A 57,671-nucleotide genomic window follows, 5' to 3' on the forward strand; every position below is an offset into this window, starting at 1 on the left:
GGAGGATGATGGATTTTCTGGGATACCCGATGTATGATCTTGCCTGTACCCCCTCCCTACCCTCAGCAGGGATGATGGTAAGGGGGGTATAGGGCAGTAACCCCTTTGTGTTGTTGTCCTTTAGGATAGGACGAGCCAGATTTTGGGATGTTTCCCTGGGTAATCCTGGGGCGGGGGGGTGGGTGGCTTTCTTGTCCATTGCGGTGTACATTGGAATCTGATTATGGGGTCTTTCTGTTCCCCCGGGGAATGGTTTTTGTTTCGGAAGGGCGTGGTTTCGTGTTTCCCCACAAACCCCCTTTCTGAAATTGCGGGATTCCTAATTTAGAGTGGAAATTTTATCCACTGTGGTAGTTCTGTAAGGAGGTTTCTTGTTTGCCACAGGTGACAGTTCATTTGAATCAAGGGGGGATGGGGATTGTCCAGTAGAGGCAAGGGGAGAGTTGTGCCTCACCGGCAGCCAAAGAAGGACATTTTATTTTTTGTTTGCGGGATTTCCCTGTTGACTATTTGTCTTATCACTATGGTCTCCTTGGGGGCTGTGGGTAGACTCCTGTATTTTTTTGTACGATTGATTCTGGGGGGATGGGGGTTTCTTCTACCCATGGCGGGTATCATTATTTCCCTCTATGTGTTAATGGAAAAACGATGGCCCCATCGCTGGTCCCAGCGTTGGGTAGGTATCAGTGTGATGGTATTTTCTGGATTAGTTCTTAGGCACATCCTGGACATGAGGTCGATGATGATGCCCATACCGAATCAGGATGTATTCGATCATATTTGGTTTTCCCTGTTGGGGGATTTAGAGCAAGGAAATAGGACCCGATCCGAAGTGGGTTCCGGTATGGTGGGGGCTGGTAGTTATGCACTCCTCTATTTCCTTTTTGATGATACAGGGGCGATTCTTACCCTTCTGGCAGCGTTCATTTGTGGATTAGCTCTTGTGATGGGTCCACCCAATTATTTGAATTGTTCAAATTATTTTCGTACCCTGTGGCAACGGATCGGGGATTTCCCGTCGCACTGGATGATTTTGCGGTCCTTATGGAGGAGGGTAGCCGATTTTTCCTTCTGGCGGCGCGTTAGGCAGGTGAATACGGGAGCCCTGGATCGAGGGAATCGTCGTCCAGCGACACCCCTGCGTTCGGGGAGGATGGGTGGTATGAAACGTAGTTCCCATCCCGCACGAAATCGCCAGAACCAGAATTCCCCCGGGGGGGGAGTATCCTCTCCTACTACGCTGCCTGTCATTCATGATTTTGCTGCACAAAAGTATCAGGATCAGCCTGATGATGGGGGAAGGGGGGAAAATGTTACCGCACGTCATGAGAGATCCTTTCCCTCTCTTTCCCCCCCTGTGGTGAATTCACTACCCTCCCCTCCTACGGTAGAATACGTTATGCCATCCCTATCTTTACTACGGCGTACGAACCCACCCTCTGAATGTGAGAAGAAGGAGGTGGAACAGGAGGCTGTTGTACTGATAGATAAATTGCAGAGTTTTGGGATTCATGCCAATGTAGTCTCTGTGCATCGGGGTCCCTCGGTGACCCGTTATGCAATCCAGCCTGAGGCAGGTATCAAGGTGAGTAGGATTGCCAGTTTAGGGGATGATATGGCCCTGGCTTTGGCGGCACGCAGTCTAAGGATCGAGGCACCTATACCCGGTGAGTCGGCGATTGGGATTGAGGTTCCCAATAAGAAAACCTCACCGGTGGGATTGCGGGAGCTGTTAGATTGTCGTGCATTTCGGGAGAGTACTTCCTATTTAATGATTGCCCTAGGACGTGATGTTTCTGGTTCTCCTATTTTTGCTGATTTGGCCAAAATGCCTCACCTATTGGTAGCAGGTACCACGGGCTCGGGGAAGAGCGTGTGTATCAACGTTATTCTTGTTAGTCTCCTATATAGGGCACGCCCCGATGAACTGCGCTTGGTGTTGATTGATCCCAAGATGGTGGAGCTGAGCACCTACAATGACATTCCCCATCTTCTAGCCCCTGTAGTGACGGATGTGAAACAAGCGTCTGCTGCTCTCAAACAGGTGGTAGGTGAGATGGAGCGTCGGTATCAGTTGCTGAAGGAGGCAGGGGTACGCGATATCTACGGTTACAATGAGGGGATCGTTTCGGAACATAGGGCTAAAGGGGAGGGAGAGAATCCCGTTGAGCCGCAGCCGCTTCCCTGGATTGTGGTTGTGGTGGATGAGTTGGCCGATTTGATGATGGTGGCTCCTGGTGAAGTGGAGGAATCGATTGGACGTTTGGCCCAAAAGGCACGTGCGGCCGGTATCCACCTCATTCTGGCTACGCAGCGTCCGTCGGCTAATGTGATTACAGGTATCATCAAGGCTAACATCCCTACTCGTATAGCCTTCTCCGTTTCTTCCTCCGTGGACTCCCGGATCATTCTTGATACCACGGGGGCCGAACGACTTCTAGGAAAAGGGGATTCCCTTTATACGCCGGTGGGCTCTCGTAAACCTGTGCGTTTGCAGGGAGCCCTGGTGCAAGATGGGGAGGTCAGGGGTGTCGTGGAGCATGTGAAACGACAGCAAACGGCAGAGTATGAGGATGCCCTACTCCCCGAATCACTACAAACACAGGTAGAGGAGGGGGAAGCATCTACCACGGTTCATCCTACCGATCCCTTGTTTGAGAATGCAGTCCGAATGGCGATTGAGGTAGGAAGTGTATCCACAAGCATGCTACAGCGGCGCCTGCGGGTTGGTTTTTCCCGGGCGGGTCGTTTGATGGATATGTTGGAGGAACAGGGTGTGGTGGGTTCCTCGGAAGCGGGGGGAAAAGCACGCCCCGTTCGGATTACATGGGAGGACTGGGAACGTTATCATCAGGGCACTATGAAATCTTTATCATAGGAAAATTTCCTCTGGTTTTATTTTCGTGGGTCCCTGCCCCTTTATGGGGGTGGGGGACTTTTTTGTTTCCGTCCCCCTTTCATAGGAGATGATTCAACCCTCTCGCGTCGGGTAGGGCTGTGGTATTTCAGCCAACTTTTCCACAGAACCAACACGTACTACTCCCGCATTATGCGTCCCTCATTGCTCCGTCTTATCGTTTAACGGATAGCCAATGGGCGGGAAGTTTCCCTTACCCTCTCCCTGTATACTGGTCACCTGCTTGCATTTTTTTCGCATGCTATCGGGCCTTTCTGTACCTCTTCTTGACCTACTAGGCCAAGTAGTCGACCTAGTCCCCCCATATTGGATTGGACATTTTTGCTACCTCGGTGTAGTTCCCCATGCCTGGCCTCACATGTCCCCTTATCCAGGGAAGATATTCCCGGGCGACATTCGTGGGGGTGGGGGACCGAGCGTAGTTCTAGAAGGAGTTCGAGTCGGTTCTTGGCTTACCGATCTGAGTTTATCCTGTCCCCAATTGCGGTATTCCCGGGGGGTTTCTTCCCCCATCTGACTTCGAGATTTCCACCATCTTTCTAACCCCTGGTAGTGCGAAAAGGAAACGGAACTGCAACCCGTTATCGTTGTCCTTTTTGATTTTGGAGATCTGACAGAAAATAACCAGTGAGAGTAAAATTTCACTTACTAATTTTCTATAAAAAAGTAATTATATGCCATAGTTCATTATATTGGCAGTATGTACATAGATTGTCTATATTATTATTTATTATTAGAATTTTAATAATAAATTTTTACATATTACAACAATTGAATCGAAAAAATAGGCTAAATTTTCAGTTAAAAATACATACGCGGTTTCAAAAAAATCATGCCGATTCCATGATTTCATCTGGGATCGAAGTCATTGGGATGGGTCCAAAACCACAGGGGAACGCCATTACATGGGGTTATTTTCTATTCCTGTCTTGAAGAGCAAATCTCTCTCCAAGATAATACCCTATTTTTTACATCTATTCTACTCGCCTCCCCTTCACAAACAGAAGGAAATAAGGTAGAGTGGACTCGCGGGTTGCGTTTTATGGAGTATATCTACTTTTCGAAAAAATTCGTTATTTTTGTAGGGAATCCGGGATAGATGAAATGATGAATCCTGGGGAGTGGGTGTTTATGAGACAATGTTCGTATATGATATGAGGAAACGTTGTGCGTTCCTGGACCTTCTACTGATGAATACTTTTTTCCTTGGCTACTCCTTTGAGTGGTAGTAAGGTACATAGTGATGCATGTTTATATTTTTTATGAGAGGACGATGATATTATGACTAAAAAGAAGAGAGAAAGAAAATTTTTCAAGGGATCCTCACATTCTAAGCTTCATGTGTTGCAGGCTACTTCAAAATCCAAAGTCAGTTCTCCACCGAAGACCTTCCCAAAGAGGGCTTTCTCCCATCCTGATTTGGAAGCCGTGGCAAGGACCCTCTGGGGGGAGGGGTGCTTCGACGTCGTGAGGGATCTGTTGTGTGTGATCTCCCTTGGTCCCGAAAAGGAGGAGGAGGTATGGGAGAGATTCCTTAGTACGGGTGGGTTGAACGTTCTATCAAGGGTCCATTCCCATTCGCCGAGCGTGAATGGGATAAGGGGCATTTCGAAATCCATTCGGGAGGATAGGAAGCGGCGTGGGACAGGGAAAGGGATTCATTCCCCCATGAGGGTATGCACCTCCCCCGGGGATTTGCATGCTATAAAACAATCCTGGATCGAGGAGGCAGGTAGACCTGTAAGAGTGGGTTTTGTTTCCACCATGGGTGCGTTGCATGCGGGTCATCGGTATCTGTTGAACCGGGCACGTCGGGAAAATGATCGTGTGGTGTTGTCTGTATTTGTTGATCCATTGCGGTTCTTTTGGGGGGATGGATACGATTATTGTCGGCGTTATGAGAAAAGGGATCTAGAAATAGCTCGTCAGGAGGGCGTGGATCTCTTTTTTGTTCCCTCTAAGGAGGAATTACGAATTTCTCCCCTCTCCAAGCGTGTCAAGTTGGAGGATGTTTTAGGCGATTTATGTGGCATGGTTCGCCTTAGGTTTCTAGCGAGGGAAGTGGCTATTGTGTTTGCCCTGTGTCAACTCATTCGGCCCCATTCCCTCTACTTAGGGCGTAACGATGTACATCGGTTGATTTTGATACAGCGGTTGGTGAAGGATTTTCGTTTACCTCTCAATGTGGTGGAAATGCCTATCGTGCGTGAGAGGGATGGATTGGTTTGTAATTCACGCAATGTCTACCTCACACCGGAGGAACGTAAGATAGTACCTGATTTGCATTGGTTTCTTTGGCATACCCTCGTGGAGATCTTTAAGGATCCGTCTCGTCGTTCGCCGTCTCGTCCCTCCTGGAATGAAAGTATGAATGAGTTTATTCTTGACCTGCGGCGCGAGCTAGAATCAGTGGACTTATCTCGGGAAGGATCGGAGTACATAGAAGAGGTTCTCCGGTATATGGCATGGGAGTTTGCCGAAGTATGGGATAAGATGACATCGTCGATTGTGTTTGTGGAGTCCTTGGATTTGCGAACCTATCCCGATTTGCAGGTGCCTAAAAATTTATCGGTTCGTCCCCTCGTGTGTTCCGTGGCAATCCGAATTGGTTCTATGCGTTTAGTGGATCATATTTGGATTACGGAGGACGGTGTGGAGGATGGTATACTTTGCCCCTCCTCTCACGCGGAGTGCGGATGGATGGTCTCATCACTAGCGGAAAGGTATTATCGAACTTGTGATGGTGTATGACCTTGTTCACACCCCATCAAGAAAAGTGGTATGGGAACAGGATGTTTGTGGGATACAATTTCCCCCGCTATCCTTCGTATGGAGTTCATTACAATCTACATACGGCTGCTGTTCTATCCTTCGTTCCCTGGTCGATTCCCAAACCTTATCGACTTGGGGATCCTCCTGATTTTTTGTAGGGTACTGCGGGATTTTGAAATTCTTGCCTTCTTAAAGGGTACCTTATTTATCTTTATAAAATATAGGAATGGGATGTATACCGGGTGTGGGGTCCAAGCCGTACGTGGTTTGGGTCGTTCGCCTGGACGTAAATGAATGATCTTCCCATACCCTTTTTTGGGGGGTCTTGGCCGCATATCGGACCTGAGGTTCAGTCTCGGGAGTGGGGATGGGCAACTCACCCTCTATCAGTGAATAAGGGGTTGTCGGTATGAAAACAGAACTAAATTTCCCGAGGTCCCCTTTTTCGGACGAAGTGAAAATCATGAAAATAGAGAAATTAGGAATTACAAAATTAGATATAAAATGAGTTATATCCTAGAGTCCATTGCCAACCGTTCATTCCCGGGAATCAGGTATTCCTGTGAGGATTCGGGAAACCTGGGACCCCCATCCAACTCATCCTTACAATCCAGGATTAGGAAAAAACCACCCAAGGATATTTCAGGTCCAAAGTTTGGCCAAGAGTCTTTTGGGGTGGTTACCCTCTACTTCTTCGCGGAAAGCGTACCCCCCCTGTATTCATTCGTATTCCCTGTTTATGGGTCTGAGTAGGCCTCGGCTTTTGATTGGGAAGAGAGGGAATGGAATTCCCCCGACAAGGAGGGTTCCCGGGGAATGTTTTTATCCCTAAAAGGTTTTTTTTAAAAATTATCGAAATATGGGGATTTCGATTTTGTAGGGTAAGCAAGTTCCTTTTGGTATCTTCCAGGGAAATTGTACAATCATTGCGGAAATTCTGTCGTGGTTTTACTCGGGGATGGCTACTACCTCCTTTATAAGAGGGGCTTTTTTTATTTTCACCTTATGGTATATTTTGTATACAGATAGGATGGGTGTAGCCCAGAGGGGATATTCCCTGCGGGGGAAGGCTATATGCCCATTTTGGGTGGATGCCCCGGCCTCCCATGTGTTCTTAGTTCTACGGTTGTACGCTGGTCATCCTATGATCCTAGGAGAGTGTATATAAAGAAATTTTTATTTTATAAATTGTTGCTAGTATTGTTTTTTCCATAGGATTGGGCAACCATAGGGACAAATGAGCCTGTGTTTTTCAAGTGTACAGTGGTGACCATCCTATGCGTATGTTGTTATAGTAAACAAAAAATATTATAAAAAATAAAAATATTATACACTAACCTAGTTTAAATAGAATGGAGAAGAGGAAAGGGTGGTACGAATGGGTAAACGTAGGGGATGGATGATGGGGTTTGGGGTGTTGGGTCTTGCCTCGGCCATGCTCAGTTTGACAGGGTGCAACGATGGTACAGACAAGGGTAGTACAGATAAGACAACTACTAGTGGGGCCGCGACAGATCAGAAATTCCGATTGGGATTGGCTCTGGACGAGGGGGGAAGAAATGATGCTTCTTTCAATCAAACAGCTGTAGAGACGGTGAATGGGTTGGAAAAGGAAGGGAAATTGACTCCATGGATCGCTGATTCGACAAAGGATTCTGAATATGAAATGAATATGGAAAAAATCGCACAGCAGAAACCCAATCTTATCGTGGCTATGGGTTTCAAATTAGAGGATGCGGTTGGTACCATGTCGAGGAAGTATCCCGACCGACGTTTTGTGATCATTGATAGTGACATGAAAAAACAGCCACCCACCAATGTAGCGGCTTGTTTATTTGGTGATCATGAAGGGGCTTTTTTAGCGGGGTTAACGGCGGGTTTTGCTTCTAAAACAAATAAGATTGCTTTCCTCGGTGGGATCAAATCCCCCTTAATGGATAAGGGTCAAGGGGGGTATGAGGCAGGAGCGAAATTAGCTTCAGCAATCAAAGGAAATAATGTAGAGGTTACCTCGGTTTATGCGAATAGTTTTAGTAATGAGAATGTGGGGTACTCGTCAGCGCAAAGTCTCTTCTCCGGAGGGAATGATGTAATTTATCATTTCGCTGGTAAGGTCGGCAAGGGAATGTTTAGGGCTGCTAAGGGTGCCAGGGGTGATGGCAGGGAACATTGGGTCATTGGTACGGATAAGGACCAGTACGCGGAGGCTCCCGATCACATTCTAGGTTCTGTGATCAAGAAAACGGATGTGGTCATCAAAGATACCATCAATAGGGTGGGGAGAGGGGATGAAAGTCTCTTTGGTAAGGTCAACTACTATAGTTTGAAGGATGCAGCGATCGACTTTAAGGAGGATTATGGTTCGAAGTTGGATTCAGAAAAAGCGAATAATTTAAAAAATATTTTGGAAATTACGAAAAAATCGATTGCAGAAGGGAAGATTTCGATACCTGATACACCAGATGCGGTCCGTACATGGAAGGTACCTGTTGATACTCTCGAAGCTTTGAAAAAGAAGGTAGGGGCCTCTTAGGGAATGGTGACGGGAAATCGAATGAAACAATGGGTAGGGCGATGGGGTATTGTATCCATTGTCCTGCTTTTTTCGTGTTGATTTTCTCCGTACCTTTGGATATGGATGGTTTGTTCATGCATGGTACTATATTTTTTCCTTCACAAATGGGCATAGATGAGATAGAATACCAATAGGTTTTCTCTTTCAAATTTTTTTATAGAATGGGGTCATCCATCTGTGGGGATGGGTTGCGAATGGTTTCATGTAGGATTTCCCTGGGTGGATTTGATGGGTTCTCTGGATCGGGTGTGGTCCAAGGGAAGATATGGGCCCGTGATCCAACAAGGGACGATTGTGTGCTCCTCCTCCATAGGGGGTTCAACGATTTTCCCAATCTATAGGATTGTATAGAATGTGATATCACTTATACCAAACACTATTGATAAATTTTATTTTTATGATGAATGAGTTTCCTGACGATAGGGTCATCCATTTCAGAGGCGCTTATCATGGTATGGGATGGGGAATGGGAGGGGATAAAAAGATGAGTTACGAGCGAGGAAAATGGAAGACATGGTTGGGCGTAGTCTGTCTTACCCTGGTGATGATTGGGATGGCCGGATGCTACAATGATAGGGATAAGGAAACAAAAAAGGGGGGGGGAGATTTCCTGATAGGTTTGGCTCTGGACTCGGGAGGGCGGAATGATGGTTCTTTCAACCAGCTCGCTTACGAAACTGTGGACAGATGGAAGAAAGAGGGGAAGCTAGATTATAGGATTTCTGATCCGGCTAAAGATTCCGATTTCTCGGCCAATATGAGGAGACTTATGCAGGGGAATCCCAAGTTCATTATAGGTATGGGTTCCCAACTAGAAGAATCCCTTCGTGGGTCAGCGAGGGAACGTCCTGATATCCGGTTTATGTTGGTGGATAGTGACATGGACCAAAATCCCCCCCCCAATGTAGCGGCCTGTTTCTTTAAGGATCATGAGGGTGCCTTCCTAGCAGGAATAGTGGCAGGTCTTGCTACGGACGCAAACAAGGTTTCTTTTATAGGCGGTATACGGTCTGCCGTTATCAGTCGCTTTGAAGTAGGGTTTAAGGCAGGCGTGAGGGCGGCCTCTCAGATCAGGGGTATACCTATAGGGGTCCAGGTTGTCTATGCGAACAGCTTCAACGATGAAAGTCAGGGTTACTCATTGGCAAGAATGTTATTCGCCCAAGGAAATGATGTCATTTATCATGCTGCTGCTAAAGTGAGTAAGGGGATATGTAGGGCTGCCAAGGAGGCAGGTGGAAAACATTGGGTGATCGGGACGGACAAGGATCAGTTGAAAGAAGCTCCTGATCATATTCTAGGGTCTGTTCTCAAGAGGACGGATGCAGTCATGGAGGATATGGTGAACAAGGTGAGAAACAACGATGTTTCTTCCTTTGGTAAGGTTAGTTACTACGGTGTTGGGATGGCAATTGATTTTAAGGGGGATTATGCTTCGAAATTAGGTGCTGGGAAAGCTAAAAAATTGGATTTGATCTTGGAAGTGGCCAGAAAATATGTTCAGGGGGTACCCGATACACCGGAGAAGGAAAGAACATGGTCCGTGCCCACCGATTTTATGGAGGCCGCTCAGAAAATATGGGGTCCTTCGGGGAGATAAATGAAAAGGGTGGCAGACATAGGAGGAAAAGGGGGCAATGGATTTCTCATCTGTTGTCCTTTTTCGACGAATACAGGTATCCTGGTAGATTGTTATGGATCGGGATTAGTATGATAGGGCATTTTTTCTTCACAAATTGAGATGATTACGATAGAATGAGCATGTGTCCTAGGGTCGTTGTTGTTTTCGACTCTATGGAATAGTGAGTCATCGTGTAGTGGGTTGTTTTACATTCATAGGGGACTCTGGTTTGGGCGGAAGTCTCCTTTACATTTACAGGTTTTGCACACATAGTGATTCGTTATGTGTCCCTTGCACAGCGAAATCACAAGAATGTTCCTGGGTGTTAGGAATTCCCTCCTATCTTCCTTCCTGTGGGATAGAATGGTGACCTTTCCGCCCGCGTGCAATGTCTCGTCATCGTAATCCATAGATCAAGGGAGAAAAAGGCGATCATAGGATGAATGGGCAGAAGAAATGGATGATAGGGCTGTGCGTGGTAGGTTTTGTCCCCTTTGCCTTAGGATTGGCAGGATGTGGTAATCCGGAAGGAGAAACGAACGGGGTAGGTCGGGATTTTCGGGCGGGATTGGTACTGGACATAGGGGGACGAAACGATGACTCCTTTGGTCAGATGGCCTACCAGAATATGGAGGGAATGCGGAAGAAGGGGGAATTGACCTATCTCCTCTTTGAATCGGAGAAGGGATCCGATTATGTTGAAGGTGTGGAGAGGGTGGCAAGGGAGAAACCCACCCTTACCTTTCTCATGGCGGATCGACTGTCGGAAGCGACCCAACGGGTAGCGAAAAGGCATCCCAATCTTCGGTTTGCGATTATGGATAGCGATATGGGACAGAATCCCCCTCCTAATGTGGCCGCCTGTTCCTTTAGAGATCAGGAGGGGTCCTTTCTGGCGGGTTTGTCGGCAGGGATGACCACGAATACAGGTAAAGTTGCCTTCGTAGGGGGTATCTTGTCTCCGGTGATCCGCCGTTTCCAGGCCGGATTTGCCGCAGGAGCAATGCTAGCCTCGCAAATTAGGGGAGGGAAACCTGTAGAGGTCCGAGTGACCTATGCGAATAGTTTCAACGATGAAGATACAGGACGGTCCCTAGCACGGCTCCTGTTCTCTGAGAATGTTGATGTCATTTATCATGCCGCCGGCAGGGTGGGTAAGGGGGTATTCAGGGCTGCTAGGGAAAGAGGACCATGCCGTTGTTGGGTCATTGGTCAGGATAAGGATCAGCATGGGGAGGCACCTGATCATACGTTGGGATCCGTCCTTAAGAAGACAGATGTGGTCACGAGGGATATCATTCGCAGGGTGAAGGAGGGGGACTTTTCTTCCTTTGGAAAGGTTGGTAGTTATGGTATCCGGGAGGGATCTATAGATTTTAAGGAGGATTATGCTTCGAATTTGGGTACTGGGAAGATGAAGCAGTTGGAGAAGGTGGTCCGACTTGCTAAAGAGGAAGTGGCCCGAGGACTGCTGATACCCGATACGCCTGAGGAGGTCAAGAGCTGGAAGGTAGGGGCGGATTTCCTTGGGGTTTTACGGAGGGCATATGAATCCCCCTGAATACAGAAGGTGGATCATGATAGTAGGATCCATTCTTATCTAAATAAAGTTTATTTTCATTGGTATTTCCTGCTTTCTTTATATATGCAACATGAATTTGTATAGTAAGAATGGTGCTTCATCATATTTTATATAGCGTGCTATCTTTGGTCCCATGCCCGGCGTAAGCGAATAGGGAAGATTGTGCCAGGGACGTACCCCGATGTTGGATTGTTGTGTTCATCCCAATAAAATATATGTATATTTTATTTTCATAAATATTATTATGTAATATAAATAAAGTTTTGGATAGAAATACTTATAGATGTAAGAAAGTTGTTCGTACCCCTTCTCTATTTTTGGGGGGTGGTGTAAAAATAAAAACCATCCCCTTGATTCGTATCTTAATTATAAATTATATTGTTTTAAAATTTTTTCAATGGATAGTGAAGGGTAAGAAATAACGGGGTTGGAGCGCGGTGATTGTTGTCGTCCCCAGACCTGTACCCCCACGCTGTTCCCCCCCTTGGCACGCCCAAAAGAGGGGGAATAGGAACCAGTTGCTATTCCCCCCTGCGATTTCGGGAATTCAAATCCAGGGAATAACTGGTAGTTGATAGATTTTTACATATCAACTTTTTATAGAGTGGTAGGTTTTATCTATTGGTTTGTTCATTCCGACTAATGTTTACATAACCTTTTTTCATAGACTAATCATTCGTAAATGTAAACATTTTCATAAATATATTCTATAAGTTATTGGAAAATATTATGAAAATACCCTTAATATAATTTTAAAATTTTGATGTTATTTTCCGTAGTATCGACATAGCCATAGTTATGAAAAATTGATCGTATTTTGGCGATTCAGGTTCCAGGCGAATCCCCCCGCGGAAGGGAAACTTCCTGGGAAATCTACGCATGCGATCGGTCGCAATCTTTTCTTTGGTTCCCCTTATTTGGCAAATCGAGACAGAAGTAAGTAGTTGGTACATGCGTGAAAGGGAGGGGGTCAGAGTTCCCTATATTTTTTCTATTATAAAATAATAAAAATATTGTACTTATGAACCTATGAAAAAAGTCCAAAAATGGGGGAACCTTCCCTGGAAACCTTGTTCCGAAATCCACACCCACAGCGGGACTCCGCCGTTGTGTACCCGCGAAGACTGGAATAGGCGAAAGATGTAGGTATAGTACGGGGATACTAGATTTATGGTTGTGCTTCAGGGGTAAAAAAGGTAGAATCAACGGTGAGATGTAGAAACAGAGAGGGATGGTGTAAAGCGTGGGGAGTGTTGCCATCTTCGCGGATATTTTGTAGATAGGCGGTGTTCATGGGGGTCGGTGATCGGCAGATAATGGTGATAATAATGTGAATATTTTCATTTAGATGAACTCAAAGGCTCACAGCTTGGGTAAGGGGAGACCCCCTGGGTGCGTCCTGTGTGGTTTATGTTGGAGGGGTGTGCGTGGAATATGCGGTTGAGATGAAGGGGATTACGAAGCGCTTTGCTGGTACGGTTGCCAATGAGGATGTAGATCTTAGGGTGCGTCGTGGTTCTATTCACGCACTCCTAGGGGAGAATGGAGCGGGCAAGTCAACGCTGATGAATATTTTGTATGGGGTTTATCAACCGGACGAGGGGGAAATCTGGATCCAGGGTCAGAGGGGATGGATCAAGGGGCCCGCGGTCGCCAATCGTTTGGGAATTGGTATGGTTCATCAGCATTTTACCATGGTACGAAACTTTACTGTGGCGGAGAACGTAGTGTTGGGTCATGAGACCACCCGATGGGGTTGTTTCTCCTCTGTGCTGGCAGAAAAAAGGGTGCAAGATTTGGCTCAGGAATATGGGTTAGAGGTGGATGTGAAGAAGCGTGTGGACGATCTATCTGTGGCCACCCAGCAGATTGTTGAGATCCTGAAGGTGCTCCACCACGGGGCTGATATCCTAATTTTGGATGAGCCTACTGCGATTCTCTCCTCTCATGAAACGGATGTTTTTTTGTGTATTCTGCAACGGTTGTCGGAACAGGGGAAGACCATTATTTTCATTACCCATAAACTGAAAGAGATCATGCGTGTTTGTTCCGACGTTACGGTGCTTCGACGTGGACGGAATGCGGGTTCCTTCCGGGTAAGGGATGTGACAGAGGAAAAACTAGCCGCTTGCATGGTGGGTAGTACAACGATTTTCCGTGTCGAAAAGGAAAAGAAGAGGCCTGGGAGACTGGTTTTAGAAGTTGAGGATCTGGTTGTTGAGGATTCCCAGGGTGCGTTGAGAGTCAACGGTTGCAATCTGGATGTTTGTGCCAATGAAATTGTGGGTTTGTTGGGTGTGGCTGGCAATGGGCAAAGGGAATTGGTGGAGGCTATCACAGGTTTGCGGCGTTGTAGGGAGGGCTCTATCCGTCTGTTGGGTAAGGAAATAAGTAATCTCACCCCACGGCAGGTTATGGAGTTGGGTGTGAGCCATATTCCCGAGGATCGTTGTGGTTCTGGACTTGTCCCTGGTTGTAATGTCATTGAGAATATGATTCTTCGCTCTCATGATGAGGCCCCATTTTCCCATTATGGTTTTTTGCGGAGGGAAGCAATTCGCGAGTACGGTAAGAGGTTGGTTTCTGCCTACGATATCCGTGCCTCCTCGTTGGATACACCTGTGGGGTATTTATCGGGTGGAAACCAGCAAAAAGTAGTTGTGGCCCGTGAACTGGATCGTGATTCGATGTTGTTGATTGCTGTACAACCAACACGGGGGGTGGACGTCAAGGCTTCTACCTTTATTCGTAGCCGGTTGGTCGAGTATCGTGATCGCGGGCATGCAGTGCTGTTGGTCTCTCTCGAATCGGAGGAGGTTTTACAGCTCAGTGACCGATTGGCAATTATGACCCATGGGGAAATCGTGGGTTGGGTGGATGATACAAAAGGAGTTAGCCACGAGGAGATAGGTTTGTTGATGGCCGGTAGGAAGCAAAAAACATCTGTTGGATCGAACAGGTAGGATATGATGTGGGGATAATCCGTGCTATTGGGGGATTCTCTTACCGGTATTTTGGGCCGCAGGGGATGCTAAGATCTGGAAAATAGGGGGGATCAGGGGCGTGAATACCATACTGCGATATTTTCGCGGGAATAGTACCATTGTTACCGCTGTGATTTCCATTGTGCTGGGCCTGTGTGTCGGAGCGTTGGCTCTCATGGCGATTGGGCATAATCCCTGGACGGCTTATAGGACCATGTTTATGAACTCCCTCGCTGAGCCCTATGGGGTTGGGGAATCCTTGGTTGCTATCACCCCGCTGATTCTGACGGGTTTAGCGGTTGCTCTTGCGTATGGTTCTGGCTTATTCAATATTGGTGTGGAGGGGCAGTTGATTGTGGGGCAGGTGGCGGCTTATGCCGTAGCTCATCAATCTCCTTTCCCTGGTGTGGTTACGGTTCCCCTTGCTATATTGGCGGGTATGGTAGCGGGTGCTGCTTGGGGTGGTGTCCTTGGCTGGTTGAAGACATGGCGGGGTGTGCACGAAGTCATTTCTGGTATCATGATGAATTTTATGGCACTCTATCTTTCCAATGTTATCATTCGTCAATGGTTTTCAGTGAATCGTTCTATCACATCCGAGGTGCTACCGGAGTCTACCCATCTCAACTGGGAGTTTTTTTCGCAAATTTCTGGGGGTTCAAGACTTCATGTGGGTTTTATTCTGGCCCTTTTGGCGGTTGTTTTGATGCATATACTGCTTTCCCACACCCGGTGGGGCTTCAAAATACGGGTTACGGGGCAGAGTCCCCAGGCGGCTTCCTATGCTGGTATCTCTAGTCGTAGGGTTACTTTGCTCGTCTTGGTGCTCAGTGGGTCTCTAGCGGGATTGGCTGGTGTGTGTGAGGTTCTAGGGTCTGGCCACCGAATCACAGTCCTCACGGGTTTTGAAATGCTTGGGTTTGATGGGATTGCAGTGGCTTTTCTAGGAGCTGCCACTCCCCTAGGTGTGGTTTTGGCTGCTACTTTATTCGGGGTTCTACGGTATGGTGCAAAGGATTTGCTGATGATAGATCGTATTCCTACCGAAATTTCCCAAATTGTATTGGCCGCTATTCTGTTCATGGTGGCTGCCAATATTTCCAACCGATTGTTCGCACGATGGCGTTCATGGAGAAGGGTGGGTTCCCAGCGTGTCCAGTAACCTCATCAATTTGATACCTGATATGGTTTTTCCCGTTATCATTCCTCTCATGTTGGTTGGTCTGGGGGGGTTGTTCAATGAACGTTCCGGTGTTGTTAATATAGGATTGGAGGGTTTGATGACGGTAGGTGCCTTTGTGGGTGCCGTGGTATCGTTGGAGGCCCATAGTATTTGGTTGGGGGGGTTGGCTGCCATTTTGGTAGGGGGTATTTTTTCCCTACTCCATGCCTTTGCTGCGGTCTCCCTGCGAATGGATCAAATTGTCAGCGGTGTCATACTCAATATATTGGGAATTGGGCTGGCCATTTATTGTTGTAGGTCCTTTTATGATGACTCAGAGACCCCCTCCTTGCCCGACTCTGCTATTTTTTTTCCCGTAGATCTCCCCAGTTTGCGATTGTGGCCCATTGTGGGGGGATTCTTTAGTGTCAAGGATTTCATTGTATACCCTCTGTTTCTTTTGGTGTTGCTTTCCTATTTCGTCCTATATCGGACAGCTTGGGGTTTGCGTTTACGGTCTGTAGGTGAGAATCCTTGTGCGGCAGACAGCGCGGGTATTAGTGTGAAGGGTATGCGTTATGCGGGGGTTGTGTTGGGCGGCATGTTTGCTGGATTGGGTGGGGCCTTTCTTTCCATCGTTTTGAATAAGCATTTTAGTTCTACCACGGTTTTAGGGCAAGGTTTCCTGGCCTTGGCCATACTCATTTTCGGGAAATGGCGTCCCTTGGGGGTTTTGTTGGCCTCCACCTTTTTCGGTAGTGCTATGGCTTTAAAAACCGAGAGTCTGGTTAATTTCTCCTCCGGTGGCCCCGTTTTGTCCGATATTATAGCCATGATTCCCTATTTGTTGACTCTATTGGCCTTGGCCGGTTTTGTGGGGAAAACGGAACCGCCTAAGGCCATTGGGATTGCCTATGATCCCGAAGGGCGGTAGGGGAGTAAAAGGGAGGGCGAGGGGGATTGTATAAAACCCCCCTTTGGTCCAAATATCCCCCTTGTCTTTGAAAGAAGGTCAAGGGGAAGCAGGAACATTATTTCCCTGTCGCGGCTTTTGGGGCCCTAACACCTAATAAGAACTACATCTGAGGAAAATCAAAGTCCCCCCACTGTTAGGGACGGTCGTAAGACGGGAGAATATAGGAAAACACCCCTTGGCCTTCTAGGGTTTACGTCCTACCCACGTCCGGCTTGTAACCCATGGGGGAAGGGAAGGGGTTACAAAATGCAGTCATCATCCGGAAATCGGGGAAAAGGATAGTTGAGCAGGGGAAAGGGGACATGTGTGGCTAGGTATGGAACTGTATGGGGTGGAGGAAGAAATGTCCAAGTCCAATATGGCAGAGCGAATCATTCACTATGGTGTCTCTGATTCCCCACATCTAAGAAAAACCCTGCACAGCCTCGATCATAATGTTTGGCCTGGCGGGTAGGTCCTCCGAGGATTCGTGCATAGCATAAAATCAGCCGTAGAAGGGTGGGTGGCTAGCCATTAGAGGTATGTTATTTAAATAAATTTTATATAATATATTACTATTTTTATTCATTTGTTATAGGTCGGGGCTCAGTCCATGGCAATAACCGCCGAATCAAGTTCATATGAGTGGTGATTTTGCCCCTGGTGGTCCATGAGTTCCTCATAGTTACGGCCCCCCTTTTATGACAGCCAATACAGGGATCCCTATCATAGATATAGCTTTGCGTGTAGTCCTCATCTCCCCCCGTCGATGTATCATCCATATCGATAGTCCAACAACGTACCTGTTCCTTGGCCCTCCTGATGTCCTTTTCCTCGGGCTCTTTTCTCTCTGTAGGAAGAAATTCATCAAAAAATAGAACCTGTTCTCACTTATATTCCATGTAACTTGTTGCTCCCGCTGTTGAAGATAGTACTGCTTTTAATGAGAACATTTTCCTACAAAAATTTTCATATGTATTTCCTTTTCCAACAAATGCATACACATAGTTGAATTTGTTTCTGCAGTAGGTACATCCTCGCCGTTGGGTTTTTATAATAGATTCAGTTTCCCGAAAGCCAAGAATGCTGTGTTTTATTTTTCATTCCTCGTCTAATCCTGTTTTCCCCCAATTTTTGTCCCGGGTTTCCCGAATCTTCATGGGGACACCCGATTCCCGGGGATGGAAGGTCGGCAATGGACTCTTAGGGTATAACTCATGTTATCTAATTTTGTGGTTCCTACTTTCTCTATTTTTACGATTTTCACTTCGTCCGGAAAAGTGGGCCTTGGGAAATTTGGTTCTGTTTTCATCATTTCTCGATAAAGAGTGGGTTGCCCACGATTATAACATATAAAACTTAAATTTTATAAAAATAATGAATGGGCCCTAGTGTGTTCTTTCTAGAACACCTTGGAATACAGTGGGAATTCAAACTTAGGCAGATGCAAACACAGAACCCTATCGCGATACATTCGGTCTATCAAACCATGGTTCAATCCCTACTCCCGAGACTAAATTCCTGGATCCGAATTTTATGATAAGCCGGGAAGAAAACCAATATTCTGGGCGGTACTTATCGGATCGTTCCTTTCTGCGATAGCACCCCGACTACAGACAAGTAAGGGTAGGAAGTTAATGAAAAAACGTTTCTCGGGGGAGCACTGTTTTCACAATTCCAAAGCATACAATGGGTATAGATAAACATAGACCAACGTCGTATAATCAGGCATTCATGCCCATTATTTCATATAAGACGACTCTGTGTTTTGATCGTGTTATTCGGGAGAATAACAATACAGAAAAAGGCTCGGATGGACGTTTTTACCAGGGAGTTTCTTGAAGAGGGCACCCATCTAAAAATATAAATTTTCAAAAAGTATTATGGAAAGGTTTCCGTCCCCATCCGCACTAGAATGGTGTTATTTTGCGTAATAAGGAATAAAAACCATGGAATGAACTGGATCATCCCAACGGGCATCCATTTCCGAGTTGTATTGCAGATTGTACCAGGGAAGTGTCCCGATTTTGTGTTGTTATGTTCATCTCGGTGTAGATGTAAAGGGGTGCTGTTCGCATTCCTTCTAAATTATGAGAGTCAAAATCGTTCCGATGTCTACGAGAAAATCAAAGGTCATAAAGTCAGGGATCGAGGTTACTCTGATCTCACCCAATTTTTGATGGGAATCATTGATGTGGACTCTAGTTTTTATCGGATGGATTCAATCTTCATCAGTGGCTGTATCAGGAAGCTGAGCCGCAATAGGTTGATTTTCTTGATGATCATCAGGATTGGCAGGTCCGTCCGATGGCTAAACTTGCCGTTCCTCTCCCTTGGGATTCTGGGACTGAATTCCTAAGTCTGATATGCGGCCAAGATCCGTTTTTTTTCAGATGGACTTTTGGGACTCCGAATTCTGAGTTATTGGCATCACATTGCGTTTGCGGGGCGCAAGAGCTACAATCTTTCCCTAGGTGGGTGTATCCGTGGGCTCGCGCATCTTTTGTTCATACCGCGGTACAAAATTAGGAACTCAGGCTTTGATCGCAGAAGTGAAAACTATCAAGGGTTATTTCGTTTCAAGGGGGAGGTCCCGCTATTGAAGTATGTTCCCTTTGTTACCACAAAGTTGCGAAGAGGGAATTTGCATGTTGCAACTACGGACCAGTTCAAAATCACGACATTTTTGTTTTTCTTGCGCTTTCCCATGGACGTTGCCACAGTGACAAAGCATGCTTTACTACCGGCTGTACTTAGGAGAGGAACGATGGCACATCCAACCACGTTGGGATTACAGCGGCAGTTAGAGTCTATGTACGGCGCCCATCTCTCCGTGGATGTTTGCAAACGCGGGGATATGCATATTTTACAGTTTGGTTTGACTATACCCAATGACACCTTCTTACCGGGGACCACCAACCTACTTCAGCAGTCCATAAATTTTCTGTGCGATGTTTTGCTCAATCCCTACAAGGAACAGGGTGCGTTTTCTTTTTCCTTTGTTCAGGCGGAAAAACAGAACCTTAGGAGACACATAGAGAGTCTTCCTAACGATAAGGGTGCCTATTGTACACAGAAGTTGTTGGAAAAGATGTATCCCGGCGATCCCTTTTCCCTATTCCTTTATGGGCGTGTTCAGGACCTTGAGGCGATCACCCCGGGGGATTTGTACGAGCATTATCAAAATGTTCTCAGACGATGTCCCATTGACTGTTATGTGGTGGGTGACGTCGATGGTCAGCAGGTAGCTGATAAGATCAATTCTGTTTTTGCCAAATTGTCTTTCAAGACCCCTGTATCGGAAACGTTGATCCCTGTAGCGGATATCCCAAGGGGGAACGTGGAGAAGGTTCGTTACCATTCCGAAAGCATGGATGTGTATCAGGGTCGCTTGAATATGGGCTTTCGGACCTACACGACGGCTCGCGATGCAGAGTATCCGGCCATGCTACTCTATGATGGTTTGTTAGGGGGATTCCCACATTCCAAGTTGTTTCGGGAGGTACGGGAGAAACATAGTCTTGCCTATTCCTGTTCCTCACGGATGGATACCTCTAAGGGTCTATTGATGGTTCAAGCGGGTGTTGACTTTGCCAACGTCAAAAAGGCAGAGGGGATTGTGATGGAGCAACTGGAAGCATTACGTCAGGGGCAGATCAATGAGGAGGAGTGGGGACAAACAAAGGCTATGTTGGCCAATCGATGGACGGAGGCACAAGACAGTCCCTTTGGAATGATTCAATTCCACTATCAAACCCTCCTAAATGGTACGGAGTGGACGCCCCCTTCGTTATGGGAATCCCTAGAAGGATTGCATCGTCCCGCCGTGCAGGAGATAGCCGATCGGGTGCAATTGGATACGGTCTACGTATTGCAGCGGGGGGTAATGTAAATGGGGAGCATCCAATATCGGTCCTTACAGGAGGAGCTTTTCTTCGAGCAGCTCCCTAATGGGTTACGAGTTTATGTTCTTCCCAAGCGCGGATATCACAAGACTTTCGCCGCTTTTTCCACCTACTATGGTTCTAACGACTCATCCTTCCGGGTGGGTGACGGAGAGGTTGTTCAAACCCCAGATGGAGTTGCCCACTTTTTGGAGCACAAGTTGTTTGAACAGCCTGATGGGAGCGATGTTTTTAGGGAGTTTTCCTTGCGGGGTGCTTCCTCTAATGCCTTCACCACCTACAATCGTACGAGCTATCTTTTTTCCTGCACGCAAAATCTGTATCAAAATCTAGAAATACTCCTTTCCTTTGTCCAACAGCCCTATTTTACTGATGCCAACGTAGCTAAGGAACAGGGCATCATTGGGCAGGAGATTCGTATGTACGATGATGCCCCAGATTGGCAGGTTTACGTGGGTCTTATGCAGTCCCTGTATCACAATCATCCTGTACGGGGAAACATCATAGGTACGATTGAATCGATTGCAGGGATTACAAAGGAGGTTCTCTATGCGTGTTATGAAACTTTTTATCATCCTAGCAATATGATTCTTTTTATCGTGGGTTGTGTTGAACCTGAAGGGGCTATGGAGATTGTTCGTGCCCACCAGGCACAACGAGAGGTTCCGCCGGCTCCTAAAATCAGTCGCGTTCTTCCAGGGGAGCCTGACACGGTGATTGCTTCTATCCATGAGAAGAGGCTTAGTGTAGGGATTCCTCACTGCTTGCTTGGTTGTAAGGAGGCAGTGGCTTCCCTACCCAGTTCAGGTGATACTTTGATGAGGCAGGAGTGGCTAACGGAGTTGGCCCTTGGTGCTATCCTTGGTTCCAGTTCGCAATTTTATCAGGATCTTTATGATGCGGGACTCATCGATGGTACCTTCGGTGTTGATTATACTCTGGATTCCGGCTACGGTCATGTCATTTGTGGTGGACAGACCTCCAAGCCTAGTGAGTTGGTATCCCGTTTGCAGGAGGGTATTCAGAAGGCCTGTGAACGCGGAATAGATCGTGATGCTTTCCGCCGTCTACAACGAAAAAAATTAGGAGATTTTTTGCATAGTTGGGACATTTTACGTTGGATAGCCGATCGTTTTGTCTCTTGCCAGTTTCTAGGGGCCGATCCATTTGTAGTCCCCGAAATGGTGACAAGATTGCAACCCGAAGAAGCCGATGAACGGATTCGTTCCCTCTTTGCCCCCGAGCGTATGGCTACCTCGGTTGTAGTACCTAATGCCGTGATGGAGTAGGTTTTGCAAGATTCAGGGGTATGGGCATGGGTGGATGGTGGTAGTGGCGCGATCGGGGGTAAGGTTGCTGAGATCCTAGCTCAACGAGGGTTGAATGTAGTTGTTACCTACCATCGGGGTGTTGAGCGGGCCCATCGGGTGGTAGAACGGTGTCTTCGTTGGGGGGTGAAGGCCCTTTCTGTTCCTATCTCTTCCGTGGGGTGGAAGGCGGGGGAAATTTTGGTCCCGTTTCCGTACACCGTGGAACCCGGGGTGTATGTTCATGCAGCTGGGGGTACCATTGTAGGTGTGTGTCAGGAATTGGGGGAACAGGATTGGAAAAAATTGTTTCATGTTCATGTGGAGATGTCCTTTCGGGCCATTCGCACCTTTCTACCGTCTATGATTCGCAATCAATGGGGTAGAATTGTTCTTGTGACATCCATTTTTTCCGCTGCCTCAGGGGGGGCTTTGGAAACTCTTTACACGGCTGTCAAGGGGGCACAGGAAGGCTTCGTGCGTTCCCTTGCCCAGGAGGTGGCTGCTGCAGGTGTAACTGTCAATGCGGTAGCCCCTGGTGCTATTGATACGCCTCTGCTACAACGGCAGCTCTCCCCCGTCGATCGTGATGCGCTCCGCGAGGCTATCCCTATGCGTCGTTTGGGTACGCCCGCCGAGGTAGCCCATTTGGTGGGATTCCTTTGTTCAGAGGAGGCGGCTTATATTACCGGGCAAGTCATTGGTATCAGTGGTGGCTTCAGGGGTTGAACGTTCCGACATGCATAGGTTTTTTACGGATGAATCACCCTAAAGAATATACACATAGCAGGGACTGCTTTTGTGATAGTGATTTGTGCATTGTGATGGGGGGATGAAAATGGTCGTTATGGAGAATTTTGATGAGTGGAAGCAATTTTTAAAGACGAGGGTGGAACAAGCCAGGGGTTTGGGGATGGATGATGAGGATATCACCTCCGTGGCCTCCCAGATCGGGGAGTATTTGACAACCAATGTGGAGCCCGCCAACATTCAGGAACGACTCTTGAAGGAGATGTGGGATGCTGGGGATTCCAGTCAACGTGAGGCAATGACCCAGATGATCATCCATATGGTGGAACGGGAACCTGCCCAATGATCGGAGATCATTCAGAGAACCGGACTTCTGGGGGATTGGGAATGGGGGATTCGTGTCGTTTTCCCTTTTTGCCTTCTCCCCCCCCATAGAGGAGCTTTCTCTGCAATTGTTGTGAGCGAACTGAGGAGTTCTGGTGTATCCGTGATCACCCATCGTGGGGGGACACGGGTTGGACCATGGCCTGGGGTTGACACCACGGGAGTTGGGTATCCCCTTGTCATTATGGAATTCCCCCCTTTTGGGAATCGACCGGGGGGAATTCGGATACCCCGGGCCGGCTTGTTGTTGACATATCATTCTTGGAGTGAAGCCCGTGGAATGTTGTGTTTGGGGAAACATGCGTTCGTTTTGTAATATTTCGATCAATAAGAAAGCAGGAGTGGGGTTTCAAATGGGGGGAAGATGAGGGTTTTGATCATGGCAAGGATTCCTTGTCCTATTTTTTAATTGAATACATCTATTTATTAATAAAGTTTTCTATTGCATGTATTTTTTTAGTAAATAGTATGTTATGATTGTTAGAGTAGCCAACACAGAGACTGAGGTGGGCGTGCCTAGACAACCGGTCAGTACCATCCATGCTTTGGACCCGACGTTCATGGGGTGAACCTACGTATATGGTGATAAGACGGGGCATTGAAGTCCTACCCCGGATCAGGATACAATGGGAGCTGCGGTTGAGGGGTTCGGGGGGTTGATTATGGACGGCAGTGAGTGGTATTTGGAGTACGAAATCCATCAGGATCGACCCGGGTTGCTTGGTAATATTGCTTCGGCACTGGGTATGTTATCCATCAACATTCTGTCCATCAGTGGCATGGGTGAACGCAGGAGGGGGGTTCTCTTTTCTACGGGGAACAAGTCCAAGGTGGCTCTGTTGGAAAAGATTGTTTCCCAGGTGGATGACATTACGGTTACGGCCCTCCGCCCGCCTATTCTCGTGGATCGCTTGGCCATTCGACACGGTCGTGCTTTGGATAGTTGTTCGCAGGATCGCACGTATCGTTTTACGCGTGAGGAGTTGGGTCTACTCGTTGACTTCTTAGCTTCCATGCTACAACAGGGTGGTCATCAGTTGATCGGTTTGCGGGGGATGCCGCGTGTTGGTAAGACGGAATCGATTGTGGCGGCCAGCGTTTGTGCCAATAAGCGGTGGGTTTTGTTATCCTCTACGCTCCTACGCCGTACGATCTCCACTAGCTTAGAGGTGGATAGGGAGTCAGGAAGAAATGTGTATATCATCGACGGGGGGGTTTCGGCTCATCATGCGGATGAGCGTCATTCGGAATTGTTGCGTGAGGTACTTTGTTTGCAGGTGTCTAAGGTCATTGAGCATCCCGATATGTTTGTTCGCAATTCTTCCCTCACGATGAATGATTTCCACTGTTTGATTGAGCTGCGTAATCACCCTGATGAAATCATTACATATGAGGCCTTGGAATCAGAGTTGGAGATGCGACATTGGTAAAAAGGAAGAGGGGAGTGATTCAGTAACAAGTGGACGTTGGAGAGCGCCTGCGAAAGGCAAGGGAAGCACGCGGTATGTTGCTTTCAGAGGCGGAGCGTGTCACGGGAATTCCGGAACGTCATTTATTGGTTATGGAACAGGGGCGTTTCGACTTGTTACCCAGCCCTAGGTACGTGCGTTCCTACCTACGTACCTATGCCAATGCCGTAGGGGAAAACCCGCAGGTTTTGTTAAAATTGTATCGGCCATGGGCGCATCCCACCACGGAACCCCACGCCAAAAAAATTTTTGCTGTTGATTCAGATCAATCTGTGCCGGAACGGTCGTCCCAACGTTTGTCCTCCTCCCCCGCCCGTTTGCCGCGTCCCGCACGCTCCCACAAACCTGTTTCCGGCCTCCCCCCATCCGATTTCCCCCGGAGAGGAATGGAACTGCCCTTCCCATCCTCTCCTCGGCAGGGGGATGATGATGTATCCCGGCAGAGGGATGGTGATGTACCCCGGCAGGGGGATGGTGATGTACCCCGGCAGGGGGATGGTGATGTACCCCGGCAGGGGGATGGTGATGTACTTCGGCAGAGGGATGGCGATGTACCCCGGCGGAGGGATGGTGATGTACCCCGGCGGAGGGATGGTGATGTACCCCGGCAGGGGGATGGTGATGTACCCCGGCAGGGGGATGGTGATGTACTTCGGCAGAGGGATGGCGATGTACCCCGGCGGAGGGATGGTGATGTACCCCGGCAGGGGGATGGTGATGTACTCCAGCAGGGAGAGGGTGATGATGTACCCCGGCAGGATCCCCCCCGTCCCCCGGTGGATTCTGGTGGGTTTCCGCGACTCCCCCGTCGATCGCAGCAGCGATCACCTTGGCGGTCGCAACGAAAACCGTTGCAATCAGGACAAACCCAGCGGGTGCAACAGGCGTCACAGCGTCCACAACAGCATTCGCAACAGACAACGCAGCCATTACGGCCGGTACGATCTCATCATCAGCCCCCATCCCAGTTTCGTCCATCGTCTGTTCAGGAGGATGATCCCTTGCCAGCAGCGGGGAGGAGGACCCGTGTTATTTATGCACGTCGTGTCCGTCATCATCGGGATCCGAAGGCAGAGGGTGGGGTAATGGGTAGAAGGGGGTCCGTTTTGGCTCGTCCTCCCAGGGATGAACCGGAGGTGCACCCGTCACGTGGTAGGGGGCGCTCAGGGGGCGAGGATTTATCGTCCTCGAATGCGGATAAGCAGTCCATGAGTCGTCGTCAGTCGCGGCGCATCCCCTCGGGGAAGAATCGGGGGGATACCAGGAAGAAACCGGGGAAATTTCTTGCGGTGGTTCTCTGGGTTGGTGGGGTCTTGTTCATGGTCTTTTCCCTTGCCTATATCGTCTATATGGTGAACAAGTCCAAGGGAAAGCCGGCGGTTCAGGGCATGATGATGATGGCCTATTTGGATCCTCCACCCTCGCAGGAGTGGACGGAGGGGGGATCCGGTGATGAGTGGATCACATAGGGGAGAAAAGATTTTGATGGGGGGGTTTCTTTTGTCACGTGAAGGAAGTCATTCGGCCAATGATTCCGCTGGTTTTTTGGGACAAGGCCCCACTCCACAGCATAGTTCCCGATCTTTGGATTTTGCACCGTCACAGATGGGGTGTACTATGGGCGATGTGGGGGGTGTTTTGTGCAAGGCGCGCAAATCATTGGGGCTTTCCCTAGATGAGTTGCAGCAAAAGACAGGGATTGAGAGATTGTTTTTGCAAGCTATTGAACAGGGGGAAATGGGGAATCTCCCGAGCCCGTTTTATACGCGGAATTTCTTGCGAAACTACGCAAAATGTGTACAGTTGGAACCCCATCGCATTTTGCGTCGTTATCGACGATATGAGCAGGCGGAGCGGGAAATAACAGGTAAGTGGCAGCGAATGGAGTTATCCCCTACAGGTACGGGACATGCGACGATGGGAAGAGTCGTGTGTTCACAGTCTACCACGCGACACAGAACGGCTGTGGGTAGTGAAGGCGGATCTGATCCATGGACTCCTCCTACCCAACACGTTTTGTCACAACAGCGCCCTTCACGGGGGACATCCTCTTCTACAGACCCGCTGGGGCGCGGGAGAGCACCTTCCCCCTCCCGTCCCGCACAACAGACGCGTTTGCGCCGTGTGGATCGTTATCGTCAGGAGATGCAGGAACGTCAGTCCCGTGGTTGGTTAGTGGCGGCAGTGTTTTCATCCCTGTTGGCGATTGGATTGTTGACAGCGGCTGTTTGGAATTTCCTTTAGGTTCCAGGATGCGGGATCGTTGTAGTATGATAGGAGTAAAAATTCATGATATTCCTGAAGATTGAAGGGGGGTAGGGGACGTGGGCTTGCACCTTCGAAGGGAGCGCCTGCGTCAGAAACGGAGCATCGAGGAAGTTTCTCACAGATTAGGGGTTCATCCTGCCGATGTTTGGGCTATCGAGGAAGAGAATATGGCACGATTTTCCGATTCAGCTACAGCCCGTCGTTTGCGTGAGTCCTATGAGAAACTTCTACAGGTAGGGGATTTGTCTGTGGCCCGCCCATCCTCTAGAAACCAGATCCCCATTGCGCCCCCTGAAATGTTGGTGGGTGGAGAACATCTTGGGAGGGGGAGGAGACGGCGGAGGGGAAGGAGGCCATCGTCCTGGAAGAGGTGGGGGACGATAGCGAGTGTGTTATTGTTGCTTGTTTTTGGGTTTGGATTAGCCCGTTTGTTGGACCAGAAAACGGAGCAGAAAAAGGATGCGGAGGCTCCTCCCCCTATCCCGCCATCTAGGAGTCCTCCCCCGCAATCGAATCCTACACAGGGTGGTGGGGTGCAGGTAAGGTTTCAATACAAGGATCGTGGTGTTAGTGTCTACTCCGTGGCGGGTGCCCAGGTCGTTACCGTGCGTGTTTCTTCCCTTCAAAAACCTATAAGGGTATCGATAGATGCTTATCCGGAACGCACCCTATTGGCACGAAGCACAGCGCAGTCTAAGGCCCCTATTTCGGCCACCCATGTTAAGGGGATGATGGTCACCGTTAGTGATATTTCGCAAAGCCGCTTCACGGTCAATGATGTGGACATTGACGTAGGTACGGGACGCAACAAGGGTCGTATGCGGTATCTTTTTTGCCGGGAGGATTCCTGTCCTAAGCCTGGCACTAGTAGATCCAATAAGAGTAAGTCTGGTACTGGTGGCGATGGTAAGCGGGAAAATACAGGGGAGAAAAGCCCGGGGAAACAAAGGGCTGGTGAACGGGGTTCTAGTGGACGGAATGCCAGTGGGCGGGGGGCGGAAACAGAAGGGGAGCAGAGTTGACGAGGATGCCCTGGGGTATCCCACATGAATAGGGTATGGGGGTGATGGTGTTCCCGGTTGATGAAGGGGCGGTTGGGTTACGATTTGGATCGCCCGGAAATTGGGAGGGTATGGTAAAGGGAGTATTGAGTTTTTATGGATGGGTGGCTACAATGGGCAGAAGGGATTCATTTTTGTATGTTTCTTTTTTGTGGGTGTATGCCTCGTGGTTATAGAAAATGAGTACGATATGTGTTGCTGTGCTTGTCTACCCCCTGGGGGTTGATGGATGTGAACCTGGCCAATCAGTTGACGTTGCTGCGTATTCTCTTGGTTCCCCCACTTGTTCTTTTTCTCCTGATGCGTCCCCACCTTGGATTCATTCCAATAGGTGGTTGGTTGGTTAGCGTTGGGGATTTGTTGGCGACGTTCCTTTTTCTTGTGGCCGCTTGTACCGACGGTTTGGATGGGTATATTGCCCGCAAACGGGGAGCTGTGACGAGATTGGGGAAATTCCTCGATCCTCTAGCAGATAAGTTGTTGATCACAGCTGTACTGATCCAGTTGGTGGAGATTGATCGTGTGGAGGCCTGGATGGCTATCATGATCATCAGCCGGGAGTTTGCTGTTATGGGTTTACGGCTTGTTGCTGCGGCCGAAGGAAAGATGGTAGTGGTTCACTGGCTTGGTAAGTGGAAAACATTGGTGCAAATTGTGGCTGTGGGTTCCCTGATGCTGGACAATACCCCGTTTTCATGGTGGGGTTTTCCCTTTGCCGATTATGCTATGTGGTTGGCTGTGATTGTGACGTTGATCTCCGGGTTTTATTATTTTTATAAAAATCGTAAATTAGTCATGATGTAGGCACCCATGCATTGGGTGTGAGGCAGTTGGCGATAGGGGTTTCCAATGTTGTAGGGAAAGGTTATCGAGGGGGGTTCTGAGTTCATTGGTGCGGGTATCCGTTGTGACCGTAGGCACGGAGCTAACCACGGGTATGACGATCGATCGCCATGCCCGTTATCTGTCTCTTCTATGTACATCATTGGGTCTGCATGTTACGCGGCACGTGACTGTGGAGGATGAACCGGATTCCCTATATTCAGTGCTTCTTTGGCTCCGGTCTCAGATGGATGTTTGTTTATTGACGGGGGGGTTAGGTCCCACGCCTGATGACTTGACGCGCGAAGTGGTGGCAAGGTTCCTGGGTGAGTCCTTGGTATGGGATGAGACTCTCTATTCCGACATTGTGCGTTATTTTCAAGGGCGTGGTTTGGACTTGCCGGAGGGTAATTCCAAGCAGGCTTACCGTTTCGTAGGTGGTGATGTTCTCCCGAATCCCCATGGGACAGCCGTGGGTCTTTCCCTTCAAAAGGGTGGTGTGCGTTACGTTTTACTGCCGGGTCCTGTCCATGAATTGCGCCCAATGGTGGAAAATTTTGTGACTCCCATGCTGCGGGATTTTGCTCGGGACCAGGTGGTTCGCCAGTGTTCGCTTTGTTTTGCTGGGATTGGTGAATCAGAATTAGTGGCGCATTTTCGGCATCTGATCCAGGCTACCCCTCGGCTTACTATAGCCCCCTATGCTCACCGCGATCGGGTAGTTGTTCGTGTGACTGTTCGTGGGGATGAGGATGCTGCTGCAGAACGACTCCTTGCCTCTGCGCAAAGGGATATTTTGGATCTTTGCGGTGATTGGTGTTATTCTGATGAAGATGTTTCCCTAGCCACGGTGGTGGTGAGGTTGTTGTGTCAGTGCGGTAGGACAGTAGCCTTGGCAGAGAGTTGTACGGGAGGGCAGATTTTGCAGCGTTTGACCGTCGTGCCGGGGAGCAGTCAGGTCGTGCGCGGGGGTTGGGTAGCTTACCACAAGGATGTTAAGGAGCAGGTTGTGGGTGTCTCAGGTGCTTGTATAGAGCGTATGGGTATTGTGTCTGCTGCTACGGCTCGTTTCCTAGCGAGGCGGGCTATGCAGGTGTTTGCTGCTACGATCGGCGTGGGCGTAACGGGTGTGGCAGGCCCTAAGTCACATGGTGGGCAGCCGCCCGGCATAGTTTGGATCAGTTGGGTTACCGCGGAGGTGGAGCATGCAGTGAGATTCTGTTGGCCGGGAGTACTACGGGAGGATGTGCAGGCGTTGGCTTCGCAGCAAGCGCTCTTTTGTTTGTGGAAGTATTTGAAAAAATTTTGAAAACTTATTGGGTGGAGGAAGGGTTGAGGAAAGGTGAAACTATTACTATGAATCGTTTTGATCAGTTCAACTTGAGTGAGGAAATTTTGGGTGGTATTCAGGATTTGGGGTTCGAGGAGCCCTCGCCCATTCAAATGGAGTGCATCCCTGCGGTTTTGCGCGGGGAGGATGTCATTGGCCAGGCGCAGACAGGGACAGGAAAGACGGCGGCTTTTGGGATCCCCATCCTGGAACGGGTAAATACACGGTCACTTCACGTTCAGGCAGTTATTCTGGCACCCACGCGTGAGCTAGCAATCCAAGTTTCGGAGGAATTGCGACGGATTGGTCGACCGAAGCGTTTACGGATGCTGCCTATCTACGGCGGACAGGCAATTGGTCGTCAGATCAAGGCCCTCCAGCAGGGTGTGCATGTTGTGATTGGTACACCGGGACGGTTGCTTGATCATCTGCGAAGGGGTACGTTACGCGTGGATAAGGTGGAGACCTTTGTGTTGGATGAGGCCGATGAGATGTTGGATATGGGTTTCATTGAGGATATTGAGGCCGTGATGCGTTATGTACCGGATCGTCGGCAGTTATTGCTTTTTTCTGCCACGATGCCTCCGGTGATCCGTCAGTTGGCGCAGAGATATATGAAAAAACCTCGTTATATTACGGTCAGTCGTGGTGAGGTTACGGTACCTATCATTCAGCAATTTTATTATCGTGTATTGGAGAGTTGCAAGGCTGATGCCTTATGCAGGATTCTGGATAGTGAGGAGATTTCCCTCTCCATTGTTTTTTGCCGTACGAAGAAGGGTGTGGACGATCTTACAGAGGCTCTTCAGGTTCGCGGGTACCTGGCGAGTGGGCTGCATGGAGACTTAGCTCAGCAACAGCGGGATCGGGTGATGCAGGCTTTTCGTAAGGGTGATATTGATGTTTTGATTGCTACCGATGTGGCTGCGCGGGGGATTGATGTGGGAAATGTTTCCCATGTTATCAATTTTGATATCCCGCAGGATGTAGAGGGGTATGTGCATAGGATTGGGAGGACAGGTCGCGCGGGTCGTGAGGGCATTGCGTTGACGTTGGTAACCCCCCGTGAGATGAAGCAGTTGAAGATCATTGAGCGTGAAACGCGTTTGCGTTTGCAGCCGCGTGAGTTGCCCACGCTGGAGGAGGTAGCTGCTAAGCAGCAACGCAGTTGGATGACGCAGATTGAGGAGGTCATTCAATCCAATACAGATTTTTCTTTTGTATCGGAAATAGTAGATCAGTTGATGGAGCGTTTCTCACCCCACAAGGTGGTTACTGCGGCCCTCCATCTGGCCTTTTTTGATCGCTTTAGTAAGAATATGGAAACTTCCTATCGGTTTGGTGAAACGGGAGCTTCACCGGGTATGGTTCGCTTTTTCATCAATATTGGACGTAATGCCCATTTGCGGCCCCAGGAATTGGCCAAGGCAATTGCAGAAAACGCTGGGATTCATTTGCGACAGATTGGTCGTATCAATATTTATGATCGTTTCTCATTTGTTGAGGTACCCGAGGAAACCGCTCCCTTTGTTTATGAGGCTTTGCAACAGTCGCGCATCAATGGTACGCGGGTGAATATGGAGCCGGCGCGTCCGCGTGGGCGTTCATAAGGTTTGGTTGATAGAAAGATGATATAGTAAAAACGCGTTCCCCCCGTGAGAAGGAACGCGTTTTTAGTATTACATTTTTTATGTTGCTTTGTACAGATGATTCTATTCTTATAATGCCTTTATATCAACATGGATTGAGGATTAGTCCCTGATACCGAGATCCTCCCGTGTCCACATTTTTGTAGTTTTGTCAGGCCCAGCGATGTGTATGGCTACAACAGAGTCGATATTGGGTCCACCCTTACCCAAATCAGAGAAAGGGGGTACACGCAGGAAGGCTATTCCCACACGAGAACCCTCGGCAGCATACCTACCATCGGCGAGCAATGCGTAAGAGTGGGTTCCCTTCCGGCTCCATTGTGTCAGAATATCTTTCCTCGTCCCCTTTTTTTGTTTCAAACAGGGTTGTTCATTCAATAAACCATAATGGTTCTGGGAACAATTGGGTTGTACATCCATACTACGACCTGGTCCATATAGATGTTCCAGATAACCACCAGTGTTACCAACACTCGTAAGCTCGTTTGAACCTTCTTCTCTAGGGACTAGGTGGTGTCTGTAACGCGTAATGGGCTGTTTCCCCTCTGCTCGTAGTTTTGAATTTCTGAGTTCATATTCGTATCTAGCTTTTGCCTGTGCCAGGGCTGATTTTGCAAGATCCTCGTCCCATTTCAGTGCAGGGAAGGCCCTTAATTCGGATAGTAGGGGCTCTCCTCGTTTTGTATTGCTACGCTGTTGATTGATTTCGTCGAACATTTTACGGGCTTGCTCTTCCGAATTGCCCTCTTCAGAATGGGTTACCCTTTCCTTATCGTTATCCTTGGGTGGATGGATAGGTTTGGTTTCACGGTTGGAATCGAATTCATTGTTTGATTCCCGTTTGGATTGGGAGTTGTGGTTGTTGTCTGAATACTTTTTCCCCTGCTGGGATTCATTTTGGGTGTATGGGCTCCCGTTCTTGTCCTCTATTGCGTTCTTTGGCTTCTCAGTTAGAACCTCCTTTTTCTTTTCCATCCCTTGTTCCTTATCGCTGTTCCCTTGTTCCTTATCGCTGTTCCCTTGTTCCTTCCCGCTGTTCCCTTGTTCATCGTCCAGATTTTCCCCATCGGAGGAACGGATCACAGCGGTTTTTCCGTTGGATTCTTTAACCTGTACATCCGTGATCGAGCTCCCTTTGGATTGATATGAGCATTCTGCTAGTTCGTGACCACTCTTTATTATTTTATCCTTCAATTTATCGTTTATAGATTCTGTGGGTATGGGTTTCCAATAGTCCGTTTCTATGAGTTTGTCGCACCCTTTTTCCCCAGATCGTTTTCTTGGCGTATGGTTTTTTTCATTCTCAGCATTTGTTGGTGTGGTACCCTGCTTGTTTTGTTCGTTATACGATGATGAAGGATCCTCTTTAATTTGTTTGCTTTCGCTTTCTTTTTTAGAATCTAGGTTGTGATTCAGCTGGGCGTTGGTGGATAGGGTGGGAGGAAGGAGTGTGAGCGTGGTGAGACCCATAACAAAGGGTATGGAGTAAAGGTTTTTTTTTTTCTCAATTTGTTTCATGGTGTAGTTTCCTCCTTTGGGTTATCGTGGGTTTTTATTAGCAGGAAAACTAAAAAGCTACCTGTGGATTTTGTGATTTGAGATTTTCGGTGGTGCCGGAATTGCCATGAAGGTGGGGGGGTGGTTGAGCCCCCCTTTTCTTGCACCCGGCTGGTCTACTTGATGTTGGGAACCTCCTTACCCTCCTCTGTTGTAGGCAAGTTTTCCTCTAGTGTCATTAGTTAGGAATGGTAAGAGGTGCGTTCAGGATATCTTACACTAAAATATTTTTCCGGACATTGGGTTAAAAAGTTTCTGGTAAAGTCCTTCGGGAGCCTACCTTAACTACCCACTCAATACTTTGAAAATTTAATATATATATATATATATTAATTCATAAAAGTACCTGTACCATATTTTTATTAATAAGTTAATAAATATAATACTATGATTACACAAAACAATATATGATAATGAATATGAAAACTAAGATAGACGTTGCTATACGGTCGGTCCATACTGTCCATACTCCGTGTGGATTCATCGTATAATTATTTATATTATACAAATAAATTTTAATTTTATAAATAATATATTTTTACCATATAGTTTATATTATAGTTTGACATTGGTCTTATCCATTGTGAATGCATCTTGTATTCCATAGTTATATGTATTTGTTTCATTTAAGGGGTGACGTACCCTACAAGATCCCTCTAGGAACAGAGGACTCACTACCCTCATTTCACGAGGATATTCATAAATAATTATTTTTACGTAAGATGAAAACATGCACCAGGCTAAGTATAAGGGAGGCTTTCTGGTATCCGGCGAATTGGGTTGACGAATTGATATCAAGCTGGGATTCATGTATCGTGTTGTGCTCTATGAGGGATGGGGGAGGGGCCCCCCGAAATTGGCATGTGGTATGCAGGTTTCAAATCGCCCAGTGCTGCTTGTTGTAAAGAGCAGGGGTGGTTGGGCGTTCTGGGAAAAGGCAAGATGAAAGAATCCTGTCCGGTGTGAATCAGGGAGATTAGTAAAGTGAACCATGGGAGGAAAATATCGGAAAGGCTCAGTCGATGTCGAAACAAGGGACCTATCCTTAGAACGAAGCCACGGAGGGCGAATCACCTGTTATCCTGGCGGCATCTGGTGTACAGATGGGGTGAATTTGATGTAGGCCCTCATAGGGAACCACGAGAGACTGTCCGCGCGGACACCTGGCTTTAGCCGGGTGTAAAAAAAGAGCTAAAGGTACACCGAGACTTCCTTCCGTGAACAGAGTTGGATCAACTCATAGTAGTGGAGAGAAACCCTTGTAATGAGGGTGGAGCGAAGGGGTTGAATGGTAGACCTGGATGGGTCTAACTGGGCGTACAATCTGAGATAAGGAGATGATTGCAAGTTGGACCAGGCAACATTGGATCGAAACTCGGACAGAACACAGCAGAGGAAGGCATGGAAAACGTAGCATTAGACTGAGGCTCCAAATGGGCAAAATCCTATGGGTTCATAAGGATTACATAATGTGAGAGTAGTACGTTATGACTTTATCGGGATCGGAAGGGTTTCCTATTGGGAGGACTATCAAGGCAGCATCCCGTTGGGGGTGTGAATTTCTGAACGGGTTTTTTTGGGGGGGATTTCCCCCCATTTGAGGTGCTTCCCCCATGGACTGCTATATAAAATAAATTTACTATATTAAAATATAAAACGTATATTTTGGTTTTCTAGCTCTTCCCCCCTTTTTTACCTATGTCACTATAGTACTTGACTCACCCTAATTCGTTAAAAATGGTAATTAATTTCCATTTTCTTTTTGTTTATCTTTCTGTTACACTGTTCCGTAAAAATTGAAAATTTTATGGAATATAGGGGGGTATAGATTGATGAACCACAATACTTATACCGCCTTACCGGCCCCTATTCGTGATAAAAAAATGGAGAACGATCTCCTAGAGCGGGTACAATATTTGCAAAAATCAGGATTATCATACGAGAAAGCCGTTCGAATTGTCGGGCATTCTATTCTGCATGATAAAAACTGGGGAAATTCCACCATTGGAAAGGCTTGGACATGGTTGGCCAACTATGAAAGGGATCAATATCTGGGGCGAAAAAAATATCAAAGAGACAACGGAGGACGCTGTACAATCATCAGAAATGGATATAGAAAACGTGTTTTAGATACCCATAGGGGTCCCATTACTTTTTTCATTCCACGATTACGAGGCGCCAAGTTCCAGTCCGTTCTAGTCGATCCCTATTTCCGTTATGATCCCTACTTGCTGGAAAAGATCGTTTCCCTTCGAATCAGCGGTATGTCCCTGGAGGTCATCGCGGGGCAAACAAAGTGGATCTCCGGCAAGAGGATTCCCCGTTCCACCCTCTCCTAACGTCTTATTTCCCGGTATGATAGCCACCTAGACGCGTGGAATCTCCGTTCCCTACAGAACCAGTATTCCGCTCTTCAGGCCGATGCTACTTATCTCAGGATCCGGGGGGCAAAGGGAAAAAAATAGCCATTTACATAGTAATGGGACGTAGGTGGGACGGTGTATGGGAAATTCTTTACGTTGGATACGGTCTACCTGAAACGTTGGACACCTGGAACCAGGTTTTCAAAAATCTTCGCTCGCGGGGTTTATCATCGGTTCCTTTGATCGTTACCGACGCTCACCCTGGCCTCAAAACGGCTGTTCGTGTCCATTACCCCGCATCGGATTGGCAACGATGTATTGCCCATTTCTTTAGAAACCTGCGGGATGCCGCTGAGGAGGACTCTTTTCCCCCAGAGATACTCTTTGATAGGATGCGCAAAGAGGTTCTGGAATCCCCGGATTGTGAAACGGCCTATGCAGTTGGCATGAGGATATGCGAGGATTATAAAGACGTGGCCCCGAAAACGGTAAAAGTATTGCGAAAGGGCCTGCGAGATATCACCATCCACCTCGGACACGACCTTACCCATCAGAAGTCGAATCGGAGTACCAACATCCTGGAGAATTTAAACGGGAATTTAAAACGCATTACGAACAAAGCTCGCTGCTATCCTGATGACAGGGCTTCTTATCGGATATCCACCCTCTTCTGTCTCCGTGATCACCAAAAACGGCAGGAAACAACGGACCAGAGGATAGCATGAATCATAGGGATTGGGAAGAAAGCAGAAATAGTATGGAATCATGTGTTTTTGCGATTTAGATTGAAAATTTGGTAAAGTAAGAATCGTCTTTTTTCCCAATCCCTATAGGATTCATAATAAGAATGGACGAAAGAAGGTCGGAAGACGGGAACGAATTTTCTATCTATACAAATTAATAATATAATTATTCTTAAAAAATACAGGAAAAGGTCACCCAAGGAAGCAAAAAAGTGGGACTAAAAATCCCCTCCGAAAAATGCACACACCCGTCCGGATGCTGTCCTGCTTTCTTTGCTCGGGGCCCTGTATCCGGTTAAGTTTGTTTTCTCTGTGGCCTTGGCATAGACCAAAACCCCTTGGGAAGATTGTCAGTATAGGTAATTTGTAGTTGAAAATTATCACTCTCGGACTAGAGTACGTGGGCCAAGTAAAGCCAACATAAATTTAAATTTCATTTTTTATATAAATTTTTATATATTAAATTTTATGTAATCCTTGGTATTCCCCTCTGCCCCCTCTGTCCCTTTTTTGGAGGCACCAAATGACCTGGGATCCATTGTAAGCCGATTCTTTTTCTATCCTGGCCCGTACCACTCTTGTCTTACCATGTCCCTTTATCTTGGCGGCCTGAAAACGATTTTTGTAAAAGAACACCTCCCTGCTCATAGGTTTGGCAGCGCATTGGCCTGGCCAACTGACATCCCTCACAGGTTCCCTTATTGAAGTGGTCCACCATCTTTTACAATGTATTTTTCTAATATCTTTAGATCATAACCATGATCCTTTTAGTAATCCCTATAGTATCCCTTATCATTTTACTATTATTTATAATCATTATTAATTTTCTTTAACTTCTGTAAATTTAAAATATCCACAACGTGGTGGCACAATACCGACATAGGATTATCGATAACACGAGTACTGCTTGACTTTTCCTCATTTGGGAGGTTGTAGATTGTAGTAGCTAATGTTCGCAACAGAAGCAGTCGTCTTTCTTTTTTTGCCCTTATACTTTTATAATCCCCCTAAGGCTGTTTTTAAATATTGGGTTTCTTTGTTCCTACCTGTTCTCTTTTTTCTATCTTCTGATTTACCGTGAAAAATATGGAAAAAAATGATTGAATATAGTTTGTGGAATAGGACATTTGCATCGACTCCCTTGTTTTTATCAATACTGTTTCCCAAATTTATGAACAAAGGAGTGATTGTATGTATAGGTTGATAACATAAATATTATTATATTACATATATTTTATGATAATGAATGCAGCGATCATTTGGGGGGGTATCTTCAGAAGGGATTTTCTTTACCTATTTTCCCTATCTTCCGTAGCTGAAAATTATGCCTTATGTGGTTCTCGTTTACGCTGACTACGGGACCGGAGGAAGCAACATTTTTTAATATAAATTCATAATTATATAAAAATATAATTATATATTAAAAAATACATAAAATATATTTAAATAAAATTTACTCCCTATCGTCCTATCATCAGCCAACCTCTGCATCGATTTATGTTGCAATGTTCTGCAGAGGAATGATATGTTAGAATGAATGTATATCATAATTGCAATAGTTAATTGGGATGGGGAGGGTGGTTCTTTGCTTAATTCTCTATACTACTCCCGTTCTCGTTTCCGTAGAGGGGGGGGCATTTCCCTCGGGAATTTTCGTATTGGATACTATGTACCCGTGTGTGTATTTCTCCTTCTCATTATGATTACCTCCATTTTAGTATTCAAGGGTTGGCTGGGACAAGGGGTCGGCGGGGATAGGGGAGGCCTTCATTCCCCCTGGCATAGCAGCAGGGGGCGGGTTGCTCTCACCTTTGACGACGGTCCCTCCTTGGATCACACCCCTGCGATTCTCGATATCCTTCATCGTTCTGATGTTCCCGCTACCTTCTTTGTCCTTGGTAGTAAAGTTCAGAATTTGGAAGGGGCAAGAAATAGGACGACTGCGGAGGCCCAAAAAGCCCAATATATCATTGATGAGACCCGGGCCAGGCATCTCGTAGGCAATCATACTTGGGACCATAAGAATATTAAAAAAATGGATAGTAATACCATGATGAATAGGGAAGTTAAACCTACTTCGGAGATCATAAAGAGAACATACGGACAGGAATCAGTCGACCTCTTTCGGCCCCCCTATGGAGCTATCTCATCAGAGAAAATGGATGAGATTCAGAGGGAAACGGGGATGCAAAAGGTCCTTTGGAATATCGAAACCAGGGATTGGGATAAAAAAAATAGTGCAGCGACTATGGTTGCAGAGGTGAAGAAATCCCTAGATAAGGGTGGGGATGCTGTTATTATCATGCACGATGGTGTTGGTAATACAAAGGAAACGATAAAGGCCCTGCCTGAGATCATTAAGGTGATAAAGGATCATAATTTTGAAATCGTTCCCTTATCGGAAATTATGAGGAATGGGGGTATTCGCAAACGTTCCTAGATAAGGGGTGTGATCTGAATTTACTTCCTTCGGAACCATGGACAACGGGAATTCTCTTCGCGGGACCAAGGTAAGGGGCGGGGGAGATCTCTGTGCATTTATATCCTAATTCGTGTCTCTCCGTTCCCCTATTTTTCACGACATTTGCTAGCGTGCCAGGGGGCCATTTGCATCCTTGGGGGAGGGGGGTGTATAATGGCGCAAAAAAAGAGGAACGGGTTCTAGTGGGGGCTTTCTGTCATGGGTGTGTTTTTTCCGTGGGTAGAGGTAGGTTGGGGTTATCTTCGCCACATAGTGTATAAAATACATAAAATTTAAAAAATTTTATGGTAGGATCGGGTACCCTTTGTACCCAGGTTTCGAGGTTTTACAGTCCATTTCCCTTGGCATTCACGTAAAGGCTCTGCGGTTGGCAGGGCCTTTGTAGTATCCATATCTGGTATATTTTTCGCACGTATTCCGAGGAAAAGGTGTGTGATAGTATGTGGAGTGAAAAATTTTCTAAAGAGGGCTTGACTTTCGATGATGTTTTGTTAGTTCCCAATCGCTCCACTTACCTTCCCAAGGACGTAGATACCACCACAGAAATCGCCACAGGCCAAAAGCTACATATTCCCCTGTTGAGCTCGGGTATGGATACCGTAACGGAGACGCCTACAGCAATTGCGCTTGCTCGTCAAGGGGGCTTGGGAATCATTCATCGTAATATGGGAATAGATGAGCAAGCGGGAGAAGTGGATCGTGTGAAACGTTCTGAGAGTGGTGTTATTTCCAATCCCTTCTATTTGCATCCCGAGCACCGCGTGCACGAGGCTAAGGCCCTGATGTCCAAATACAAGATATCTGGGGTACCCATCGTGGATCGGCATAAAAAACTGGTGGGAATTATTACGAACAGAGATCTTCGTTTCATCAAGGATTATGATGTATCCGTTTCGGAGGTAATGACCAAGGAAAATCTGGTGACGGCATCGGTAGGTACTACATTGCAGGGGGCCGAGGGGATTTTGCAGGAACGCCGGATTGAAAAGTTACCCCTTGTGGATTCTGATGGGATCCTTTGCGGGTTGATCACCATCAAGGATCTAGAAAAGGCCATGCGTTTTCCAACCTCAGCCAAGGATAAGCAGGGGCGGTTGCTTGTGGGTGCAGCTGTAGGTACAGGGGAGGACACGATTCCACGGGTTGAGGCCCTTCTGGCCGCACAGGTGGACGTAATTGTCATTGATACGGCGCATGGACATTCCCAGGGGGTACTCACCTTGGTGGAGGAATTACGTCGCCGTTACGCAGATGTGACGATCATGGCGGGAAACGTGGCCACGGCGGAGGCTACAAGGGATCTCATCACTGCAGGGGCTACTATCATTAAGGTGGGAATGGGGCCTGGATCCATCTGCACAACCCGTATTATTGCCGGCATTGGTATTCCACAGATTACGGCCATCTATGATTGCGCTGCCGAGGCCCGTAAACATGGGGTTAGCATTGTGGCTGATGGTGGAATTCGTTATTCGGGTGACATCGTAAAAGCCATTGCCGCTGGTGCGGATGCTGTTATGATCGGTAGCCTCTTCGCTGGAACGGAGGAGTCCCCTGGGGATACGGAAATTTATCAAGGGAGACGTTTCAAAGTGTACCGTGGTATGGGTTCTCATGGAGCCATGAGGTCGGGTTCCAAGGATCGTTATTTTCAATCAGGTGAGATGGATACCTCCAAGTTAGTACCCGAGGGTGTTGAGGGTCGTGTTCCCTATAAGGGTCCCTTGGCAGATACAGTCCACCAACTCATGGGTGGGTTGCGTGCGGGTATGGGTTATTGTGGCGTGGGTAACTTACGACAGCTGCAGAATCAAACGAAGTTCATCCGTATTTCCCCGGCCTCCCTATATGAAAGCCATCCGCATGGCGTACAAATAACGAAGGAGACCTCTAATTATAATATTTGATTTCATGTTGTCTTTAGGAAATTTTAGGGTAAATAATTCTTGTAGGGATTGGATCCTAAAGGGCAAACCGTCAGCGGAAATTTTTTCCTAATTTTTTCTAGGGTTACGTTATAGGGGTTTATTTTATCATTGCCGCCAGATTGTGATAGGTCCCACATAGAGGCCTGGGATTGCCGATATTCTTGGGGGACGTGATCCTCGCGCTCCTTTTTCCCTTATGGTTTCTAGGGTGTTGCCTCAATCATAAGGGGGTTGGGTTCAATGATTCCCCCGCATTTGTTTTTGCGTGGGCAAAGGGCCCTTTCGTGGGTGTTTTGGGGTACTATAGGTAGTATGGTCCTTTTTGTCCTTGGGATTCATATTCCGTTTGTCCCCAGTGAGACGGTATGGGGATCACCGCAACAGGGAGGGGGATTAAGGGAGTGCGGACTCTGTGGCGGGGGTTGTTTTTTTTTCTGAGGATTATTTCAGGGTTGTTTGGGATTATTGTGTGTTCGTTTTTTTTTTTCGTTTTGACTTCGGATTGGGAGGACTCAGAGTACGAAGATACCTTTTTGATGCAACGACAATCACCTTCCGCACAGGCCCTCCGACTCTCCATATATGCTGATTCCTCTTTTCGTAGGTATTATCCGAAATGGAAGCAGAAGATTGAGAGATGGGTACATCGTGCAGGTGTCCGTTTGTTTAAAAAGACACAGATTCAATTAAAAATTATTTGTTACCATCCATGGGAAACACGTTCCATATTGGATGGGGGTTCTTCCCTTTATCTCGATCATCTGAACTGGTTTTCCCAAAAAATTCATCGTTCTCCCGCCCCCGTGCATTTTGTGGTTGGTTTTACCGTGCGGGACGATTTTCTCAACCTGCGTACTCCTTCCCATTCCAAACAGGGTGGTTCCATGAACGGAACCCTAGGTGTGTCTGGAATGCGATGGCGAATGGATAGGGTGACAAAGGAAAAACGTCCGGATACTTCGGACCCTGTTTACAGTGTTGTTTACACGGGTCGTCGTCAAACAGGGGATGAGGGTATTGTTCTTACCCTACAGCATGAACTTTCCCATCTGTTGGGGATCCTTTCCCATGATGATCGTTCCCCAAATTTGATGAATTCGGTTTTGCATCAACATACTTCCTATATTTCTCGTTGGTTACCAGAACATATTCCCATCATTCGGTCCTGGGCACTTGCCTACCTTCGTGATACAAGGAGGAACCCGCGTCGTTGTCCCATATCGTCGTAAGGATTTGAGGGGGTACATTCCTACAGGGTACAATGGCGTGAAGGGGGGATCTTGTTGATAGCGATACGTGTTATCCATGGTCCCAATTTGCAACGTCTCGGCAGACGGGAGGTATCTATTTATGGGGAGCAAACCCTCGCTGAGCTGGATCAGCGATTAGTACGGCTGGGGAGAGAGTGGGGTTTGATGGTTACCTGTGTACAGCACTCCGGCGAGGGGGAACTGATGAAGGCCCTGAATGCGGCGGAGGAGGATGCACACGGGGTAGTTTTCAATCCGGGTGCTTATACCCATACGAGTTACGTTCTCCGTGATGCTGTGGCGGGTTTGCGGATCCCTGTTATCGAAGTACATTTGACCAACTTGTATGCCCGGGAGTCCTTTCGGTCCCGCTCCGTGATTGTTGATGTTTGCCATGGCCAGATTGTGGGCATGGGTGGCTTAAGCTATGAAGCTGCTTTGTGGACCCTACGTGGTTTGCTTGTAGATCAATGAGGGGGATCGTGTGTGAGTGGACCATATGTTGGGCGTTTGGAACAATTACGGGCCCGGTTACGGCGCGAACATATTCCAGCGATTTTGATAACCCAGCCTGACAATCGTCGTTACCTGACGGGTTTTACTGGTTCCCACGGTATCGTTTTGATTACAGCAACAGAAGCTGTTGTCATTACGGATGCCCGTTATCGTGTACAGGTTGAGAACGAGGCACCCGATTACAAGCCAGTTTTACAAGGCAATATGGGATGGATAGCTGCTGTCATTACACAAGTCAAACGGTTGGAAGTAGGGACGGTGGCTTTTGAGGAAAATCACGTTACTGTTTCTATCCACCAACGCTTGCTTAAGGACTGCCCCGATACTACCTGGCGTGCGGTGGCGGGCTATGTGGAGGCATTGCGGATTGTTAAGGATGAACAGGAACTGATTCTTCTGCGTAAAGCAGCCCGGATTGCGGATCGTGCTTTTTTGCAGGTTGTGGGGCAACTGGGATCTGGGATGACAGAACGGTCGATAGCACGGGCTCTTTCGCGGAGTGTGGAGGATCAGGGGGCCTCGGGAATGGCCTTTGATACGATCGTTGCATCTGGTAAGCGTTCGGCGTTGCCTCATGGGATTGCAACTGATGCCAAAATAGCCAAGGATGACATGGTGACTATCGATTTTGGTGCCGTGTATCACGGGTATTGTTCGGACATGACGCGCACATTTGTGTTGGGTGAACCCAACGAACAGCAGAGGGAAATACATTCCATTGTAGCTGCTGCACAGATGCGGGCCATGGAAGCCATTCGACCAGGAAAAACGGCCCATGAAATCGATGCAGCCGCACGGAATTATATATCGGAAAGGGGTTATGGGGAAGCGTTCATCCATTCTACTGGGCATGGGGTGGGCCTTTGTGTGCACGAGTTGCCCAACTTAGCGCAACGGCAGCGGGACACACGTTTGGTGCCTGGTATGGTGGTGACGTTGGAGCCGGGTATTTATCTCCCCGGTGTTGGTGGGGTGCGGATAGAAGATGTCGTTCTCGTTACAGAAGAGGGTGCTCAATTCTTGACGCATGCTCCTCGTATGATTTGTCTACGAGATATATTGAAGAGGGTGGGGGAGAAGGCGGTTGATTAGTGTAAATGATTTCCGTACGGGTATAACCATTGAATTGGAGCAGGGGGCATGGACAGTTTTAGAATTTCAGCATGTGAAACCTGGTAAGGGTGCTGCCTTTGTTCGTTCCAAATTGCGTAATATTTCTACGGGTGTCATTCAGGAACGTACATTTCGTGCGGGTGAAAAGGTGGTTCCCGCCCATGTGGAAAATGTGACTATGAAGTATCTCTATAAAAATGGGGACAATTATACCTTTATGAGTATGGAAAATTATGAGCAAATGGAATTATCTTCCTCCCAATTGGAATATGAACTTCAATTCCTGCAAGAGGAAATGGAAGTTCAGATGATCTCCTACAAGGGGAAAATTATAGGTATTGAATTGCCCAATTCAGTGATCCTGGAGGTAATAGAAACAGATCCCGGGGTACGCGGTGATACGGCCACTGGGGGATCCAAACCGGCCAAGTTGTCAACTGGTTTGATGGTGCAAGTGCCCATGTTCATCAATGTAGGGGATCGTTTAGTGATTGATACACGAAGTGGGGGTTATGTATCGCGGTCCTGATGGCTATATCTCCCCATGGAGAGAGAATGGCATTATTGATTTCTATGGGTCCCTGTTTTTTGAGGAGGTATGGATCGATCGGGCAGGAAGAGAGGGATGGGGTTTAGAAGTATTCCCCTGCTAGGGCTTCTGATGAGGTAATATTTTGATCATAGAGGGTGGTATATTGGTTGGGAGAGGATATACCCCTCTCTTACCTGATCGACGGGACCAATGGGCGGTTTCCCTGGCTGGAAGCGCCTGGTTGGGAGTACTTTGGGTTGCATCTCTCCCCTTTTCCTTTGCGTGGATCGTTCCATTATTCTGTGGAATTTGTGGTGGAATGGTAGGTTTCTTTTCTAAAAAAAAATCCCTTCCATGGTATCGGATGGCGGCTTGCAGTTTGTGGGTGGCAGCCGTATTTTCTGGATGGTGGATTGTATCGGAGGAGGTATTCAATCAACCAGGACTTCCCCTGACAGGTAGGGGTAGACTGGTGATTGTGTTGGATGAGACGTTTTGGTGCACTAGGGGAAGAAGTAGGGTACATGCTACCATAACCCATCGGGTGGTCCGAAAAGAGGGGACATGGTCCCCCCTTTCCGTCCCCACGGGGGCCAGTGTAGGGTTTCCCTGCCCCCCTTTATCACGGGGGTATATCCCTCCCCATGGGGGGGTGGGGGACGATTTTTTTTTGCCCCGTGGTACGGAGTTACAGTTGACAGGGCATTGGGGTCCGGCCCCCGGAGCCCGTAATCCGGGGGCCATAGATCTACGCTCCTATTTACGGCGTCATCGCGTTCATCTGTTGCTTTTTCCTGATCGAGATGTCCCTATAACTTGGACGAGGGTACCCCCGATCCCCTGGGTCTGGGTGGATCATCTCCGCTTTATTCTGCGAACCCGCATCCAACAATGTTTCCCTCCCCCTCTGGCGGGTTTTGTTCTATCCATGATGTTGGGGGATAAGGGATTGCTTGATGTGGATACCAAACTCTCCTACACGTTGCTGGGTTTGGGCCACATTCTAACCGTTTCTGGTTTGCATGTAGGGTTTGTTATGGGTTTCATGGTCCTTTTGGGTAGGGGAATAGGGCTACCCCGGTGTGCGTATAGGACCCTTGCCGCCCTTGCTGTCCTTACCTTTGTACTTATATCGGGCGTCGGCCCCGCCGTCGTACGCGCAGGTGGAATGGCTATTCTCCTATTGATAGCGGATCAGAGGGGAGGCAGGTTTTCCCGACAGGCATGGGCCATTATGTTGGGAATGGCCTTACTTCTTCGCCCCCAATTGGCTTTGGATCTAGGTTTTCAGCTGAGCTATAGCGTTACCCTGGCCCTGTTGACTCTAGCACCGGCCCTCGCGGAACGATTCTCCCGGTTCCTCCGGTGTGGGTGTACGGTGATGGCCATTCAATGTTCCGCTCAATTGGTTTCCTTCCCACTGCTCATGACCCTCATGCCCGTTGTTTCTATATTCAGTTTACCCCTTAATCTTTTATTGGTTCCTATGCTAGGCATCCTTATTTTTCCCCTTGCGGTGATCGTGCCTGCTGTGAGTTTTCTTTTTCCCATTGTAGCCATAAGGATGGGATATGCAATGGGTCATTATTTTTTCCTGTTGCAGAAATGGGTTCATGAGCTTTCTACCTTGCGGGGAACGCGAATGGTTCTACCCATTTCCCATCCTCTTTTGTTGGTTCCATGGTATTTGACGCTTTGTTATCTCCTCTGGTCCTGGTTACGATGGCCACGTGTGCGTAGTTTTCACAGAGTAGTGGGTTTGTCCTTAACCTTTGGTTTATTCGTTTTTTTCTCTGTGGTTCGTTTTCTCCCCCTCGCATCCGCTGAAGTGAGGATGACGGTATTGGATGTGGGGCAAGGAGATGCCCTAGTCTTGGAGTGGCCCGATGGGCGTGTATGGTTAGTAGATACAGGGGGAAGGTTTCATCGCAATGGTGAATTCCTTCCCCCTTCCTGGTTATCTACTGTATGGGATGCGGGTACGCAGGTGATCCTTCCCTTTCTTTGGAAACGAGGGATTGTCCAGATTGATATGCTCATTCTTACCCATGGAGATTTGGATCACATAGGGGGGGCAAGGAGTATAGCAGAATATCTCCCCATTCGTTATCTGTTGCGCAATCCCCATCCCCCCTCGGTAGAGGAGAGGGAGTTGGTGGCATTTCTTCGGGGAAAAGGAACGAAAATCATAGAGGCTTCCCGTGGTTTGGGAGGTATGATAGGGCCTGGGATTCATTGGTATGTCTTGCACCCCCATAGAGAGTGGATTTCCCCTTCCATTAATGAGAGTAGTTTGGTACTATCCCTCAACATCTATGGTCGACGTTTTCTCCTCACTGGGGATATAGAAGGTGGGGGTGAACAGGAGCTATTGAGTATAGAGGGGGATGATATTTCATCGATCGATGTTCTTAAGGTAGCCCACCATGGTAGTAGGACCTCTACCCAGCAGGTGTGGGTGGATAGGACGAAACCTGTTTATGCGATCATTTCTGTTGGGGCGAACAACCGCTATGGTCATCCCGCCGAGGATGTGTTGGATCGGTTGGTTCGGCAGGGTACCATCGTTTTGCGTACGGATCAATATGGTGCGGTTACCCTTCGTATTCGTCCTGCTGGTTGGTCTATCACTGCTATGTTTCCCTATGGTGTGGGGGAGGAATCCCAATGAGTATGCCTATGGTTTAGTTGCACCCTCATCTGATACTGATGCAGAAGAAAGTAGACTTTGAACAGGGGAATATGTAGAACATTGGAGGGATCCTATGGGGTTGGGCGACCGAAAAGGAGGAAAAAGTTCCTATCCGTAGGGAGGGGGATTCTTGTGAACGAGGGTGAGAATAGTGCCGATGATGGATTGCGTTCCCATGATCTGGAGGTTATTCCGTCTGTTTTTATGGTCCGAAGATCCGGCCCAATCTTCAGACCCTTTAGGTCCTACTTCGATTGTGGGGATGTTGCGCTTCGAGGTTCCGGTGACTTCCCCCCGTGGATCTTTCCGATTTCCACCGGGCAGGGGTATTACCCTGCCTTTTCCTAGACCGCTCACTACCAGGGCTCTTTACCCCAGCAGCGCTAGGCGGTTGGAAACCAGCCACCTAACCAGCCACCTACCAGCTGATTCCGAAGGTCCAGACAACCTTCATCTCTTGTACAACTTCTTGACACACGTAGGCCAATCAATTCTCTTGCCATCCTTGTCCGTGCTCTGCCCTTTCCCTATCGCGCTATCTTCACCTTGGCGTCCTGGAAACGACTCTTTATAAAGAACGAACCCTTCTTCACCCCATGATATGCAAGGACCCTTTTCCTCCTCTTCAGAGGTTTGGCATCGCATTTGCTTGGTGAATTTATATCCCCTGCGGGTTCCCTCATGGAAAGGGTCCACCATCCTTTCTTTTCCTTCCCCCAGGTTTGGTATATGGGATGGATCGGGGGTTTTGCCGCCCGAGCACCAATGGATCTTTCCCTCCTCCCCCCCTCTACACCATCTTATCTTCCTAGAGGGTGCGGATAGCTCCCCTCAAGAGGTTGATCCGATATTTTATTGTGATTGGGGGTAGGGGTTGGTTTGGTTCTAGATGGGAAGGAAACAGGCATACCAATGAAAGACAACCTTGATTGGATTCTAGGGGGGTGCCTTTGTATGCAGCCTGTGTCATGGAAGAGGAATCATGGGAATAAGGGTAGGGCCCTCTCTTACGTTAGATCCCGCTCGACCCCGTGGGGTTCACCCCGTCCCCCGAGCCAGCTGCTGGCAGGAGGTAGACGATGGTTGCGTCGGCTGGGTGTACAGAGTATACTGGTTCTCGTTTTGTCGGTATTCACCCTGGGAATCTTCCACATTCGTTCCCCCATAGTGCAACCTGTTACCTCCTGGCTTGTTGATTCCTTGCATAAGGATATGAACTTTATTGCTGTAAAGGCATGGTACCAGAAAAATATTGGTTCCATACCCTCCTTTTTACCTGTTTTTTCTGAAATAACGGGTAGGTCTGCGGAACCCAGGTCGGTTGTTACGCCCGCTTCATCAAGGACAGGGGTTCGGACGATTGCGAATAGGAGACCCTTTGTTAGTGTTTACTTACCAGCACGACAAAAAGTTAGTGTAACGCGCCCGGGTAAAGTGTTGTCGGTGGTCATGATTCCCCACGTCGGGTATCGGATGATGATTCAGCATGCCAATGATTGGGCCACCTGTCTGGAGGGCATACAAAACCCACATGTTAGGGTGCAGGATAAGGTTCGGGTAGGGCAGTCCCTAGGTGAGGGCGGTGAGGATGGCCATCTGGTGACACTTTCGGCATGGTACCAGGGTCGCCCAGTGGATTCTACGGGGTGGTTCTCCCTTGCCTAGGTACCCCTGGCCCTGGCAGGGAATTCGGGTTACTATACATCCCCTGCTGATGGCGATGATTGTTCTTTCTGTATGGACGGGTCATCATCTTGAGATAGCAACCCTAATGGTATTGTTGGTGGTTCACGAATTGGGGCATGTTACGGCGGCTTGGTCCTATGGTTGGAGGATTACCGCGCTTCATTTCCTTCCCTTTGGCGGGGTTGCTGAGGTGGATGATCATGGTTACACCCACTGGCAACAGGAAATCGTGGTAGCCCTGGCGGGTCCCTTTTATCATTTGCTACTGATAGCTATGGGTTTCGGTTTACAGACGGTACTCGAATCCATGGATTGGGGGTACAGGGACCCGGGGGGATTCAGTTTGTATTTTGTTTATTGTAATATTTTCCTAGCCTCATTCAATCTTTTGCCTGTTTATCCGTTGGATGGTGGTCGTATTGTACAGGCACTATTGAGCTTGTGCATGCCCTGGCGCCGGGCTTGGATTTGGACCCTTTGCATTAGTATGCTGGGCGTTTTTGTCCTTCTTGTTCTGGCTTTTTCGATACAGAGAACGGGGGTTGCTTGGCATTTTGTGGGTATTGCGGTTTTCTTGGGGTTGGCTAATTGGCGGGCTATACGCGACTCATACTATCGTCAATTACGTTTTTTGCTGTATCGCTTCGTGCACGGTCCCCCTCCCCGTGCAACCCCGGTGACGTTATGTCCCGATCCATCGGCCACGGTGGAGCAGGTATTACAGCTGTTATATCGTGAACGACATCATATGATTCTTATTCCCTCCACAAGGTATGGTACATTGGCGGTCATGGAGGCCTCCTTGCTGAAGTGGTACTTCAGAAATCGTAGTATGGCTTTTCCCTTGCGTGATTTGCTCCTCTCATGGTACACTCAGGGGAGATCTTGCTTTGTTCGGCGAGGGGTGAAGGGAAACAGGGAAAAGGAGGTCATTTGAGAGGTATGTATGCTATAGTAGAAACGGGTAGCAAGCAGTACAGGGTTGAAGAGGGCAGGTATATCGACGTCGAGAAGCTGCCGGTTGAAGTAGATCATGAGGTTCGTTTGGATCAGGTGGTGTTGTTGGCCCCATCGGGAGAACAATGCCAAGTAGGGGTTCCTTATGTAGAGAGTGCGTCTGTGGTTGCGAAGGTGGTGCACCATGGTCGTGGTAAGAAGGTTGTAGTGTTCAAACATAAGCCCAAGACCAATTACTACATGCGGAAGCAAGGACATCGCCAGGGATATACTCGTCTTATGGTCGAGCGTATTGAGATTGGGAAGGCTACTTAGGTTTCCCCGAGTATGATTAGGGTTGTCCTCTTTTTCGATGATACCCATCGTATGGTCAGGATCCGGCTACGGGGTCATGCTGGAGCGGCTCTTTATGGTCGTGATCCTGTTTGTGCTGGGGTATCGGCTGTGGTTTTGGGTATCGTTCATGCGGCTGATGAACTGCTGGGATGTTCCTTAGTGCATGGAAAGTCCATGCCGGGTGATTTGGATTGTCGTTTGCCCAAGGAGGGTTCGGTTGTTCCTGAGGTACAGGAGAGGATGGAGTTTTTGTTGGCCGTTATGGCTTCTATTTTGCGGGCCATATCCGCTGATCATCCCCAGTATGTGTCGGTTAAGACGGAAGGGAGCCGATCTTTAGATCGGGGAGAGGGGAGGTGCGATTGAGTGCGTATTGATTTGCAGTTTTTTGCTTCTAAAAAGGGTGTTGGATCTACTAAGAACGGTCGCGATAGTAGGGCGAAACGACTGGGATGCAAACGTGGTGATGGTCAGTGGGTCCACGCGGGTACGATTTTGGTTCGGCAGCGCGGTACGAAGATTCATCCAGGACAAAATGTGGGTCGCGGTGGTGACGATACGCTCTATGCATCTGTGACGGGTAAGGTACGCTTCGAGCGGTATGGAAAGCATCGTAGGCGTGTTTGTATTGAGCCCCAGGCTGGATAGGGGGTTCGCATTTGAGCCCCGTAAAAGCACGGTGGTTTCCGATGGCAGTTTTTTCTGCTGGGGTGACCACCGTTTTTGTGCGGGATTGGGGGGTCTGATTCTATTGGGTTCGTTGGTTTCATGGTTGTGGGTAGCAGGGATAGGGATCGTTTTGTTGGTAACATTGGGTTTTCTTGGGGTGTGGCGTTTGTTTCAGCGATGGCGGGAGGAACAAGTGGTCAGTGAGGCGGAAACTATTCAGAATCTTATCAATCATTGCAATCATGCTCTGTTGAATGATTTACAAGTTCTCTTGGGATATCACCAATTAGGAAAAGGAGATAAATTGGTAGGTCATTTGAAAAGTATGATGGACAGGGAACGACGGGACCAAGTTTTGATGAGATTTTCTTACCCACCGTTGGCCGTATTGTTACTCCATTTGGAGCGTGGTTTGTCCCTTACCCGCATTCAATTGGTCATCGATCCTTGGTTGCAAAGGCTTGCAGCCACGGATGGGCGACGAGTTTGGAAGGTATTGGAGGGATTACGGACAGATTTCTTGGTGATCGTTCCCCAGTGGCTTGTATTGCGACTGGGGAGAAGGGGCAGGTGTGTACGCATACATATCACCATCCGGGGGATGAACGATGTACAAGCCCTAAGGGATTGTGTAGTGCGATGGCGGCGTATGGTGCGATTCTACCGAGGCAGTTTGGTGTGGGAGGAGAAGGATCGGGTATTATGGTTTCTTATTCCGTTATCCGATGATACGGTAGTGCTATCATCAGATGATAAAATAAGGGGGAATGAGAGGGGTTGAAGAGGGGAAACGGATGCCGATATGAATTTTCTGCCAGTCCCTGTGAAATGTTGTACGTCATTGCAAGAACCCTGTCCCTTTCCCCTTTTCGTATATTCCACTGGCTTTTGCTTCTCCTTCCGAATTATGGTAAGTGAGGGCGAGGGAGCTTTGGTTTGGTTTTATATTTCATAAAATTGTGTATTTATTTGTTTTCAATTGTTATTTATGTTATTATATACATATCTGAACAATTGATAAGAACATACTTTTATGTTGATTTGTGACTTATAGTAGGGGGTGTGATGTTGCAATGGTTGATTTTTTCATTTATAAAAAATTTTTTAAAAAATTTAAATTTTCATTTCTTTTCCTTCTTACGTTTTCCGCGGTATTTTCGTTTCCGGATATAGGGAATGCGAACGCTGAGGTTGACATACAGAATTTTTCGAAGGAGGCGGTTCAGGAGATTGCGAAGAATGATAGCGGCAATAGTTTGGAGAAAAAATGGATTGAGGAAGCTGGTGGAATTATCTCTCCTACCCAATCGGGAGGAATAGGGGGTACCTTAAAGAGATTGGGGGAATGGCATCTTACAGGTTTAAAAGTTAGTATCAAATGGGGTCTTAAGTTCCTGTTAGCGGGCGTTTTGGGGGTGTAATAAAAAGCAAGCGGGTTGGGTGAACACGAGAATGGCACGAAAAGGGAGGGATTTTGCCGTACGGACATCTGGCCTTGCCAAGCGTAAAGGGTTAAGGAATACACCAAGGTTTCGTTCCCGTAAACGGAATCGGACTCTACTATGTTTCGGCGAGTTGCATGGGCGATGAAGGGGAGAACCCCGAATGGGGTTTGGCTCTCCAGAATCGGGGCTGGTAGGAACGGGGATTCTAAACCACCTCGCACTGCTGATGGAAAGGGCATCAATCAGTAGAGAACAACTTTATGGGTGAGGACTGTACGTGAAGGGGGGGCGAACGAGCTCCCTTCCATTTATGTCTATAAGTATCGCTTTACCCCCAAATTTTGTTTTATTGACGTGGATATTTCATAACAATGTTCATTTAAATAAAATAAACACATATTTTATTGAGGTAAACATAACAATCCAAAATCAGGATACTTCCCTGGTAAAGTCGCCAATACTCGCGTATGCCCACCATGGGACCGGGGGGAGCAACATTCTTGATATATGAATTCATATTGCATGTATAAAGAAACAAACTATATGAATAAAAACGGCAGGACATTATTTATAAAATATTTTAAAATTTATTAATAGATATTATATTAATAGATATTACATAGAGCAAAAGAGGCCGTGATTGGGATGGTAATCGCCTCCGTTGCTATTATGGGTACCAACACCATAAATATATTGTAGTAATTCAGGTTCAGAGAGAGTCTCTCTTCAGAAAAATACCCAAAAAATTCCCAGATAGCCCCCGGGGGGATCTATGCACGCGATCATGATTGCCATTCATGGGGTGTTGTGGCCCACATCTATATCTTTACTGGGGTATCGGTTGGATGAACCGGGACGCAAGGGGAAACTAGAAGATGATGGTCCTAGAGTCGGAGGGACAAGTTTATGGATGTGGGGGCTAACTATTACGAAAATAGGGATTGATTCTGCTTCATATTGCTACAAGAACGATGTGGTGGGTTGAAAATAAGGGGTGGAACCGTTCTTCAGTGATTCAATTTCGTGATTCCATCTTGTAGGTAGGGGGGTGATAGAAATGGTAAAGAAACAAGTGATGAAGTGGATGCCAATGTAAGATGTGGTTTGGAGGGATGTTGTGTTTATCGATGAGGTAGGCATTTACGTGTGCGGTGGTCGCGGTGGTCATGGGAAAGTCTCTCTTCGGGGTGGAAAATATTTTCCGGCTAGGGAAGGACCGGCCGGTGGTGACGGTGGTCGTGGTGGCGATGTCATCATGGTGGCAGATGCAAATTTACGGACATTGTTGGGTCTGCACCGTAGCAAGAGGTACCACGGTTCGGCCGGTGGGGAGGGTTGTTCCAAAGGACAGCACGGTTCTAATGGATCGCACGTTCGTATTCCTGTTCCTCCAGGTACATTGGCTCGTGACCGCAACACGGAGGAAATCGTAGCTGACCTCAAAAGACCTGGGGATTCTCGTGTAGTTGCGAAGGGCGGTCGCGGTGGTAGGGGAAACATGCGTTTTATCACGTCGGAGTGTCTCCTCCCCCGGATAGCAGAGCGTGGTGGATCTGGTGATGAACGATGGCTCAATTTAGAATTGCGTTTGCTAGCCGATGTAGGGTTAGTTGGTTTCCCCAATGCCGGGAAGTCGACTCTTCTAGGATCCATTTCGGCAGCTCGTCCTAAGATTGCCAACTATCCCTTTACTACGTTGAAGCCCCAGTTGGGGGTAGTTCCCATGGAGGGCGGAAATAGTTTTGTCGTGGCCGACCTACCCGGCCTATTGGAGGGTGCCCATAAAGGGAAGGGTTTGGGATATCAATTTCTGCGCCACATGGAACGCACTCGATTGCTGTTGTACGTCATTGATATGTCTGGGGTCGAGGGTAGAGATCCCTACCAAGATTATCAAATCCTGCAATCCGAGGTAAGGAGTTACTCGGAGGGGTTGGCTGCTCTTCCCCATCGTATAGCGGCCAACAAGATGGATGTTCCTGGGGCGGAGGAACGGTTGAGAATATTTCGGGAGAGGGTTTCCTCGCCCGTTCACGCTGTTTCTGCTTTCAACAAGGGGAATGTACGGGGGTTGGTCTACGATTTGTATGATACGATTTCCTCTCTCCCAGTACCTTCTTGGCTGGAGGAAGGGGAGGAAGGAGAGGAAGGAGAGGGGGTCTCCCCCCTGTCTTCCGATGGGTCGTAGTATATTACCTTCCGTCTAGTGGAACGCACTCGATTGTTGTTGTATGTCATGGGTATATGTCTGATGATCTTTGTCAGGATGATCAAATTCTGCAATCCGAGGTAAGGGGAGGCATTGAGATGCTCTTCCCCATCGTATAGCGGCCAACAAGATGGATGTTCTTGGGGCGGGGGAACGGTTGAGAATATTTCGGGAGAAGGTTCCCTCGCCCGTTCATGCTATTTCTGCTTTCCACGGGGGGAATGTATGAGGGTTGGTTTGCGATTGGTACGATAACAGATCGATAGGGCATCTATGAGTTTTCCGAGGGAGGCGAAGTATGGCTCTAGATCATGCCATTGTTGCTCGTGGGGGATGGCGTCGGATGATGTATGTCCTAATGGCGTTGGTTTGTATTGTCTATGCATCGATGATGATGATTTATCCTTTTCTTCCCTTGTATCTACAAACCATGGGTGTTACGGGTACGGAGAGATTGTCGGTATGGGTGGGTGTCATTGAGGCCGCCCCCTTTTTCTCTATGTTCCTTGTATCCCCCATTTGGGGGAGGTTTGCTGATCGTTTGGGTCACAAATGGATGATTGTTCGGGCCGCGGTGTGTGCTACGGTTGTAACCCTCCTGATGGCATGGGCGAGATCACCTTGGGAGTTGTTGGTGCTACGGTTGATTGAGGGAGCGTTTTGTAATTTTTTCCCCGCGGCTATAGCCATGGCAAGTTCTCTTGTTCCTTCATCTCGTTTGCAGTATGCATCGAGTATGTTGCAGACGGGGTTTATGGTGGGTCTTACAGCAGGGCCTTTGCTTGGTGGGTGGCTTGTGGACGTTTTCCAGGATCGGGATGCTTTCGCCAAATATCAGTATACTTTTTGGGTAGCTGCGATCATTTTGGCGGTGATTACTCTGGTTGCTGCGTTCGTTTTGCGTGGGCCGAAGGGGAGGATCAAAACGGAAACAGGGATCCGGGAAGGCCTTTTCACACAGGGTCTTCGGTTTCTCCGTCATCGTCCTCTAGGACAGTTGTTGGTGATTTCCTTTTCAGTTGCTGTTGCTAATTTTAGTTATATAGGTTTTCTATCTATTCTACTTCAGGAATTTACTACCTCGGAACGGGAGACGATATTTTGGGTTGGTATTCTGTGGTCTGCTATAGCCATCGCCACGGCTATTGCCTCCCCATTTGTAGGCATGATGGGTGGCCGCTGGGGCTCCTATAGGGTTCTCCGCATTTGTTTGATGGGTGCAGCCCTCTCCCTGATGACGTATGGAATAGCTTCGAGCAAGGAAATGTTAGCTATGATAAGCCTCCCCCTGGGGGCGTTTACAGCGGGCATTTACCCTTCTATCTATACTTTGTTGGCCAGGGCTGCTCCATCATCGGCGGAGATGGGGGCTGTCTATGGTTTTCAGTCTTCCTTTTCCTCTCTCGGCTATTTTGTGGGTCCCGTCCTATTGAGTGGGGTGGTTGCTATGGTCAGTGGGGCGAAAGGATTACGGGGAGTTTTCATTGTGGCTGGATTGCTTGCTTTGGGTATTTTTTTGTATATTGTGCGATCCCGTTCCTTCACCGTGGCGTACAAGGAGGAGGGATGATCCTATTCTGGTGTGGAATGGTGTCCTTACCCCATTTCCCTTCCCTGATTCCTCGGTTGTATGGGATCATTAAGGAGTGGATCATTTCCTATGAGGGGGATGGTATGCAGGGAGATGGACCTTTGCTCCATCCCATATTCGCATGCGCGTATCCCCTAAGGGAACAATGGAATGCCCAATGTCTACTTCTTTGATCCCTTGTCCATATACTGTATTTCCCGAAAGATATAGGGGTGGTATAGGTAGGTTAGACAATAAAATTCCACATAGGGGGGAGATTTCGGGGTGTTTGTAGATCAGTTGAGTATCTATGTGTGTGGTGGTCGTGGGGGCGATGGTCAGGTATCTTTTCGCCGTGAGAAATATGTCCCACGAGGGGGTCCATCGGGTGGCGATGGTGGTCGTGGGGGTGATGTCATTTTGGTTGTAAACCCTGGCTTACGAACCTTGTTGGATTTACATCGTACGAAGCAATATCATGGTTCCCGTGGCGAGAATGGTCGTTCTAAGGGGCAACATGGTGCCAACGGATCCCCTGTTCAGATTTTGGTTCCGCCTGGTACATTGGTCAAGGACCGCGATACGGGCGAGTTGATGGCTGATCTCAAAAAACCAGGGGATTTTTTTGTGGTGGCCAAAGGGGGGCGTGGAGGTCGAGGAAATAAGCGCTTTGTTACTCCGGTTCGTTCCGCACCCCGGATTGCCGAGCGTGGGGGCCGTGGTACTGGCCGATGGATTGATTTGGAATTGCGCTTATTGGCGGATGTGGGGTTGATTGGTTTTCCCAATGCAGGTAAATCGACTTTGTTAGGGTCTGTTTCGAAGGCCCGGCCCAAGGTTGCTAATTATCCTTTCACTACGCTTAAACCCCATTTGGGAATGGTTTTTGTGGATGATACGACTAGCTTTGTTATGGCCGATTTACCCGGTTTGTTGGAGGGGGCCCATAAAGGTGTGGGATTAGGGCACCAATTTCTGCGTCATATCGAACGAACCCGATTGTTATTGTATGTTATTGATATGGGGGGGGAGGAAGGTAGGGATCCATATCAAGACTATCAAATTTTGCGGACCGAGGTGAATGGTTATTCGGGGGAGTTAGCCACTCGTCCCCATCATGTTGTGGCTAACAAAATGGACCTTCCAGGGGCAAGGGAACGATTAGAGGAATTTCAAAAAAAGGTCTCTGTATCCGTTCATCCCATTTCAGCTATCCATAGGGAGAATGTAAAGGATCTTATCTATGATTTATCCAATCATGTTGCTTCCCTCCCTACCCCAACCTGGCCCAAGGAGGGGGAAGAGAACAGGGACGATTCCCCACCCCGTTTCCGCAGACAAAGGTCCGTATTTTTCATTGAGGAGGTAGATGGCGAGTATGTGGTGCATGGTGAGTCTGTAAGGGAGATTGCAGAGAGGATGAATTTTAACTATTATGATAGTGTTGTTTATTTTCTTCAATTTTTGAAAAGAATAGGGGTGAACAAGGCTTTGTTGCGCAAGGGCATAGGGGATGGCAATGTGGTTCGGATCGGGGAGTATGTGTTTACGTACGATATGCAGATGGACGGATTGGTCGTGGATTGAGTTTCGATTTTATATAGGGCCGAATTGTCATCATCTGCCCCGATGGTAAAACAAGGGGGATTTTATGGAAACCACCGTTGATTCTTGGTTATCCCATGGTTCTAGGTCCGCCCCGGGGATGGGATGCTGTGGCATTTATGAGTACTTGGGGTGGGGGGCATTGGCCTCATCATTTCGTGTGGGTGTGTGGAGCAGCGCCCCACAGATTTCCCACCCCGTGGGGGAGAACGCGGATACCGTTCTGATTGCGATCCATGATTCAATTGGGGGGCATGTCATCCAATAGTTCGGCCCCCCCCTTCCATCCACCACCCCAATACCTTGCCGGTTTCAGTTCTGAATTCTTGCAGATCCCCATGCTCTTCGCGTAGGCCCTGTCCCCGGGATTGGGGGATTCCAGAACCTCAATCTTCCCGAGGGGTATTTTCGGCAGAAAGAGGTCTTTCCCGAGGACACATCCGCAGATTTCTAAAGAAATGGGCTATATACCCTTGCTAATACGGTGCAGGGTCCTTGGTACGAA

At 48.0% G+C, this 57,671-nt stretch carries 43 protein-coding genes and 2 pseudogenes; 42 read left to right on the plus strand and 3 right to left on the minus strand.

The features are described 5' to 3' along the window. The first annotated feature begins 418 nt into the window (after positions 1-418). From PPRES148_RS09445 to PPRES148_RS09505, 14 genes are all read left to right on the plus strand, one after another. On the plus strand, positions 419-2,878 hold the full coding sequence (locus PPRES148_RS09445) for an FtsK/SpoIIIE family DNA translocase (RefSeq protein WP_246142986.1): 2,460 nt from the start codon (positions 419-421) through the stop codon (positions 2,876-2,878). A gap of 1,320 nt (positions 2,879-4,198) precedes the next feature. Further along, positions 4,199-5,668, plus strand: coding sequence for a pantoate--beta-alanine ligase (locus PPRES148_RS09450; RefSeq protein ID WP_149454408.1), 1,470 nt, complete (start codon positions 4,199-4,201; stop codon positions 5,666-5,668). Between the two features lie 1,399 nt (positions 5,669-7,067). Then, on the plus strand, positions 7,068-8,222 hold the full coding sequence (locus tag PPRES148_RS09455) for a BMP family lipoprotein (protein ID WP_149454409.1): 1,155 nt from the start codon (positions 7,068-7,070) through the stop codon (positions 8,220-8,222). Positions 8,223-8,458: 236 nt separating this feature from the next. After that, positions 8,459-8,605 (plus strand): hypothetical protein, encoded by a 147-nt coding sequence (locus PPRES148_RS12015; RefSeq protein WP_187820944.1) that lies wholly within the window; start codon positions 8,459-8,461, stop codon positions 8,603-8,605. A gap of 143 nt (positions 8,606-8,748) precedes the next feature. Then, a complete protein-coding gene (locus PPRES148_RS09460) occupies positions 8,749-9,864 on the plus strand; it encodes a BMP family lipoprotein (RefSeq protein WP_187820945.1) in 1,116 nt (371 codons plus the stop codon). Between the two features lie 460 nt (positions 9,865-10,324). Further along, positions 10,325-11,446 carry a BMP family lipoprotein gene (locus tag PPRES148_RS09465; RefSeq protein WP_149454411.1) on the plus strand — a complete coding sequence of 374 codons (1,122 nt, stop codon included), beginning with the start codon at positions 10,325-10,327 and terminating at the stop codon, positions 11,444-11,446. A gap of 1,448 nt (positions 11,447-12,894) precedes the next feature. Then, a complete protein-coding gene (locus tag PPRES148_RS09470; RefSeq protein ID WP_149454478.1) occupies positions 12,895-14,430 on the plus strand; it encodes an ABC transporter ATP-binding protein in 1,536 nt (511 codons plus the stop codon). Positions 14,431-14,530: 100 nt separating this feature from the next. Continuing rightward, positions 14,531-15,613 carry an ABC transporter permease gene (locus PPRES148_RS09475; protein WP_149454412.1) on the plus strand — a complete coding sequence of 361 codons (1,083 nt, stop codon included), beginning with the start codon at positions 14,531-14,533 and terminating at the stop codon, positions 15,611-15,613. Further along, on the plus strand, positions 15,603-16,547 hold the full coding sequence (locus tag PPRES148_RS09480) for an ABC transporter permease (protein ID WP_246142987.1): 945 nt from the start codon (positions 15,603-15,605) through the stop codon (positions 16,545-16,547). Before PPRES148_RS09475 ends, PPRES148_RS09480 begins: the two co-directional genes overlap by 11 nt. A 1,975-nt stretch (positions 16,548-18,522) precedes the next feature. Continuing rightward, on the plus strand, positions 18,523-18,927 hold the full coding sequence (locus PPRES148_RS09485; RefSeq protein WP_149454413.1) for a hypothetical protein: 405 nt from the start codon (positions 18,523-18,525) through the stop codon (positions 18,925-18,927). A 240-nt stretch (positions 18,928-19,167) separates the two neighbouring features. Then, positions 19,168-20,460 carry an EF-P 5-aminopentanol modification-associated protein YfmF gene (gene yfmF / locus PPRES148_RS09490; protein WP_149454414.1) on the plus strand — a complete coding sequence of 431 codons (1,293 nt, stop codon included), beginning with the start codon at positions 19,168-19,170 and terminating at the stop codon, positions 20,458-20,460. Further along, the gene (yfmH, locus tag PPRES148_RS09495) at positions 20,461-21,762 is read left to right on the plus strand and encodes an EF-P 5-aminopentanol modification-associated protein YfmH (protein ID WP_149454415.1); all 1,302 of its coding nucleotides are present in this window, start codon (positions 20,461-20,463) and stop codon (positions 21,760-21,762) included. It begins immediately after the preceding gene. A 3-nt stretch (positions 21,763-21,765) separates the two neighbouring features. Continuing rightward, complete coding sequence (locus PPRES148_RS09500; RefSeq protein ID WP_149454416.1) at positions 21,766-22,509, plus strand: SDR family oxidoreductase; 744 nt, start codon at positions 21,766-21,768, stop codon at positions 22,507-22,509. 109 nt (positions 22,510-22,618) lie between these two features. Beyond that, a complete protein-coding gene (locus tag PPRES148_RS09505) occupies positions 22,619-22,876 on the plus strand; it encodes a DUF3243 domain-containing protein (RefSeq protein WP_149454417.1) in 258 nt (85 codons plus the stop codon). Between the two features lie 11 nt (positions 22,877-22,887). Here PPRES148_RS09505 and PPRES148_RS09510 read toward each other — a convergent pair whose 3' ends face one another. Next, positions 22,888-23,097: a hypothetical protein gene (locus PPRES148_RS09510; protein ID WP_149454418.1), complete on the minus strand. Its 210-nt coding sequence runs from the start codon at positions 23,095-23,097 to the stop codon at positions 22,888-22,890. 479 nt (positions 23,098-23,576) lie between these two features. Here PPRES148_RS09510 and PPRES148_RS09515 point away from each other — a divergent pair, with 479 nt between their 5' ends. The 7 genes from PPRES148_RS09515 (at position 23,577) to PPRES148_RS09545 (ending at position 31,474) form a co-directional block, all read left to right on the plus strand. Further along, the gene (locus PPRES148_RS09515) at positions 23,577-24,344 is read left to right on the plus strand and encodes a DUF3388 domain-containing protein (protein ID WP_149454419.1); all 768 of its coding nucleotides are present in this window, start codon (positions 23,577-23,579) and stop codon (positions 24,342-24,344) included. A gap of 29 nt (positions 24,345-24,373) precedes the next feature. After that, positions 24,374-25,852, plus strand: a complete 1,479-nt coding sequence (locus tag PPRES148_RS12445) for a helix-turn-helix domain-containing protein (RefSeq protein ID WP_149454420.1) — start codon at positions 24,374-24,376, stop codon at positions 25,850-25,852. Next, positions 25,836-26,627: a helix-turn-helix domain-containing protein gene (locus PPRES148_RS09525; RefSeq protein WP_246142988.1), complete on the plus strand. Its 792-nt coding sequence runs from the start codon at positions 25,836-25,838 to the stop codon at positions 26,625-26,627. The genes PPRES148_RS12445 and PPRES148_RS09525 overlap by 17 nt, the downstream gene beginning before the upstream one ends. Before the next feature lie 80 nt (positions 26,628-26,707). After that, positions 26,708-27,673 carry a helix-turn-helix domain-containing protein gene (locus PPRES148_RS09530; RefSeq protein ID WP_149454422.1) on the plus strand — a complete coding sequence of 322 codons (966 nt, stop codon included), beginning with the start codon at positions 26,708-26,710 and terminating at the stop codon, positions 27,671-27,673. A gap of 270 nt (positions 27,674-27,943) precedes the next feature. Then, on the plus strand, positions 27,944-28,516 hold the full coding sequence (gene pgsA, locus PPRES148_RS09535) for a CDP-diacylglycerol--glycerol-3-phosphate 3-phosphatidyltransferase (RefSeq protein ID WP_149454480.1): 573 nt from the start codon (positions 27,944-27,946) through the stop codon (positions 28,514-28,516). Between the two features lie 88 nt (positions 28,517-28,604). After that, complete coding sequence (locus tag PPRES148_RS09540) at positions 28,605-29,843, plus strand: competence/damage-inducible protein A (RefSeq protein ID WP_149454423.1); 1,239 nt, start codon at positions 28,605-28,607, stop codon at positions 29,841-29,843. 47 nt (positions 29,844-29,890) lie between these two features. Then, on the plus strand, positions 29,891-31,474 hold the full coding sequence (locus tag PPRES148_RS09545) for a DEAD/DEAH box helicase (RefSeq protein WP_149454481.1): 1,584 nt from the start codon (positions 29,891-29,893) through the stop codon (positions 31,472-31,474). Between the two features lie 141 nt (positions 31,475-31,615). Here PPRES148_RS09545 and PPRES148_RS09550 read toward each other — a convergent pair whose 3' ends face one another. Beyond that, positions 31,616-33,031: a hypothetical protein gene (locus PPRES148_RS09550; RefSeq protein WP_149454424.1), complete on the minus strand. Its 1,416-nt coding sequence runs from the start codon at positions 33,029-33,031 to the stop codon at positions 31,616-31,618. A 1,871-nt stretch (positions 33,032-34,902) separates the two neighbouring features. On the opposite strand from PPRES148_RS09550, the pseudogene PPRES148_RS13415 reads away from it, so the two are divergent. The 8 genes and pseudogenes from PPRES148_RS13415 (at position 34,903) to PPRES148_RS09600 (ending at position 46,668) form a co-directional block, all read left to right on the plus strand. Then, a pseudogene (locus PPRES148_RS13415) lies at positions 34,903-36,158 on the plus strand (IS256 family transposase). A gap of 1,813 nt (positions 36,159-37,971) precedes the next feature. Further along, positions 37,972-38,616: pseudogene (locus tag PPRES148_RS09570) on the plus strand (polysaccharide deacetylase family protein); the annotation flags it as partial. A 482-nt stretch (positions 38,617-39,098) separates the two neighbouring features. Further along, positions 39,099-40,565: an IMP dehydrogenase gene (guaB, locus tag PPRES148_RS09575; protein WP_149454428.1), complete on the plus strand. Its 1,467-nt coding sequence runs from the start codon at positions 39,099-39,101 to the stop codon at positions 40,563-40,565. Positions 40,566-40,987: 422 nt separating this feature from the next. Continuing rightward, complete coding sequence (locus PPRES148_RS09580; RefSeq protein WP_149454429.1) at positions 40,988-41,815, plus strand: hypothetical protein; 828 nt, start codon at positions 40,988-40,990, stop codon at positions 41,813-41,815. Positions 41,816-41,869: 54 nt separating this feature from the next. Next, complete coding sequence (locus PPRES148_RS09585) at positions 41,870-42,310, plus strand: type II 3-dehydroquinate dehydratase (RefSeq protein ID WP_223128035.1); 441 nt, start codon at positions 41,870-41,872, stop codon at positions 42,308-42,310. A gap of 12 nt (positions 42,311-42,322) precedes the next feature. Further along, the gene (locus PPRES148_RS09590; RefSeq protein ID WP_149454430.1) at positions 42,323-43,444 is read left to right on the plus strand and encodes a M24 family metallopeptidase; all 1,122 of its coding nucleotides are present in this window, start codon (positions 42,323-42,325) and stop codon (positions 43,442-43,444) included. Continuing rightward, positions 43,437-43,994, plus strand: coding sequence for an elongation factor P (efp, locus tag PPRES148_RS09595; RefSeq protein WP_149454431.1), 558 nt, complete (start codon positions 43,437-43,439; stop codon positions 43,992-43,994). The genes PPRES148_RS09590 and efp overlap by 8 nt, the downstream gene beginning before the upstream one ends. Before the next feature lie 166 nt (positions 43,995-44,160). Then, positions 44,161-46,668, plus strand: a complete 2,508-nt coding sequence (locus PPRES148_RS09600) for a DNA internalization-related competence protein ComEC/Rec2 (protein ID WP_149454432.1) — start codon at positions 44,161-44,163, stop codon at positions 46,666-46,668. A gap of 471 nt (positions 46,669-47,139) precedes the next feature. Here PPRES148_RS09600 and PPRES148_RS12450 read toward each other — a convergent pair whose 3' ends face one another. Next, positions 47,140-47,388 carry a hypothetical protein gene (locus PPRES148_RS12450; RefSeq protein ID WP_149454433.1) on the minus strand — a complete coding sequence of 83 codons (249 nt, stop codon included), beginning with the start codon at positions 47,386-47,388 and terminating at the stop codon, positions 47,140-47,142. Between the two features lie 180 nt (positions 47,389-47,568). Here PPRES148_RS12450 and PPRES148_RS09610 point away from each other — a divergent pair, with 180 nt between their 5' ends. From PPRES148_RS09610 to PPRES148_RS09670, 13 genes are all read left to right on the plus strand, one after another. After that, positions 47,569-48,354 carry a peptidoglycan DD-metalloendopeptidase family protein gene (locus tag PPRES148_RS09610; protein WP_149454434.1) on the plus strand — a complete coding sequence of 262 codons (786 nt, stop codon included), beginning with the start codon at positions 47,569-47,571 and terminating at the stop codon, positions 48,352-48,354. Next, positions 48,347-49,312: a M50 family metallopeptidase gene (locus PPRES148_RS09615; protein WP_149454435.1), complete on the plus strand. Its 966-nt coding sequence runs from the start codon at positions 48,347-48,349 to the stop codon at positions 49,310-49,312. The genes PPRES148_RS09610 and PPRES148_RS09615 overlap by 8 nt, the downstream gene beginning before the upstream one ends. Before the next feature lie 5 nt (positions 49,313-49,317). Then, the gene (rplU, locus tag PPRES148_RS09620; protein WP_149454484.1) at positions 49,318-49,647 is read left to right on the plus strand and encodes a 50S ribosomal protein L21; all 330 of its coding nucleotides are present in this window, start codon (positions 49,318-49,320) and stop codon (positions 49,645-49,647) included. Between the two features lie 12 nt (positions 49,648-49,659). Next, entirely contained in the window at positions 49,660-50,034 is a 375-nt protein-coding gene (locus PPRES148_RS09625; RefSeq protein WP_149454436.1) for a ribosomal-processing cysteine protease Prp, read from the plus strand. Further along, entirely contained in the window at positions 50,035-50,316 is a 282-nt protein-coding gene (rpmA, locus tag PPRES148_RS09630; RefSeq protein WP_149454437.1) for a 50S ribosomal protein L27, read from the plus strand. A 103-nt stretch (positions 50,317-50,419) separates the two neighbouring features. Further along, positions 50,420-51,118, plus strand: a complete 699-nt coding sequence (locus PPRES148_RS09635; protein WP_223128036.1) for a Spo0B domain-containing protein — start codon at positions 50,420-50,422, stop codon at positions 51,116-51,118. Positions 51,119-51,410: 292 nt separating this feature from the next. Then, the gene (locus PPRES148_RS09640; protein WP_149454439.1) at positions 51,411-51,758 is read left to right on the plus strand and encodes a hypothetical protein; all 348 of its coding nucleotides are present in this window, start codon (positions 51,411-51,413) and stop codon (positions 51,756-51,758) included. A 796-nt stretch (positions 51,759-52,554) separates the two neighbouring features. Beyond that, on the plus strand, positions 52,555-52,767 hold the full coding sequence (locus tag PPRES148_RS09645; protein ID WP_149454440.1) for a hypothetical protein: 213 nt from the start codon (positions 52,555-52,557) through the stop codon (positions 52,765-52,767). Positions 52,768-52,899: 132 nt separating this feature from the next. Then, positions 52,900-53,970 carry a GTPase ObgE gene (gene obgE / locus PPRES148_RS09650; protein WP_187820954.1) on the plus strand — a complete coding sequence of 357 codons (1,071 nt, stop codon included), beginning with the start codon at positions 52,900-52,902 and terminating at the stop codon, positions 53,968-53,970. A gap of 319 nt (positions 53,971-54,289) precedes the next feature. Next, entirely contained in the window at positions 54,290-55,561 is a 1,272-nt protein-coding gene (locus tag PPRES148_RS09655) for an MFS transporter (protein WP_149454442.1), read from the plus strand. Continuing rightward, entirely contained in the window at positions 55,558-55,755 is a 198-nt protein-coding gene (locus PPRES148_RS09660; RefSeq protein WP_149454443.1) for a hypothetical protein, read from the plus strand. The genes PPRES148_RS09655 and PPRES148_RS09660 overlap by 4 nt, the downstream gene beginning before the upstream one ends. 91 nt (positions 55,756-55,846) lie before the next feature. Beyond that, complete coding sequence (obgE, locus tag PPRES148_RS09665) at positions 55,847-57,148, plus strand: GTPase ObgE (protein ID WP_149454444.1); 1,302 nt, start codon at positions 55,847-55,849, stop codon at positions 57,146-57,148. Between the two features lie 64 nt (positions 57,149-57,212). Beyond that, a complete protein-coding gene (locus PPRES148_RS09670; protein WP_149454445.1) occupies positions 57,213-57,434 on the plus strand; it encodes a hypothetical protein in 222 nt (73 codons plus the stop codon). Positions 57,435-57,671: the final 237 nt, after the last annotated feature.

This window comes from Pasteuria penetrans, assembly GCF_900538055.1.
Taxonomy (GTDB): domain Bacteria; phylum Bacillota; class Bacilli; order Thermoactinomycetales; family Thermoactinomycetaceae; genus Pasteuria; species Pasteuria penetrans.

Excerpts from the sequence above, each read along its gene's own strand:
- PPRES148_RS09450 (WP_149454408.1), top strand. The coding sequence starts at position 4,199 with ATGACTAAAAAGAAGAGAGAAAGAAAATTTTTCAAGGGATCCTCACAT.
- PPRES148_RS09455 (WP_149454409.1), top strand. The coding sequence starts at position 7,068 with ATGGGTAAACGTAGGGGATGGATGATGGGGTTTGGGGTGTTGGGTCTT.
- PPRES148_RS12015 (WP_187820944.1), top strand. The coding sequence starts at position 8,459 with ATGGTTTCATGTAGGATTTCCCTGGGTGGATTTGATGGGTTCTCTGGA.
- PPRES148_RS09460 (WP_187820945.1), top strand. The coding sequence starts at position 8,749 with ATGAGTTACGAGCGAGGAAAATGGAAGACATGGTTGGGCGTAGTCTGT.
- PPRES148_RS09465 (WP_149454411.1), top strand. The coding sequence starts at position 10,325 with ATGAATGGGCAGAAGAAATGGATGATAGGGCTGTGCGTGGTAGGTTTT.
- PPRES148_RS09485 (WP_149454413.1), top strand. The coding sequence starts at position 18,523 with ATGAACTGGATCATCCCAACGGGCATCCATTTCCGAGTTGTATTGCAG.
- yfmH (WP_149454415.1), top strand. The coding sequence starts at position 20,461 with ATGGGGAGCATCCAATATCGGTCCTTACAGGAGGAGCTTTTCTTCGAG.
- PPRES148_RS09505 (WP_149454417.1), top strand. The coding sequence starts at position 22,619 with ATGGTCGTTATGGAGAATTTTGATGAGTGGAAGCAATTTTTAAAGACG.
- PPRES148_RS09510 (WP_149454418.1), bottom strand. The coding sequence starts at position 23,097 with ATGACAAGGGGATACCCAACTCCCGTGGTGTCAACCCCAGGCCATGGT.
- PPRES148_RS09515 (WP_149454419.1), top strand. The coding sequence starts at position 23,577 with ATGGACGGCAGTGAGTGGTATTTGGAGTACGAAATCCATCAGGATCGA.
- PPRES148_RS09525 (WP_246142988.1), top strand. The coding sequence starts at position 25,836 with ATGAGTGGATCACATAGGGGAGAAAAGATTTTGATGGGGGGGTTTCTT.
- PPRES148_RS09545 (WP_149454481.1), top strand. The coding sequence starts at position 29,891 with ATGAATCGTTTTGATCAGTTCAACTTGAGTGAGGAAATTTTGGGTGGT.
- PPRES148_RS09550 (WP_149454424.1), bottom strand. The coding sequence starts at position 33,031 with ATGAAACAAATTGAGAAAAAAAAAAACCTTTACTCCATACCCTTTGTT.
- guaB (WP_149454428.1), top strand. The coding sequence starts at position 39,099 with ATGTGGAGTGAAAAATTTTCTAAAGAGGGCTTGACTTTCGATGATGTT.
- PPRES148_RS12450 (WP_149454433.1), bottom strand. The coding sequence starts at position 47,388 with ATGGTGGACCCTTTCCATGAGGGAACCCGCAGGGGATATAAATTCACC.
- rplU (WP_149454484.1), top strand. The coding sequence starts at position 49,318 with ATGTATGCTATAGTAGAAACGGGTAGCAAGCAGTACAGGGTTGAAGAG.
- PPRES148_RS09625 (WP_149454436.1), top strand. The coding sequence starts at position 49,660 with ATGATTAGGGTTGTCCTCTTTTTCGATGATACCCATCGTATGGTCAGG.
- PPRES148_RS09640 (WP_149454439.1), top strand. The coding sequence starts at position 51,411 with ATGGTTGATTTTTTCATTTATAAAAAATTTTTTAAAAAATTTAAATTT.
- PPRES148_RS09645 (WP_149454440.1), top strand. The coding sequence starts at position 52,555 with ATGCACGCGATCATGATTGCCATTCATGGGGTGTTGTGGCCCACATCT.
- PPRES148_RS09655 (WP_149454442.1), top strand. The coding sequence starts at position 54,290 with ATGGCTCTAGATCATGCCATTGTTGCTCGTGGGGGATGGCGTCGGATG.
- PPRES148_RS09660 (WP_149454443.1), top strand. The coding sequence starts at position 55,558 with ATGATCCTATTCTGGTGTGGAATGGTGTCCTTACCCCATTTCCCTTCC.
- PPRES148_RS09670 (WP_149454445.1), top strand. The coding sequence starts at position 57,213 with ATGGAAACCACCGTTGATTCTTGGTTATCCCATGGTTCTAGGTCCGCC.